General features: G+C 49.5%; 40 protein-coding genes and 1 CRISPR repeat array (1 of these 41 cut by a window edge). Of the genes, 14 read left to right on the forward strand and 26 right to left on the reverse strand.

Going from position 1 to position 49179, the window contains the following annotated elements:
- Both Q4A84_RS04500 and rph read right to left on the reverse strand, forming a co-directional pair.
- Nucleotides 1-555, reverse strand: partial view of an aspartate kinase gene (locus tag Q4A84_RS04500; RefSeq protein WP_303087731.1) — the 5' end (the start) only. 669 nt of this gene lie to the left of the window's left edge; 555 of the gene's 1224 nt are visible here — the first part of the coding sequence; its start codon is at nt 553-555; its stop codon lies off the left edge, out of view.
- Nucleotides 556-741: 186 nt separating this feature from the next.
- Entirely contained in the window at nt 742-1479 is a 738-nt protein-coding gene (gene rph / locus Q4A84_RS04505) for a ribonuclease PH (protein ID WP_303087732.1), read from the reverse strand.
- A gap of 151 nt (nt 1480-1630) precedes the next feature.
- Here rph and Q4A84_RS04510 point away from each other — a divergent pair, with 151 nt between their 5' ends.
- Together Q4A84_RS04510 and Q4A84_RS04515 are read left to right on the forward strand one after the other, a co-directional pair.
- Nucleotides 1631-2503: a YicC/YloC family endoribonuclease gene (locus Q4A84_RS04510; protein ID WP_303087733.1), complete on the forward strand. Its 873-nt coding sequence runs from the start codon at nt 1631-1633 to the stop codon at nt 2501-2503.
- A gap of 30 nt (nt 2504-2533) precedes the next feature.
- Entirely contained in the window at nt 2534-3133 is a 600-nt protein-coding gene (locus Q4A84_RS04515) for a class I SAM-dependent methyltransferase (protein WP_303087734.1), read from the forward strand.
- Nucleotides 3134-3236: 103 nt separating this feature from the next.
- On the opposite strand, the gene Q4A84_RS04520 is transcribed toward Q4A84_RS04515, so the two are convergent.
- The 6 genes from Q4A84_RS04520 to Q4A84_RS04545 all read right to left on the reverse strand — a co-directional run bounded on the left by Q4A84_RS04520 (nt 3237) and on the right by Q4A84_RS04545 (nt 8630).
- Nucleotides 3237-3608, reverse strand: a complete 372-nt coding sequence (locus Q4A84_RS04520) for a hypothetical protein (protein WP_303087735.1) — start codon at nt 3606-3608, stop codon at nt 3237-3239.
- 173 nt (nt 3609-3781) lie between these two features.
- Entirely contained in the window at nt 3782-4543 is a 762-nt protein-coding gene (locus tag Q4A84_RS04525; protein ID WP_303087736.1) for a sugar transferase, read from the reverse strand.
- Between the two features lies 1 nt (nt 4544).
- Nucleotides 4545-5660, reverse strand: a complete 1116-nt coding sequence (locus tag Q4A84_RS04530) for a DegT/DnrJ/EryC1/StrS aminotransferase family protein (protein ID WP_303087737.1) — start codon at nt 5658-5660, stop codon at nt 4545-4547.
- Between the two features lie 328 nt (nt 5661-5988).
- Entirely contained in the window at nt 5989-7080 is a 1092-nt protein-coding gene (hflX, locus tag Q4A84_RS04535) for a GTPase HflX (RefSeq protein WP_303087774.1), read from the reverse strand.
- A 147-nt stretch (nt 7081-7227) separates the two neighbouring features.
- Entirely contained in the window at nt 7228-7719 is a 492-nt protein-coding gene (locus Q4A84_RS04540) for a DUF2867 domain-containing protein (RefSeq protein ID WP_303087738.1), read from the reverse strand.
- Nucleotides 7720-7841: 122 nt separating this feature from the next.
- Nucleotides 7842-8630 carry a phosphatidylserine decarboxylase gene (locus Q4A84_RS04545; protein WP_303087739.1) on the reverse strand — a complete coding sequence of 263 codons (789 nt, stop codon included), beginning with the start codon at nt 8628-8630 and terminating at the stop codon, nt 7842-7844.
- Nucleotides 8631-8839: 209 nt separating this feature from the next.
- Between Q4A84_RS04545 and cytX the strand changes: the two genes are divergently transcribed.
- Nucleotides 8840-10036, forward strand: a complete 1197-nt coding sequence (gene cytX, locus Q4A84_RS04550; RefSeq protein WP_303087740.1) for a putative hydroxymethylpyrimidine transporter CytX — start codon at nt 8840-8842, stop codon at nt 10034-10036.
- A gap of 83 nt (nt 10037-10119) precedes the next feature.
- Nucleotides 10120-10349: direct repeats of the CRISPR family, unit length 32 nt; unit sequence GTTTCAACACACAGCCGCTTGTGAGGCGGCTG.
- 402 nt (nt 10350-10751) lie between these two features.
- Here the strand turns inward: cytX and Q4A84_RS04555 are convergent.
- Complete coding sequence (locus Q4A84_RS04555; RefSeq protein ID WP_303087741.1) at nt 10752-12986, reverse strand: TonB-dependent siderophore receptor; 2235 nt, start codon at nt 12984-12986, stop codon at nt 10752-10754.
- Nucleotides 12987-13297: 311 nt separating this feature from the next.
- Here Q4A84_RS04555 and Q4A84_RS04560 point away from each other — a divergent pair, with 311 nt between their 5' ends.
- Nucleotides 13298-15067 (forward strand): ABC transporter ATP-binding protein/permease, encoded by a 1770-nt coding sequence (locus tag Q4A84_RS04560; protein WP_303087742.1) that lies wholly within the window; start codon nt 13298-13300, stop codon nt 15065-15067.
- A 207-nt stretch (nt 15068-15274) separates the two neighbouring features.
- Here Q4A84_RS04560 and Q4A84_RS04565 read toward each other — a convergent pair whose 3' ends face one another.
- From Q4A84_RS04565 to Q4A84_RS04590, 6 genes are all read right to left on the reverse strand, one after another.
- The gene (locus Q4A84_RS04565) at nt 15275-16990 is read right to left on the reverse strand and encodes a flotillin family protein (protein WP_303087743.1); all 1716 of its coding nucleotides are present in this window, start codon (nt 16988-16990) and stop codon (nt 15275-15277) included.
- A gap of 79 nt (nt 16991-17069) precedes the next feature.
- Complete coding sequence (locus Q4A84_RS04570) at nt 17070-17288, reverse strand: hypothetical protein (protein ID WP_303087744.1); 219 nt, start codon at nt 17286-17288, stop codon at nt 17070-17072.
- Between the two features lie 81 nt (nt 17289-17369).
- Nucleotides 17370-18035, reverse strand: coding sequence for a YqiJ family protein (locus tag Q4A84_RS04575; RefSeq protein ID WP_303087745.1), 666 nt, complete (start codon nt 18033-18035; stop codon nt 17370-17372).
- Between the two features lie 53 nt (nt 18036-18088).
- Complete coding sequence (locus Q4A84_RS04580) at nt 18089-19024, reverse strand: tetratricopeptide repeat protein (RefSeq protein WP_303087746.1); 936 nt, start codon at nt 19022-19024, stop codon at nt 18089-18091.
- Between the two features lie 36 nt (nt 19025-19060).
- Nucleotides 19061-19726 (reverse strand): PspA/IM30 family protein, encoded by a 666-nt coding sequence (locus Q4A84_RS04585; RefSeq protein ID WP_303087747.1) that lies wholly within the window; start codon nt 19724-19726, stop codon nt 19061-19063.
- Nucleotides 19727-19754: 28 nt separating this feature from the next.
- Complete coding sequence (locus Q4A84_RS04590; protein WP_303087748.1) at nt 19755-20252, reverse strand: hypothetical protein; 498 nt, start codon at nt 20250-20252, stop codon at nt 19755-19757.
- Nucleotides 20253-20621: 369 nt separating this feature from the next.
- Between Q4A84_RS04590 and Q4A84_RS04595 the strand changes: the two genes are divergently transcribed.
- Nucleotides 20622-22148, forward strand: coding sequence for a sodium-dependent transporter (locus Q4A84_RS04595; protein WP_303087749.1), 1527 nt, complete (start codon nt 20622-20624; stop codon nt 22146-22148).
- Nucleotides 22145-22237, forward strand: a complete 93-nt coding sequence (locus tag Q4A84_RS04600; protein WP_303087750.1) for a methionine/alanine import family NSS transporter small subunit — start codon at nt 22145-22147, stop codon at nt 22235-22237. Before Q4A84_RS04595 ends, Q4A84_RS04600 begins: the two co-directional genes overlap by 4 nt.
- Nucleotides 22238-22326: 89 nt before the next feature.
- Here the strand turns inward: Q4A84_RS04600 and tssH are convergent, their stop codons facing one another.
- The 7 genes from tssH to Q4A84_RS04635 form a co-directional block, all read right to left on the reverse strand.
- Nucleotides 22327-25008: a type VI secretion system ATPase TssH gene (gene tssH, locus Q4A84_RS04605; RefSeq protein WP_303087751.1), complete on the reverse strand. Its 2682-nt coding sequence runs from the start codon at nt 25006-25008 to the stop codon at nt 22327-22329.
- A 111-nt stretch (nt 25009-25119) separates the two neighbouring features.
- Entirely contained in the window at nt 25120-26163 is a 1044-nt protein-coding gene (gene tssG / locus Q4A84_RS04610) for a type VI secretion system baseplate subunit TssG (protein WP_303087752.1), read from the reverse strand.
- Nucleotides 26160-28130 carry a type VI secretion system baseplate subunit TssF gene (locus tag Q4A84_RS04615; RefSeq protein ID WP_303087753.1) on the reverse strand — a complete coding sequence of 657 codons (1971 nt, stop codon included), beginning with the start codon at nt 28128-28130 and terminating at the stop codon, nt 26160-26162. Before Q4A84_RS04615 ends, tssG begins: the two co-directional genes overlap by 4 nt.
- On the reverse strand, nt 28123-28635 hold the full coding sequence (gene tssE / locus Q4A84_RS04620) for a type VI secretion system baseplate subunit TssE (protein WP_303087754.1): 513 nt from the start codon (nt 28633-28635) through the stop codon (nt 28123-28125). Before tssE ends, Q4A84_RS04615 begins: the two co-directional genes overlap by 8 nt.
- A 9-nt stretch (nt 28636-28644) precedes the next feature.
- Nucleotides 28645-29463 carry a type VI secretion system accessory protein TagJ gene (locus tag Q4A84_RS04625; RefSeq protein ID WP_303087755.1) on the reverse strand — a complete coding sequence of 273 codons (819 nt, stop codon included), beginning with the start codon at nt 29461-29463 and terminating at the stop codon, nt 28645-28647.
- Nucleotides 29464-29752: 289 nt separating this feature from the next.
- Nucleotides 29753-30091, reverse strand: a complete 339-nt coding sequence (locus Q4A84_RS04630) for a P-II family nitrogen regulator (protein ID WP_303087756.1) — start codon at nt 30089-30091, stop codon at nt 29753-29755.
- 96 nt (nt 30092-30187) lie between these two features.
- Nucleotides 30188-30781 carry a hypothetical protein gene (locus tag Q4A84_RS04635; RefSeq protein ID WP_303087757.1) on the reverse strand — a complete coding sequence of 198 codons (594 nt, stop codon included), beginning with the start codon at nt 30779-30781 and terminating at the stop codon, nt 30188-30190.
- Nucleotides 30782-30965: 184 nt separating this feature from the next.
- Here Q4A84_RS04635 and purL point away from each other — a divergent pair, with 184 nt between their 5' ends.
- The 3 genes from purL to Q4A84_RS04650 all read left to right on the forward strand — a co-directional run bounded on the left by purL (nt 30966) and on the right by Q4A84_RS04650 (nt 40630).
- Nucleotides 30966-34937: a phosphoribosylformylglycinamidine synthase gene (purL, locus tag Q4A84_RS04640; protein ID WP_303087758.1), complete on the forward strand. Its 3972-nt coding sequence runs from the start codon at nt 30966-30968 to the stop codon at nt 34935-34937.
- A gap of 125 nt (nt 34938-35062) precedes the next feature.
- On the forward strand, nt 35063-37309 hold the full coding sequence (locus Q4A84_RS04645) for a DNA internalization-related competence protein ComEC/Rec2 (RefSeq protein WP_303087759.1): 2247 nt from the start codon (nt 35063-35065) through the stop codon (nt 37307-37309).
- 186 nt (nt 37310-37495) lie between these two features.
- Nucleotides 37496-40630 (forward strand): Ig-like domain-containing protein, encoded by a 3135-nt coding sequence (locus Q4A84_RS04650; RefSeq protein WP_303087760.1) that lies wholly within the window; start codon nt 37496-37498, stop codon nt 40628-40630.
- A gap of 80 nt (nt 40631-40710) precedes the next feature.
- Here the strand turns inward: Q4A84_RS04650 and Q4A84_RS04655 are convergent, their stop codons facing one another.
- From Q4A84_RS04655 to Q4A84_RS04670, 4 genes are all read right to left on the reverse strand, one after another.
- Nucleotides 40711-41466, reverse strand: coding sequence for a TatD family hydrolase (locus Q4A84_RS04655; RefSeq protein ID WP_303087761.1), 756 nt, complete (start codon nt 41464-41466; stop codon nt 40711-40713).
- Nucleotides 41467-41524: 58 nt separating this feature from the next.
- Entirely contained in the window at nt 41525-42823 is a 1299-nt protein-coding gene (locus tag Q4A84_RS04660) for an adenylosuccinate synthase (protein WP_303087762.1), read from the reverse strand.
- Nucleotides 42824-42846: 23 nt separating this feature from the next.
- Complete coding sequence (locus Q4A84_RS04665) at nt 42847-43989, reverse strand: ATP phosphoribosyltransferase regulatory subunit (RefSeq protein WP_303087763.1); 1143 nt, start codon at nt 43987-43989, stop codon at nt 42847-42849.
- 284 nt (nt 43990-44273) lie between these two features.
- Nucleotides 44274-45446: an alpha-hydroxy acid oxidase gene (locus tag Q4A84_RS04670; protein WP_303087764.1), complete on the reverse strand. Its 1173-nt coding sequence runs from the start codon at nt 45444-45446 to the stop codon at nt 44274-44276.
- A 310-nt stretch (nt 45447-45756) separates the two neighbouring features.
- Here Q4A84_RS04670 and iscR point away from each other — a divergent pair, with 310 nt between their 5' ends.
- From iscR to iscA, 5 genes are all read left to right on the forward strand, one after another.
- Entirely contained in the window at nt 45757-46218 is a 462-nt protein-coding gene (iscR, locus tag Q4A84_RS04675; RefSeq protein WP_303087765.1) for a Fe-S cluster assembly transcriptional regulator IscR, read from the forward strand.
- Between the two features lie 70 nt (nt 46219-46288).
- On the forward strand, nt 46289-47503 hold the full coding sequence (locus Q4A84_RS04680) for an IscS subfamily cysteine desulfurase (RefSeq protein ID WP_303087766.1): 1215 nt from the start codon (nt 46289-46291) through the stop codon (nt 47501-47503).
- Nucleotides 47504-47560: 57 nt separating this feature from the next.
- Complete coding sequence (locus tag Q4A84_RS04685) at nt 47561-48319, forward strand: DUF695 domain-containing protein (RefSeq protein ID WP_303087767.1); 759 nt, start codon at nt 47561-47563, stop codon at nt 48317-48319.
- A 45-nt stretch (nt 48320-48364) separates the two neighbouring features.
- Nucleotides 48365-48751, forward strand: coding sequence for a Fe-S cluster assembly scaffold IscU (gene iscU, locus Q4A84_RS04690; RefSeq protein ID WP_303087768.1), 387 nt, complete (start codon nt 48365-48367; stop codon nt 48749-48751).
- Nucleotides 48752-48795: 44 nt separating this feature from the next.
- Nucleotides 48796-49119 (forward strand): iron-sulfur cluster assembly protein IscA, encoded by a 324-nt coding sequence (iscA, locus tag Q4A84_RS04695; protein WP_303087775.1) that lies wholly within the window; start codon nt 48796-48798, stop codon nt 49117-49119.
- The last annotated feature ends 60 nt before the right edge of the window (nt 49120-49179 follow it).

Consider the following 49179-nt stretch of genomic DNA (forward strand, 5'->3'; position numbering starts at 1 on the left):
AACGCGCGGGTCGGTCGTATAAACGCCGTCAACATCAGTATAAATCTGACATTCGTCGGCTTTCAGGGCTGCGGCCAAGGCAACGGCCGAAGTATCGGAACCGCCGCGACCTAAAGTGGCAATATCGCCTTCGCCGGTTACGCCTTGGAAACCGGCCACAATCACGACCTTGCCCTCTTTCAAATCGGCGCGCATACGCCCGTCGTCGATATGATCGATGCGTGCTTTAGTATGCGCGGCGTCTGTTTGCACGGCAACCTGCCAGCCGGTATAGCTCTTCGCCTCCACGCCGATGTTTTTCAGCGCCATGGCCAGCAGGCCGATGGTAACCTGTTCGCCGGTCGCCAGCACCACATCCAATTCGCGCGGATCGGGAAATTCTTGCATTTCATGCGCCAGAGCGACCAAACGGTTGGTTTCGCCGCTCATGGCGGAAACCACCACCACCACGTCATGCCCTTCGGCACGGGCTTTGGCAACACGGTTTGCTACGTTTTTGATACGTTCGGCCGAACCTACCGAGGTGCCGCCGTATTTTTGTACGATTAACGCCATTTTGCTGCTTTCTGTTAATGATAAGGAATGAAAAGAAAATAAGCGGTTATTATTACCAAATCTTTGCAGGAATACAAGGTTTGCAAGGCGTTTTAAACCATATGATATTGCGCCGCACAAAAAATGCCTGTCTGAAAACATATTCAGACAGGCATTCTTCTTACGCTGCTGCCGCTTAGCCGCGGTTTAAGCGAATGCCTGTCTGAAAGCCTGCTCTTGCAATTGGGCCAATTGCTGCGTGCCTTTGGCTGCCAATGCGATAAGCTGATCAAGCTCTTCGCGTGAAAAAGGTTCGCCCTCGGCAGTGCCTTGGATTTCCACAATTTTGCCGCTGCCGGTCATGACGATATTGATGTCACTCTCACATCCGGAATCTTCAGGGTAATCCAAATCCAACAGCGGCACGCCTCCTACGATACCGACGGAAATAGCCGCAACGCTGCCCGTCAGCGGGTTTTGCGCCACCAATCCGCCTTGCACGAGCTTATGCAAAGCAATGCGCAATGCCACAAACGCGCCGGTAATCGATGCGGTTCGGGTGCCGCCGTCGGCCTGAATCACATCGCAATCAATCAGAATCTGGCGCTCGCCCAGTTTTTCCATATCCACCACCGCGCGCAGCGAACGGCCGATTAAGCGCTGAATTTCCTGCGTGCGCCCGCTTTGCTTGCCGGCCGCCGCTTCGCGACGCATGCGGGAAGCGGTAGACGCCGGCAGCATACCGTATTCGGCAGTTACCCAACCTTGATTTTTTCCCCGCAGAAACGGCGGTACGTTTTCATCTACCGACGCGGTGCAAATCACTTTGGTATTGCCGCATTCAATCAAACAGGAGCCGTCGGCATGCGGCAAAAAGTGGGGGGTTATGACGATTTTGCGCATCGCATCGGCCGGGCGTGAAGTACGGATATAAGCGGCAGTCATTAATTTTTCCTTCTAAATGGCGGTTGGCAGATTATATCACGCGCGCTTGTGATATATTGGCACAGGTTTCATTCTATATGGATAGCAAGCCGTTTCGGTTTGCCGCTTTATTCATAACTTTAATTGATATTTATCGGAGAAAAACAACATCATGACCATCCACAGTATGACCGGCTTTGCCAATGCGACGGGTGAATGCAGCGGCAAACGCATCAATCTGGAAATCCGCGCGGTCAACCACCGCTATTTAGACGTACAGTTTAAAATGCCCGACGATTTGCGTTATCTGGAGAGCACGTTGCGCGAGCAGGTGGCAAAACAGGCAATACGGGGCAAGGTGGAATGCCGCATTCAAGTGCAACCGTTGGAAAACGGCGAGGTTTCATTGAATGTTAATGAAACTTTAGTTGACGAACTGGCGGCGCTCAATGCCAAATGGCGCAAAAAATACAGCGGTTTGGGCAAACTGACGGCTGCCGACATTCTGAAATTCCAAGGCGTGCTGGTCAGCCCTGCCGCGGATGAAGAGGCTTTCGCCCAGACTGTGCAGGATTTGCTGAAACGCGCTTTGGCCGACTTTGCAGAAAGCCGCCGCCGCGAAGGCTTGAAACTTCAAGAACATATCCTGACGCGGCTGACGGCAATGGATGAAATTGTGGATGCACTGGCCGAATTGTTTCCCCATCTGCTGCAGGCTTATCAGGAAAAAATCCGCGCCCGTTTGGTTGAAGCGGTAGAAAACATCGACGAAGACCGGCTGAAACAGGAATTTGCACTGTATATCCAGAAAGCCGATGTTGATGAAGAATTCAGCCGGCTGCGCACGCACATCGCCGAAGTACGACGGATTGTATCCGAGCAAAAGGGCAGCGTAGGCAAACGCTTGGATTTCCTGATGCAGGAATTGAATCGGGAAGCCAATACCTTGGGCAGCAAAGCCATCTCGGCGGAATGCACGCAGGCTTCGGTTGAATTGAAAGTGTTAATCGAACAAATGCGCGAGCAGGTGCAAAACATCGAATAAAGGCCGATTGCCTGTCTGAAAGGGAAAATCATGTATAAATGGGACGAGCGCTATGCTACGGAAGAGTTTATTTTCGGCACCGAACCGAACGTTTTGCTGCGCGAAGTGCTGCATCATTTACCCAAACACGGGCGGGCATTGGATGTAGCGACCGGCGAAGGTCGTAACGGTGTTTTTCTGGCAGAACAAGGCTTGGAAACCACCGGTATCGACTTATCGGAAATCGGCTTGCAAAAAGCCCGCCGGCTGGCTCAAATCAAAGGCGTGCCGTTCAAAGCGGAGCAGCACGACATTGCAGAATATCCATTCATTCCCGCGCATTATGCTGTTATCTGCAGCATATTCTGCCATTTTATCGAACCTTTGCGCACCCAAATTTGCCAACGCATCGTAACGGCGCTGGAACCGGGTGGCATGTTTGTCGGCGTGTTTTACCATCCGGAGCAAATCGCCCTTGGCACGGGCGGCCCCAGCAATCCAGCCATGCTCGGCACGCTTGAAGAAATGAAAAGCGCCTTTAACGGGCTGGAATGGCTGATTGCTGAATATATCCGCCTCGATCAAACTGAAGGCTCACGCCATAGAGGGGAAAGCGCCCTAATCCGCCTGCTGGGCCGCAAACCGTTGTAAGAGAAATCACACGAATCGGCTCAACGCTGAAAAAGACGTTTGATTGATTAAATGCCTGTCTGAAAAACTTCAGACAGGCATTTGAATTAAGAATACAAACGCTCTACCACCACCAATACGGATAAGGACCCCAATACCAATCATCGTAATACCGCAAGCGCTCGGCGCGCTCCAAACGGCGCTGGTTGATGTAATTTTCCCATGCCAAGCGATAACAAGACTGGAACAACTTATCGTTGGTTTTATCAATATAATTCAAACGAAACGCCTGCCGCGCTTTTTCATTAGTGCCGGTTTCGCCGGCAAACTGGCGACGCATCATTTCCGCCGTGTCTTTATCGCATTGCGATGCCAACGCAACCTGCAATTCCTGCTCTTGGCGCTTCTGCTCAGCTGCCCGGCGTGCCCTTTGCTCAGGCGTTGTTGCGCAAGCGGCCAACAAGCATACCGCAACCAGAGGTAACAGATATTTCATGGTTTTCTCCCAATCATTTAGCAAACCACCTAGAAATCGAAGCGCCCGTGTATTTTCAGACAGGCATATCGAATTATAAGTGATAGCATCCTACATTTAAACAAAATACCAAAGATTTATTTGCCTAACCCGATACCGTTTTCATTCGGAAACCACTGCCGCCAAACCTGATTTCAACGGCGATCCATCTCAAACTCGCCGATTGCTTCGCCCGTTGCCGAATAGCCCATAAACGCGCCTCTCGCCACATCCGAGCGCATCTGCGCATGTTTGCCGTCAACGGCAAACCGCACAAGGCATAGCAACATTTTGCAATCGAGCAGAAAACTGACGTTCTGCACATACCAAACATCATTATCCAGCTGCTCCTGCCAAGTCCAAGCATGAGCCAACGGCTTGCACGGCGGACATTCCAAGCCGGGGCGCAGCATCAAGCGCATTTTATGGCGCCGATGGTAACGCTCGGTATATTCCGGCAACAGCGGGCGCGGGCCGATAAGCGACATATCGCCTTTCAAGATACTGATAAAATTCAACAATTCGTCAAGCGACGTTTTCCGCACAAAGCTGCCCCAGCGGGTAATCCGCTGCGCCGCCGGCAACAGGCGACCGTGTTCGTCTGTATCGTTCGTCATATTACGGAATTTGACGATGGTAAAAAACCGGCCGTTGCGGCCCACCCGCTGCTGGCGGAATAAAATCGGCCCGCCGACATCCAAATAAGTAGCCGCGGCCAACAGCAGATTAAGCGGCAAGGTCAGCACCAATGCGATTAATGCCACCACGATATCCAGCATCCGTTTGCCGTAGCGGGTGTAAAACGTATCGGGTACCCGGATATCCGTTGGTGTAACATCGGCCGCAACCGGTTGCGCAGCCAAAGTGCCAATCATGCGATGCTGTTCTGCCGGAGAGAAAAATTTGTTCGCCGCCATATCATGCCTCCGCGCAATCAAGAATAATCCGGCATATACGGTCTACTTCAACCAACGGCAAATCGGCATACATCGGCAAGGTCAGGATATTGTTCGACACCTGATCCGACACCGGCGTGCAACCGGGATGGAAACGGTTTCGATAGCAAACGAAACGGTTGGTAGCCGGATAAAAATATTTTCGGCTTAAAATATGGTGTTTTTTCAACGCGCGGAAAACATCATCGCGATGCCTGCCAAACGCCTCCGGCTCGATATAAAGCGGGAAATACGCATAATTAGGCTGAATGCCTTGCCGAAAACGGTTGGGGCGCAAACCGGGCACACCGTCGAGATGCTGCAAATAACGCTCGTAAACCGCACGGCGCTTATCAATTTCTCCCTCCACATGGCGCAGATTGCAGATACCCATCGCCGCTCTGAATTCGTCTAATTTGCCGTTGGCGCCGATGCTTTCGACCTTCCCTTCTCCGGCAATGCCGAAATTCTTCATATCATGCAAGGGTTTGCTGAGAGCTTCTTCAGAAAAAGCAATCGCGCCGCCTTCTATGGTGTGAAATACTTTCGTGGCATGAAAGCTGAACATAACCGCATCGCCGAAATTGCCGACGCCTTCGCCTTTATAACGCATGCCGAACGCCTGAGCTGCGTCGTAAAGCACTTTCAAGCCATGCTTTTCGGCAATGGCGTCAATCGCTTCAACATCGCATAAATTGCCGTAAACATGCACAGGGATGATGGCCGACGTTTTTTCCGTAATCAGCGCTTCGATTTTGGTTGCGTCGATTGTGTAATCATCAGGGCGAATATCACAAAACACGGGCGTAAGGCCGCTGCGCGCGATGGCATGGGTAGTGGAAGCGAAAGTGTACGGCGTCGTAATCACTTCTCCGGTCAGCCCCAAGGCTTCGATGGCCAATTCCAACGCCATATGGCCGTTGACAAACAAAGAAAGCCGCGGCACATCGAGGTATTCCATCAGCTGATAAAGCAGCTTTTCATACATCGACCCCATATTGGTCAGCATGCAGCTCTCCCAAATCGGCCTGATTTCCTCCACAAACTCTTCAAACCTCGGCATCGACGGCTGCGCAACTAAAATATTGATATTCTCCATAAGTACGCCCTGTATATAGTATTTATTATGCTTTCAGCATTATTACATAAATCCTTGAACAGCGCTCATAAAAATTAATTTAAATTTCAACAAATTAAACCGTTTGTTTTTCATAAAGTCATTTTATCCGACAATTTTGCAAGATAAAATGCCTGTCTGAAAGCCAAACGGCTATCAAACAGGCCATATTAAAAAAACATCAAATAAACAATAATTTCCGTTAGTTCTATTTCAATCCTAACAATAACATATCATATAAATACTGCACACTTTGTGAAATAAGCATCCGCTGCCATTTCGTCTCGCTTTGCCGCAAAACATCTATTATTTACATCGCCAATTCCACCATCGCCTGCCGCAAATCCGCCAAGCCCCATCCTTCCTTAACAGAGAGATACACCGCCACCGGAACACCTGCCGCATTGCGCCGAATACCTTGCGGGCGGTTTTCCGGCGGCAGTAAATCGGTTTTGTTGTAAACCAGAAGCTGCGGCAGCTCGCCTGCGCCGATTTCCTGTAATACCTGATTCACATCATCTTCCTGCCGCGACACATAAACATTCGACGCATCGGCCATATGCAGCAGCACGTCGGCCAGCGCGGTTTCTTCCAGCGTTGCAGAAAAAGCCGCCACCAAACCGTGCGGCAAATCACGTACAAAACCCACCGTATCGGTTAGAATCACGCTGCATTCCGGCGTGAGATAAAGGCGGCGCGCCGTTGTATCCAACGTGGCAAAAAGCTGGTCTTTCGCCAGTACGTCGGCTTTGGTCAAGCGGTTGAACAAACTGGATTTTCCGCTGTTGGTATAGCCGACGATGGCAAATGTTTTCAAGCTGCCCGCCATACGCGCCTTGCGACGGGTAGCGCGCTGCTGAGCCACATTTTTCAACTGCCGTTTCAGCGCCGTGATTTTCTGGCCGATTAGCCGGCGGTCGGTTTCCAGCTGCGTTTCGCCCGGGCCTTTCAGGCCGATGCCGCCTTTCTGGCTCTGCAAATGGCTGTAACCGCGTACCAAACGGCCGGAAAGATGAGTAAGCTGCGCCAATTCCACTTGCAGCCGACCTTCCTGACTTTGTGCACGCTGCGCGAAAATGGCCAGAATCAGCCCGACCCGGTCGAGAACGCGGCATTGCAGCGCCTTTTCCAGATTTCGCTCCTGCGTCGGCGTCAGCTCGTGGTTAAACACCACCAGCTCGATGGTTTCCTGTCGCACGATTTCGGCCAGCTCCTCCGCCTTACCCGTGCCGACAAACAAAGCGCTGTGCACCCGCTCGCGTTTGGTACTCTCCGTCCGCACCAATTCGCCGCCAGTCGCCGCAACCAATTCTGCTGCTTCGGCTAAGGCCGCTTGGAAATCCCGCTCGCGGATTTCGTTGGCACCGCTGAAATCAGCCGCCAACATCACGCCCACCAGCATCACACGCTCGGGTTTGTTTAAAAATTTGTCGGGTTGACGTTTAGTCAAAATACTATCCTCTTTAAATACGCGTCTCTGAAACCATTGAACTACGCAAAACACTTTTCATTCAATAACACCGGCCAATTTACCTGTATTGAATACCCTTTATTCAAGATTCTTAAAAAGGCTTTTCATAACCACGCCGTGCATGGGCGCCACAGGCAACATATAAAATTTGCCATAGCAGTTAAACGTTTTGACCGTCGTAACAGCTTGTGCCAAATAATTTTCGCCGTCGCTTCCCGCCGCTTTCACCTGTAAATCGACCATCACGCCGAGGTGTTTGTCGATTGCGGTCAGCACAATATGGTCGTCAGACAGCTCTTCCAGCGTAAAGAAATGCAGCTTGTCGCCTACTTTAAGGTTCGCACCCGGCTGCGAATCGAAACCGGCAATATTTTCCACGCCGAACGGCCGGGAAACAGCATCTCTGATTTTGAAAGAAAGGCTTAGCCAGCCGGGCGTGCGAGATGTCATCTGCTTATAAACATCAATGGCGGTGCATTTTTGTTTTAAAGGGTGGGCAATAAAATGGTAAAAATCCAAGGACGAAGGCTCTGCAATCACTCTGGCACCCTTAACAGTAAAAGAATCCATTGCCCGCTCCTTAATTTAAACCTTTATTTCAAACAATCTTAAATCCATCGCCAAGACATTGCCAAACACACGCCACAATGCAAAAACGGTTTTCAGATGCCTGTCTGAAAACCGTTTTATGTTTACGACGCTGAAGTTTCGCGTTCGGCAACCGCCCTGACCTTATCGGCGGCTTCTTCAATCATCTGCTGCTCATCGTTCACTTCATGAGCAGGCGAAACCGCTTCGGCTTGCGGCACCTCAACCGTTGGCACTTGCGGCGCCTCCGGCGACAAACGCGCCAGAATGGTAACGCTGGCTTTTACTTTATCGCCAATCGACACTTGCGCCACCGCATCCGGCGGCAAATAAACATCCACTCGCGAACCAAAGCGGATAAAACCGTAGCGCTCGCCGCGCACCACATTGTCGCCCGCTTTGGCATAACACAAAATACGGCGCGCCACCAAACCCGCCACCTGCACAAAAGTTAGCTCGCGCCCGCTGCGGGTAACGGCCAACACCGCATTGCGTTCGTTTTCCAAACTCGCCTTATCCAAAGCGGCATTCAGAAATTTGCCTTTATTGTATTCCACGCTGGTAATCGTACCGTCAATCGGCGAGCGCTGCGAATGCACGTTGAACACATTCATAAACACGCTGATTTTCAGCGCCTCGGTATTTCGATAAGGGTCTGTCGCCCGTTCCACCACCACGATGCGGCCGTCGGCCGGACATAAAACCGCATCGGCCTCTTGCGGAATCGGCCGCGACGGATCGCGGAAAAACTGCAAGGCAAACAAAGTAAACAGCCAAAACGGCAGCGACCACCATTCCAGCCAAAAAGTAAACAACACGCTCAGCAACAAACCGGCCAAAATAAACGGCCAGCCTTCGCGGGCAATAATCGGGTGCGGATAAAAACGCGGCATGACGCAAGCTCCTCTAAGCTAAAGTATCAAACCAATTATAACCGATTTGACCGCCCCCCATAACCATGCCTGTCTGAAAAACGTTTTTCAGACAGGCATATCGCACACCCAAAGCCAGCAAAGCCATTAGCCCGGCATAGAGACTACCCAGCCCCGTATCCTAAGACTATAATCTTGCCTTCCGCCATCCGAGCAAGGTCTTTTCTGCCATGCAAACCCAAAAACTTTCCGCCAAAGCCTCCGGCCTGATTTGGTTCGGCGCGGCAGTATCCGTAACAGAAATCATGACCGGCACCCTTTTCGCTCCGCTCGGCTGGTCGCAAGGGCTGGCCGCCATCTTCATCGGCCACCTCATCGGCTGCCTGCTTTTCTATTGCGCCGGCCTTATCGGCGCCCAAACCGGCCGCAGCGCCATGCAAACCGTTCAGCTCTCTTTCGGCAAAAACGGCTCGCTGCTGTTTTCCGCCGCCAACATCCTACAACTGGTCGGCTGGACCGCCATCATGATTTTCACCGGCGCGCAAATCGCCTCCGCACTTACCCAACACCTGTGGGGCAACGGCTCGGAGCCCGTCTGGAATATCATCATCGGCGGCCTGATTATCCTCTGGCTCATTACCGGCGTGCGCCATTTCAGCCGCATGCAAACCCTCATGTTGGGTGCACTATTCATCACCACCCTATGGCTGAGCGGCCAAGTATTCAGCGGCAGCCAGACCATAACCGCGCCGGCCAACCATGAAAACATGGCTTTCGGCTTGGCAGTAGAGCTTTCCGCCATCATGCCGCTTTCTTGGCTGCCTCTGGTTTCCGATTACACCCGCCACGCCGAATCGCCCCGAAAAACAACCCTCGCCGCCACACTGGCCTATTTCCTAACCAGCTCATGGATGTATGCCTTAGGCTTGGCCGCCGCCTTGTTTACCAGCCAAACCGACATAGCCCAAATCCTGCTCCATTCCGGCTTGGGCATCGCCGGCATCCTGATTGTCGTGCTATCCACCGTAACCACCACCTTCCTAGACGCCTACTCCGCCGGCGTAAGCGCCAACACCTTACACCCGCGTTTCAAAGAAAACACCGTTGCCATCATCATTACCATCATCGGCACGATACTGGCCGCCACCCTGCCCGTCGACCGCTTCGAAAATTTTCTACTCTTTATCGGCTCCGTTTTCTCCCCCATGATCGCCATACAAATTGCCGACTATTTCGTGCTCAAACGCCGCGCCCAAAGCCATACCGACTGGCTCAACCTCAGCCTGTGGCTAGCCGGCTTCCTGCTTTACCGAGCACTGCTTAACTGGCCAACCCCGCTCGGCAGCACACTGCCGGTCATGGTCGCCACATTCTTGCTTACCATAGCCATCCGCAAAGCCTTGGCCATTCAAACAGCCAATGCCTGACAAACATGGTTCAACTGAAAACTTAATCCCTATCCCAATACACAATAAAAAATGCCTGTCTGAACGTTTTCAGACAGGCATTGTGTTAAATACACAGCCGCTTGTGAGGCGGCTGCCGCAAAAATCTGGCATCACACCCTTAATCTCATGTTTCAACACACAGCCGCTTGTGAGGCGGCTGGTCAATCGTTCGGGCGATCAGGCAACAGAGTTGGTTTCAACACACAGCCGCTTGTGAGGCGGCTGACCGTTATTCTCCTACATATAAAGATGTGTATGAGTTTCAACACACAGCCGCTTGTGAGGCGGCTGAGCCTTCTCGGAAACCTTTGCCAATCGTAGGTTTGATAACCTGAATTCGCTAAAGCTTTTCCTCGAAAGCGGTTTATGAATATGGCACAGCCTAATTTACCACACTCACAAATATAATTTCCTGATTGTTAAAGAACAATTATATTTCGCCAACCTCCTTATATTTTTATGATAACCCTAGGTTAGCGACATTAAGAAAATGACAGGCATTTTCTCAAATCTAAGCAAATCGTTGGCAAACGTATAAGAATTAATTCGCCTACATAAACCACTTTCCCGAAACAGTTTATTAAAACAGCCGGAAATTTTCGTTATTATAATCCCATAAAAAAATTCAGACAGGCATTTAATATTATGCCTGTCTGAATTTTTTACGCTTATGATCAAAGCGGTTTTAAAACGCTTAAAACGATAATTCTGCTTTCAACCAATAGGTGCGCGGCATACCCAATACGGCAAAGCTGCGGTCGTATTGGCCGCGCTGCACTTGCCAATAGGCCTTATTAAACAGGTTTTCAACCGTGCTGGTTAGGGTCAGCGTGTTGCCTTTGCCGATTTTCGTGCGGTATTTCGCGCCGACATCAACTAAAGTATATGAAGGGAGCGAATATGCTTTATCCGTACGTTGATAAGATTTGCCGAAATGCTGGATGTTTCCGTTAACCGTCAAACCGTTAACATAAGGCATATCCCATTCGATACCGGCTTTGGCAACGATGCGCGGGTTGGCCACTTGCACGCCGCTAACCAGATTATCTTTGAAATTCGGATAATCTTTTACGGTTGACTGCAAATACATCAGGCCGAAGCTCGGGCGCAGGGTTTTGCCGAGCAGATTGGCATAGGTATTGAATTCGATACCGCGGTTGCGCTCCCTACCTTGCGCTGCACCGGCAACGGCATTCATGGCCGTAAAATCTTTTTTGGGGTCTTTGTTGGTTACAACATCCTTTCCTTCTGTTACATTTCCCCCGTACCAATAACCCGGCCGGGTAATCTGGAAGGCGTTCAGTGTAGTTACAAAATCGCCCCAATTTTTACGCACGCCCACTTCAAACTGCCGGCTGACACGCGGGTGAGCCATGGTTGCTCTTCCTTTATCGTCAACGCTGATGCTGGTCGGCTCCAAGTCTTCCATGTAATTGCCGTAAACCACCAAATCGGGCGAGGGAACCCATGCGGTCATCAACATCGGGCTGAAGCGGCTGGCATCTGCCTTTTGGTTTGCAGCACGGTCGTTCTGCTCGACTTGTTGGAAGCGCCCGCCTACCGTCAAGCGGTATTTATTATCGGCAAAACCCAATGTATCGGATAAAGCCAAGCTGTTGACTTTAATCGTGTGGTTTGTGCTCGGTGTTGCATTCCAGGCGGTTCCCAAATTGGCATTTAATGCGGCCAATTGCGCCGGAATATCGCCGCTGGGATTAATCTCTCGACTGGTTGTTCGATTTTCACCTATATAGGTCAAACGTTTACGAATGATGCGGTCAAACGCCGTGCTCCAATTATGGCTGACCGGACCTGTTTCAAATTCTCCGCGGGCAGCCAAGTTCATACTCAAAGTCTTAAAGCGCTGATCGGTCAGCCGAGCGCGGCCCGAGTTGTATGTCAAGCCACTCTCTGTTACCGTGGGAGAAGAAAAATTGCCGTAGTAACGCGCTTCGTTATAGCCGATACCGCCTGTTATCTGGGCATTCTCAAACGCATCATACTCAAATGTGAGCATATTGGTCTGGCTGCGGGTATCTTGCTTCTGCCAGCTGGGCAGCAGATTGGTTTTGCCATTCAGCGCATCAAATAAGCGGCCGTTGGCGTTTTGGATATCCTGCATACGGGCGCGGCCGCCGGTTGTTTTGCGTTTGGAATAGAAAGAATCGAAGGCCACACGCAGTTTCTCGCCGCGATAGTCGGTATTCAAAGCAAATTCTTTGTTGTCTTCGCTGTAACCGTGGCGCGGCGTATCGCCGTGGCGCAGCTTGCCGTTAACGCGTACGCCGAATTGTTTGTCTGCGCCGAAACGCTGGCCCAAATCAAGCGTGCCTTGCGCACGGTTGTTGCTAAACCAGCCCAAGCCGACTTTACGGTTGCCCTCGTCGGATGCTTTTTTGGTTTCGATATTGACTGCACCGGATACCGCACCTTCGGGATCCATGCCGTTCACGGCGGTGCTGGCGCCTTTAATCAGTTGGGCTGAAGCAACCTGCACGCTGGATGTGCCCTGCGTGCCATACATGCCGGCCAAGCCATTAACGCTAAACTGACGCGAATCGAGCTGATAACCCCGGAAATACAGGCCGGTCAACGTATTGCTTTCGCCGCCGAACTGCCAAGTGGAAGCGTCTTTTTTGGCCACAACGTCAACCAACGTGCGCGCTTCTGTGTCGTTGATGACTTTTTCATCATAGTTAACCACCGTAATCGGCGCGGTAAAGGCATTGGCTTTGCCCAACAAGCCCAAATTGACGCGGTCGCGTAAATCACCGTCGCTGGCAATGGAAAAGGATTTAAACCCTTTGGCCTTTACTTCCACATTTTTCACTTCCACCGAAGCGTCGGAAGCCGCGGTTGAGGTTTCATCGGCGGAATAGGCAAATGCGCTGGCAATCATCAGAGGTAATAATGCTATTTTTTTATTCATTGCTTTCTTTCTTCGGCTCTACAAACTTCAGCCTTGCTAAATTTAAATGGCCGTAATATTGATTTATCGTTTTTTATTTATAATTTTCAGAATCATACCTTTTTATCTTATCTAAGAAAATTATTTTTTAACAAAAAAATTCAAAAATCGAAAAATAATGTCTCATATTTATTGTAAAATTAATTTATTTAAAAAATAATTGCAGTATCATTCCGCCCGCTCAGACACGGCCATTGCAAGATGCCTTGGCCTTCTAGTAGATTCTGATAAATTCATCCACCTGATTTCTCTACGAAACCCAATCCCTGAATATGGAAAAATGGCAAATTGAGCTTTATGCAACACCTTTGTGGTTGTTGCAGACTTTCGGCGGCGTAATGCTTGCGCTGGCCGTTTGCATTCTTTTAATCGGAAAAACCCTTTTCGGCCGTCAATTCTGGCAAATTTTACGCCCCTGCCTGACCCGAAAAAGCGCCGCTAAAGCCGGCCTGATGACCACTTTAATGATTGTATTGCTGCTTACCGAAATACGCCTGTATGTATTGAATACTTTTCTCTACAACAGCGCATACAGCGCGCTGCAAGACCGGCTGGCCGCCGTTTTCTGGACGGCGGTGCTTATCAATGCCGCGGTCATGCTTATTCGCGCGGTAAACGGCATCATCAATGATTTTCTCGATCAGGCACTGGCCATCAAATGGGCGGAGCAGCTCAATAATGTGCTGACCGAGCGTTGGTTGTCGGATAAAAATTATTACCGCCTGCAAATGCGGAAAGACACGCCGGACAATATCGACCAGCGTATCCAGCAAGACGCGCAGGATTTTATCGTTTCCACCATCGAATTCGTGCGCGGAATGCTGAATTCCATTTTGTCGACCATTGAATTTACCGTGGTTTTGTGGGGGCTGGCCGGCACTTTAAGCCTATTCGGCTTTGAAATAGAACGCGGCATCGTGTTTTTCGTTTACATTGCGATTTTGCTGGCTACCGCAATAGCCATGTGGATTGGCCGCCCGCTGATTAAATCGAATTTTGAAAACGAAAAACTCAACGGCGATTACCGTTATTCTTTAATCCGCATCCGCGACCATGCCGAAAGCGTGGCGTTTTATAACGGCGAACATCAGGAAAAACAAAAACTGAATGAACGCTTCAAAGCGATTATCCGCAACCGATGGCGCATCGCGCGCCAAAGCGTAACATTGAGCGGGTTCAACGATTTATTTTCCCAAGTGATGCAATTATTGCCACTGATGCTGCAAGCGCCGCGTTTCTTTGCCGGCCAAATCAAAATCGGCGATATGCAGCAAACGGTACAATCCTTCGCCCGATTGCAAAAAGCCATGTCGTTTTTCCGCAATTTCTATAAACAATTCACGGCCTACCGCGCCCGCTTGGAGCGCTTGAGCGGTTTTCTTTCCAGCATGGAAGAGCGAAAACCTTTTGAGCGGCCGCAAACAGATGAAGTGGCGGAAGGCATCGAATTAAGCAACGTTACACTCTATCGCAACAACGGCGATGTTTTGTTAGGCGATATTAGGCTGAAAGCCGAAAAAGGCGATGCGATGTTGATTCAGGGCCCCAGCGGCTGCGGCAAAACCTCTTTGCTGCGCACGCTGGCCGGCCTCTGGCCGTTCGGCAGCAGCGGCCATATCAAGCTGCCGGCGCACAACCATATTTTGTTTATCCCTCAATGCCCTTACATGGCACAAGGTACCCTGTTTGAAGCGATTTGCTATCCCGATATTCGGCCTTCGCGCGAAGCCTTAACCGAAATACTGGCCGCCTGCCGCCTATCCTATTTGGTTGATTTGCTGGAACAAACCGACGATTGGCAAAACCGCCTCTCGCCCGGCGAATTACAACGTATCGCCTTTGTACGCGTTTTGCTGGCCGCGCCAAAAGTCGTCTTGCTGGACGAAGCCACTTCCGCGCTAGACGAGCCGACCGAAGCGATGCTCTACACCCTTGTCCGAACCCGATTGCCGGATACCATCGTTATCAGCATCGGCCACCGCAATACGCTGCAAGCGCTCCACAATCAGAATATCCGCGTAGGCCAAGCCGCTTGCGATTGAATGCAAAGCAACTGAAATGCCTGTCTGAATATTTTCAGACAGGCATTATTTGTCTTATCCAGCCAAATAGACACCGCGCGGTTTCAAATGAGATTGGATGTCCACACCTCACGATAAGATTTCAGCATAAATAAATCTCGCACCGATTTCAGAAAACAAAAATGCCTGTCTGAAAACTTTTTCAGACAGGCATTGATTCAGGTTTTATCAAGATTCGGTTTTAGAACTCACCGCTTTATCCAAGCCTTGTGTCAAACCGTTGATATCGCCGCCGTTCAACCCCAACTCTTTCAACAGACCGTCAACCAGCGGGGCTTGGCTGCGGTAGCGCAAAGCGCTGTTAACCATCTGGTCGGCCAAGCTACCTTGTGGTGCAGCTTCTGCAGTTTCCGCATTGGCTGTCGAGCCGCCAAAACCGCCCAAGCCGTTGACTTGCAGGATTTTGATGTCGTCGATGTTTTCCATCGGGCGAACCGATTCGCGGATGATATCAGGCAGGTGTTTGAGCAAAGCCATGCGGATTTGCATTTCGATTTGCGCCACCGACAACACGTTGGCCGCTTCATTGACCGCACGTTTACCTTCAGCGTCTACTTTATATTGCTGCTCTTGCGCCTGCACCAACAGGATTTTAGCGTCGGCTTCACCCTGCGCTTGCAAACGCGCCTGCTCGGCTTCCGCCTGCGCCGCGATGCGCACGGCTTCCGCACGGTCTTGTGCCGCTTGCTTCTCGGCCTCCGCCGATACGGTAACCGCAATCGCTTCTTTTTGCGCTGCTTCTTCGGCGGCAATCAGCTCTACCGCTTTGGCACGTTCGGCACGCTCGGTTTCGCGTACGGTTACAACACTTTCCTCTTCGCGCACGGCGGCTGCACGCGCTTTATCGGCTTGCGCTTTGGCTTCTGATTCGGCACGCGATTTTTCGGCAACCGCGATGGCACGGTCTTGCTCGGCCAGCTCAATCGCTTTGCGGCGCTCCACCTCAGCCTGCTCTACCGCCTGCGCTTTGCGGATGTCTTCGTTTTTGATGTCGCGCTCGGCCATAATGCGTTTTAAATCCACTTCACGCTCGGCGGCAATTTTGGCTTCTTCGGCTTCGCGTTTTTTAGCCGCTTCCTGCTCGGCGATGCTGGCTTCCTGCTCGGCACGGCGCACAGAAATCTCGCGCTCTTGCTCCAGCTTGGCGTATTCTTCTTCTCGGGCAATTTGCAAACGTTGCTGCTCGGCTTCCAGATTTTTAGCTTTAATCGCCAAATCGGTGTCTTGTTCAATTTCGTTGCGTTTTTTGCGACGCACTTCGATGGTTTCGGTTAATTTGGTCAAACCTTCCGCATCAAACGCGTTTTGCGGATTGAAAAACTCAAACGCCGTTTGATCAAGGCCGGTCAGCGATACGGTTTCCAGCTCCAAACCGTTTTTAAACAAATCTTCTGATACCACCTGCTGCACTTTCTGCACGAAATCACCCCGTTTTTCATGCAATTCTTCCATTGCCATTTGAGAGGCCACCGCGCGCAGCGCGTCAACAAATTTACCTTCCACCAAATCTTTAAGCTGCTCGGGCGACATGGTTTTCATACCCAAAGTTTGCGCTGCGGTCGCCACGCTGTCGGAAGTGGGTTTCACCCGCACATAAAACTCGGCTGCCACGTCTACCCGCATGCGATCGCGCGTAATCAGCGCTTGCTGCGCCGCCCGCCGCACTTCCAGCCGCAGTGTATTCATATTGACCGGAATCACCTCATGCAACACCGGCAACACCAGCGCCCCGCCGTTCATAATCACTTTCTCGCCGCCAAAGCCCGTGCGCACAAACGACACTTCCTTGCTTGCCCTGCGATACAGCCGCGCCAGAATCAGGCCGAGCACAAACAAAGCAACCAGAATAATGCCCGCAATGCTGACAATCGTAATCAAATTCATGATGTTTTCCTTCTTGTTTTAATCTCAATATACATTAGCGCAAAATCATATTTCAGACAGGCCAATACCCAACCAACCCTCAATCCACAAAAAACATGAGGCCGCAAAAAATCGTCCAGCAAATCCAGGCAAGCAAAGCATAAAACCGGATTTGTTCTTCGTCCCAATCTCCTGCCCGCCAATCAATTAAGAAAAAAGCCGGCCAGCCCTTTATTCTTTCCGCACCGCCCCATGACAACAGCCATTTAAAAAAGATACTGCCCAACACATAACAGGCGATTAACTGCAAGTGAGCCATACCGTTTATCCCCCTATTTTTCTAAAAACAGCTTTTCAGACAGGCATTCGGCCGTTTTCCGATTGAAACGTATATCGTCTTTCAATCAATCAAACTGTTGCTCGGATTGGCAATTGCTTTGAATGTATTACCCGACAAAGCAACCAGCAAAACCGCTTCGCCCTGCTTCAATATCAAATCTCCGTCGGGCTCTGCCATCACATAATGCTGCTGGCCAAAACCGTCTTTAACCCGAACTTCCGCCGGGCTGCCCGGCCTTGCCTCGCCCAGCACCACCACCCCGACACGACCCACCAAGCTTTTTTGCTCCACCGCCGTCGTTTCATCTTTCGGCATAATCCGATACAAGCCGCCCGCCGTTACGCGCACCACCGGCAAGCTAACCAACCACACGGCAATCGCAGCAAGCCAACCGTTCAGATAAAAACCGAACACATTTTTCAGACAGCCTTGAAGCAGATAGCCCAGCAACCCGAACACCGCCAGAAACACCACCATCAGCATCAATACAGGCAGTTTTCCCACATAAAGCCAACTTAAAAAACGGATGAACGCACCGGCATCCGCCGCATCCAAGCCCACTTCGGCATGCCCCGCATCAGACAAACTATCGGGCAGCATGTTATCCAGCCAATCGCTAACGCCGCCCAACAGCAAAGAGCATACCTCCAAAACGCCCAACATCAACATCAGCATCACGGCGATACCGAAAATTTCGGTTTGCGGCGCATTGATTAAATCCCACATGAAAGATGTCCTTTTTCTATTTTCGGCCTGGCCGAATGCCTGTCTGAAAACATTTACTGCGGTTTGACCGCCCCGCTTTCCAGCAAGGCCCGTTCGGCCAGAGAGGCATTATCCAGACCCGACCATTCTTCCCAATATTCCCCTGCATTTCTACGGTCTTCCTCGCTCATCGAATTCAACGCATAGGAGCGCAGATACCACTTATAAATACCGGCCGACCAACCATCGTTTTTCGGATTACGCTCATAAGCCGCCCGTTTCAAAACATAGCCGATGGCAGGATCATGATACTGCTTGCTGCATTCTCTGTCGGAAAAACATTCCCCAAGCATCTTCAGCGCTGGAGAATAACCGCTCTTCACCGCAACACCCATCCAATAAAGCCCGACCGAAGATTCCTGCGGCACCCCCAGCCCCAGTGCATACAACCGACCCAACGATGCCTGAGCCATCCCGAATCCGGCGGATGCCGCCTTCTGGTAAGCCGCGGCCGCTTTAGCATAATCAGGTTTGGGCAATTCTTCCGAACACATACCAAGATTCATCCACGTTGACACCGCATCCGTTTTCTCCGCCGCCTTTTCCATCAACAGACAGCCGCGGACAAAATCTTTCTCCACGCCCCTGCCCTCCAGATAAGCCACGCCCAGATTGTTCAACGCATCGGGATGGCCTTTGGCCGCCGCTTTTTCCCAAAGCACCACCGCCTCGCGCCACTTCCCCGCATTCCGGTATTCTCGGGCCTCGGCATACCAAGCGGCCGCCTCGGCATCAGGCGTTGCTTCCCGCGGCAAGGCCGAAGATACGGCTTGCGACGATTGCACCGCCTGAGCCGGCGGCGCAATCCGTTTGCTTTCGGCTCTCAGCTGCGGCGCAACAGGCGCTTCCTGATTGCCATACACCAAGCCGAGAATGCTTAAAACCAACACGACCGCGGCGGCGACCATCCATTTACGACTTATCTTAACCGGTTGCGGTTGGTACGGCATGATTCTATTTCCCCGTTTTCAGACAGGCATCAAAGCTTATGATTTCGTTTTCAATGCAGCCAGACGCTCCTGTATCCGATTGTTTCGGCTCAAATCTTCCAACTCCTTCAGCTTGGCCAGTTGTGCCGCATCGGTGCTGCTGTGTACCGCATTCTGCCGTCCCATCAAACGGTCAAACGCATTGCCGCTTTTTTCAGCGTTGCGTGCAATCCGGTTCAAATCGCCGCCGCCCGCCGCGCCGCTTGCGCCGCCCGCATTCTGCTGGGCAGCACGCCATTGCTGAAGCTGCTGCTGCATTTCGCGCTTTTTGGCTTGCAATGCAGCAATAAAACCTTCCAATTCTTTTTCCTGCGCCGCGCAGTCGGCAATGGTGTTTTCCAATACCGGCAGGCGTGCTTCGATATCCATTTGCTCCGCAATACCGGCTTCGGCCAAGTCATCTCGCCCCGCATCAACTGCTGTTTGCAGATTCGCACTCAAAGCTTCGTGGCGGTTGCTTTCATCGGCCATTTTTTTGGTTGCCAGATGTTTCTGCGCCAACACCCTGCCCAATTCCAGCCGCACTTCGTCTACCGCCCGCTCGATTTCACGTATGCTCTCGTTCATCACCGCCTCGGGCGCCAAATTTTCCGCCGCATCCATCAACGCATGAAAACCGCCGCTAACCAAACGCCCTACTCTGCGTGCCAATGTTTCGCTCATTTCCGTTTCCTTTCTTTCGGTTGATTGCTTATTCTTTCGCCTGCTGCACGATATGCGCCAGCTTCAAAGTATTTTCCAATTCATCTAAAACACCATCGTCATACGCCGCCCCTTTTCCGGTAACCGCCAGCTGCAAAATACTATCCGCCAGCCGCACGATGCGCCACATAACCTCGCGCTCGTATTTCTTCAGCATATCCAAATCCGCGTTTTCCGGTAAATCGGCAGCCAGCGTCGCACTCAAATCCGGCAGCAATTCAAAAAGCCGAGCCAGAATATGCGAATGCACGCCGAACTCTTTTTCCGCATGCAGCACATCATGCTTGGCCGACTGGAAAAACTGCTCCACCGCGCCCAGCGCCGTACCATAATCATGCATCTGAGTGTGAGCCAACCGCGCCTGCTTCAATAATTCGCGAATTTTCTCTGACGGCGTATTCGCACCTTCCACATCAAGATTCGCTATAAAATCAGCATCTTCTTGAGATATTCTTACGCTAATCGGGATTCTGTTATTTGTACTCATTTCAAATGATTTCTTATGTATTCATTTGAATACAAATATAATCAAAAAGTTTTCACAATGCAAGTACAAGAAGAAAATTTTTTGAAAAACAAATATGCCTGTCTGAAAAATGTTTCAGACAGGCATATTCTGCTGCTCTAGAGACTTTCAACCGGGAAAACATCAGATGATTCGATACTCATATAAAATAAATATCAACCTCATCTATTGCCATTTCTCTGATTTTTTTTTACGATGGGATAAATTTTTTATAGCATAACTTTACAAATCAGCTCGCACCTATGGCGGATGCGTGTCGATTTTAAAAATCATTGATGTAAAAAATATGATAAACCATATAGTTAACACATATTAAACGAGGTATTTATTGTGTCCGATTCCAACCCTCAAAAGCACCAAAGGGAAACCTTCTCTTCCCGCCGGTCGTTTATGTTTGCCGCCATCGGCTCCGCCGTTGGCTTAGGCAATATCTGGCGCTTCCCCTACGTTACCTACGACAACGGCGGCGGCGCATTTATGATTCCTTATCTGGTGGCGCTGCTTACCGCCGGCATTCCCTTGCTTTTCCTAGACTATGCCATCGGGCACAAATACCGCGGCTCTCCTCCGCTGGCTTTTCGTCGATTAAACAAACATTTTGAAACTTTCGGCTGGTGGCAGGTGCTGATTAATGTCATCATCGCCATCTATTATGCAGTTATCATCGGCTGGGCAGCCAGCTATACTTATTATTCGTTTTTCAGCGGCTGGGGCGCCGACCCTTCCAGTTTCTTCTTTAAAGACTATCTGAAAATGGCGGAAGGCGCATCGCTGGGCTTCGATTTCGTCGACAATATCGTCGGGCCCTTAATCGGCGTGTGGATTGTCACCCTGCTGATTATGGCATTGGGCGTACAGAAAGGCGTGGGTAAATCTTCCGAATTCTTTATGCCTTTATTAACCGTCATGTTCCTGATTTTGGTTGTCAGCTCGCTATTTTTACCCGGGGCAACTAAAGGTTTGAATGCCTTATTCACGCCCGACTGGTCGAAATTAAGCGAACCGAGCGTATGGATTGCCGCCTACGGTCAGATTTTCTTCTCGCTCTCCATCTGCTTCGGCATCATGATTACTTACGCCTCTTACCTGCAAAAAAAATCCGACCTTACCGGCACGGGCTTGGTTGTCGGCTTTGCCAACAGCAGCTTTGAATTACTGGCCGGCATCGGAGTCTTTGCCGCATTAGGCTTTATGGCCACCACCGCAGGTAAAGAAGTCAGCGAAGTAGCCACTTCAGGCATCGGTTTGGCCTTTATCGCATTCCCAGCCATTATCGATAAAGCGCCGTTCGGCTCGGTTATCGGCGTTTTGTTTTTCGGTTCGTTGGTATTTGCCGGGCTCACTTCCCTGATTTCGATTTTGGAAGTGGTTATTGCTGCCATTCAAGACAAGCTGCACATGGGTCGCGTTGCTTCGACTTCGCTTGTTTGCCTTCCTTTGATGGTTGTCTCCACTTTACTGTTTGGCACAACAACCGGCTTGCCCGTGCTTGATGTATTGGATAAATTCGTCAACAGTTTCGGTATCGTAGCCGTCGGTTTCATTTCCATCATCTGCATTACGCTAACCAAAAACCTCGGCCAGTTAACCAATCACATCAACGCCACCTCATCCATCAAACTGGGCTTCTTCTGGCGCTTGTTTGCCGGCATCATCACACCGGTTATCTTGGGCTGCATGTTGTTCACCGAAGCAAAAAAAATCCGTGCGGAAGGCTATGGCGACTATCCGAGCTGGTTTGTCGACACATTCGGCTGGGGCATGGCGATTGGGCTGATTGTGTTGGCCTTTTTCCTGTCGAAATTAAGCTGGCCGCATGAAGATAAAACCAACAATCATGAAAGAGACCAATCATGAATACTATAGCAATCATTATGATGGTGATTTCCATCATCGTTATCTGGGGCGGTTTATTACTCTCCATATTGCGCCTACCTAAAGAATAAACTTTTTCATTGTTAAAAAGCCAATGCCTGTCTGAAAATAAGTTTTCAGACAGGCATTGGCTTTGATTCAAACCTAGCTCAGAAGAAATCTATTTCTGTCCTGCTGCTGCCGGTTTCTTCCGCTTGGCAGGCCGTTTTGCTTTAACTTCTTTTTTCATCTGGTATTCATATGAAAAATCATTGTCGGCCACGCTAATATGAACCGTTGCAATCTGTTTGCCCTGCGTCGCGCCGGTCAACAACGCGCGGCTAATCTGCGGCAACACGGTATTGGTTAAAATCGCATCTATCATACGGCCGCCCGATTCCACTTCGGTGCAACGCGAAGTAATCAGTTTCAAAACATCTGGCGTGTAGGTCAAATCAATATTATGGTTCGACTTAATACGGCTTACGATACGACCAAGCTGCAATTCAACAATTTTCGCCAGCATATCGTCTAAAAGCGGGTAATACGGAATCACCTGCATCCTGCCCAGAAGCGCGGCCGGGAACACTTTCAGCATTGGTGCGCGCAAAGCTTTGGCCAAGCCTTCCGGTGTAGGCAGCATTTCCGGATCGTCGCACATATCCATAATCAGGTCGGTGCCGACATTGGTGGTAAGAATGATGATGGTGTTTTTAAAATCGATATAGCGCCCTTCGCCGTCTTCCATCCAGCCTTTGTCAAACACTTGGAAGAAGATTTCATGCACGTCGGGATGCGCTTTTTCCACTTCGTCCAGCAAAATCACGCTATACGGCTTGCGGCGCACGGCCTCGGTCAATACGCCGCCTTCGCCGTAACCGACATAACCCGGAGGCGCACCTTTTAAAGTGGAAACCGTATGCGATTCCTGATATTCGCTCATATTGATGGTAATCACGTTGTGCTCGCCGCCATACAAAGTATCGGCCAGCGCCAGAGCGGTTTCCGTTTTACCAACACCGGAAGGCCCCGCCAGCATAAAGACACCGATGGGCTTATTGGGGTTGTCCAGATTGGCCCGCGAAGTCTGTACGCGCCGCGCGATGGCCTCAAGGCCGTGCCGCTGGCCGATAATGCGTTTATTCAAAGTATCGGCAAGATGCAATACCGCTTCCACTTCGTCTTTCATCATCTTGCCAACCGGAATGCCCGTCCAATCGGCCACCACGTCGGCAATCGTGCGCGCATCCACCAAAGGCATAACCAACGGCTGTATGCCTTGCAATGCTTTCAATTCATCCACCAGAGCTTTTTGGCGCGCTTCTACTTTTTTCTGCTCGGCCGCACTCAACTCCTCTTCAGGCTGCATAATCTGAGCGCGTACGGTCAGCAATTCTTCAACCAAAGCCGTTTCTTTTTCCCACCGTTTTTCCAAATCTTCGAGCTGATGCGCCACTTCGTCCAACTCTTTGGTAATCGCAGCCTGCCGCTCTTCGCAATCAAAGCTGAGTTTCTGCTCTCTGGCCAAATTGCTTTGTTCCAGCAATAAAGCCTCTTGCTTTTTATGTAGATATTCGATGCTGCCGGGCACCGCATGCTGGCTAACCGCAACGCGGGCGCAAGCCGTATCAATCAAGCCCACTGCCTTATCAGGCAATTGGCGCGCAGGAATATAGCGATGCGAGAGCTTAACCGCCGCTTGTATCGCTTCATCCAAAATAATCACTTTATGATGTTTTTCTAAAGAGCTGTTCAACGCGCGAAGCATATTAACCGCTTTTTCTTCGCTCGGTTCTTCAATCTGAACCACTTGGAAGCGGCGGGTCAAAGCCGGGTCTTTCTCAAAATATTTTTTGTATTCGGCCCAAGTTGTCGCGCCGATGGTGCGCAGCTTGCCGCGCGCCAGCGCCGGTTTCAGCAGGTTAGCCGCATCACCCGTGCCGGCCGCCCCTCCCGCTCCGATTAAAGTATGGATTTCGTCAATAAACAAAACGATGGGAATCGGGCTGGATTCCACTTCGTCCATCACCGCCCGCAAACGCGATTCAAATTCGCCGCTCACACTGGCTCCGGCTTTCAGCAGGCCGATGTCCAGAAGAATCAGCTGCACGTCTTTCAAAGCAGGCGGCACTTCGCCCGCGGCCAAGCGCAACGCCAGTGCTTCAACCACAGCCGTTTTGCCGACGCCGGCTTCCCCGGTCAGAATCGGATTGTTCTGACGGCGGCGCATCAAAATATCGATAATCTGGCGGATTTCGGCATCACGCCCGGTTAGCGGGTCAATTTCGCCGTTTTTGGCTTTTTCAGTCAGATTGCTGCCGTATTTGGCCAACGCACTATCGGTTGACGAACCGGCTTGCCCTTCTGCCGCAGCAGTACCCACGGCTTCTCGGTTTTCTTCCGAACCGGCGGTAACGGAAGCCATTTCTTCAGACAGCACTTCGGGTTTGATTTTTAAAAACTCGGCAGAAATATTGGCCAGAATGCTTTGCAGCGGTTTGTTTTGCAGCAAGGTGTAAATCAGATGGGCGCTGCGGATTTTATCGGCGCCGAACTCCAGCGAGCTGATTGCCCACGCTTTTTCAACCGCCGTTTCGATATGCTCGGAAAAATCAATCACCGCAGTGGCGCCCACCGGCAACTTTTCCACCGCCGCCAACAGGTCGCGGCGCAATTTTCCCTCGTCCAAACCGAAGCGGTTGATCAGGCAGAAAATATCGGTTTTCTCCGTTTGCAACAGTGTATGCAGCCAATGCACCAGCTCAACATAGCTGTTTTCCCGCAGTTTGCAAAAAACAAAAGCATTTTCCAACGCCTTGTATAGGGTTGTATTTAATTTTCCGAACAATACGCTGCGTGACATAAAGGTTTCCTTTATCTGTAAAATAAGCCTGTCTGAAAACAATCAAACCAAGCATCTTCCTGCCCTCAAACCGATGCCTGTCTGAAAATCCGAAAACAACACTTTCCGCCCTCAATGGCTGCCGACAACCAAATCCTCCGCATCCCGATTAACATGCCCAAGCCATGTAGACAAACCCAGCTGGGTATCGTTGCCTAGTTCCAAAGGCGGCACTTCCTGCCGCATCAATACCGGCTTCACATCCCATTCGTATTCATCCGCCAAAAACAGGCGCACCCATTCGCGCAAACGGGCGGTATTGAATCCTTTTTTATAAAACGAACGATATGCCTCCAGCGTAAGCGGGCCGACAATAATTCGGAATTTGCTTTGCGCATCATAAAGTTTGTCGCCCAACAAAAGCCCTTCGCCCAAGGTAAAACCCTGCTCGGAACCGACCTGCGTTTTCTCCTCGTCGCTCACGCTAACCCAATAGCCGACGTTGGTTTGAATCACAACCTGCACTTTGAAATAACGGGTCAAGAGCTGTTGCAGATTCGCAGCCGAACGGCTTTGCTTCATCAAAAGTCCGGCAAAGTAACGGCGGGAAAATTCATGCACCAGATTGTGGTTGCTGACCGGCGGCGAATCCAAACCGTTCAGACAGGCAATATATTTACCGAAGCGGTCTTCCGCATTTTTATCCAATGAAACGATGCTTTGCGCATTAGCCCACGCACGGTAAAACAACACGGCCAAACGGTGTTGAAAAATATTGGCAAATCCCGTCCACGTTGCATCGCCATGCTGATGCTGGCGCTCGTAAGCATATTCAGTGATGTGCAAAGGCAACGGGCCCGACGGGCCAAACAAACCGAAACCGTTGATGGAAATCTCAACATAACCCGGCGTTAAGTTAACCGACTGAATGTTGCGCGGCGAGAAAATCAATGAAGGCTCTTGGCGCACCCTGATTTTCTCCTGCTTGGGGTTAACCGCCTTACCGAGCAAGCGCCCGCCGGTCATAAACCGAACCGATTCGAGCTGCCGCAATAAAGAAAAATAGTCGTATCTGTACGGCCGGGAAGCAACCTTGTTTAAAAACCCGGTCAGTCTCTCATCCCAACAGCCTTCAGGCAAATCATCGCCAACATTGCCAACGCCAGCCGGTTTCATAGCAACACTCTTTCTCCGACCACCGTCGGCCAAGTTGCAATCCGCCCTTGCTGCAAAGTATCAATCTGAAGCTGTATAAACGAATTCATCGATACCAAACGCCGGAAATAATGGTTGAGAACCGAACCGAATAAAAACGGATGAATGCCGCCCAATAATGCATCATCAAGCGTCAGCACCAATCGGATTCCACGAACCGGCGCTGCCGTACCGTGATAACGAACCACCTTATTCATCACGGCGGTTTCCACCCGTATGATGGAATCGATTTGCTTTTTCATCAGATCGTTTTCAGAAGAAACGAATGCCGACAACAATGCTTTCAGAGTAGTCGGCGCATCGTCTTCATCAATATTCAGCAACGAGCAATAATTCAAACTTAACTGGTTGAGAAACGGCCAGAGAGACTGGTCTTCGCTGGGCGCCGTTTTCGGGCGCGTCAGTTTGGAAATCAGTTTGATGGATTTAACCGGCAATGCACCTTCAATTAAGAAATCGGAAGCGCCGTCACGCGGCATCAGCAGCGGCAAATCACGGCTTGTACACCAAGCGTCTACCGATAAATGCTCGATACCGGAATTAAAGGTACAGTCGGTATTGTCTGCCAAAGAAAGAAAAATCTCACTGCCCAGATAAGAAGTGCGATAACCGTTTTTCAAAACGCTATCGGAAGGAAGCCTGTCGGTTCTGCGCGCCGAAAAATAAGCGTGGTGCGTTTGCCCTTCGGGAAACAGACCCATATCGGGCGCCTGATACATCGGCGCAAACACAACGGTCTGCCGGTTGTTGGCATCAAACCCCTTAACTTGCTCAATGGAATGCACTTCATAATTCAAAGGCTGCGTGCGGTCGATAACGACATGATGCTCCCTGTCCTGCATATTCACGGGGAAGCGTGCACTCTTTTTTCTGAACAGATTGACTACCGGCACCGCATTTAAAGCAAAATCTTCCTCGCCTACCAGCTCCATCAACTCCGTCATTTTATTCGTGAACAAAAAAGAAAGGCTGAAATAGCGTTTGCTATAGGTAATCAGCTTTTTATTCACTCCTTTGTCATTCACAACCTCTTCCAATTGCTCCGGCACTTTAGCCACATGCCCTTCTTTTTCCGCTCTGGCAATTGCTTCCTTCATGCCTTTTTGAGCGATAAAAAGAAATTTTTCCGGCAAATCCGCATATTCCTGCAATATCCTGAACGCGCTGACCGATTTATCAAGGTTAAAAGTAAGGGCTTCGTCTTCATTAAAGCCGACATGTTCAGGCAGGCTTTTCAGCGGATAACACCATTGCTTAGGGCTCTCGTAGCTATGGCAAACCACCCCGGCACACTCCGAAGCCAGCAAAAACAATAGCGACGAAGCTTTGGATAAATCAGAGCCCAGATACAGAGGCAAAACATTCGGCAGCATTTCCGAACACAAGCCCGAAACGCTCAAAGAAAAATCCAGTCTTAACGCCGATTGTATTTTTCCCGAAGCCTGTCTGAGAAGATTGAGCCTGCCCGGCAAATAGCCGAGGGAATCGGTATATTTGGCCTTTTCGATTTTTAAGGGAAGAATATCGATGGTTTTGGTGACGGAAAACGGGCAGTTGACTTTGTATTCGTCGATAAACAGCGAACGCAATACCCGCCCGCGCTCCAGCCGGTTAATCACGTCGCCCTGCTGACCGTTAGGTTGCAGGTTCACAATGGCCGAAGCAGGTTTCTGGCTGGTGAAATCGGGATAAACGATTTCCAGAATCCTTTGCACGAATCGCGGATATTCTGCATCCAGTTTGAGCTGCGTTCTGGCAGTCAGAAAGCCTACGCCTTCCAACAAACGTTCTACATAAGGATCGGGAATATCGGTGGTATCGAGCGCCAAACGGGAAGCGACTTTAGGATAGCTCTTCGCAAATTCTTTTCCCATTTCTTTGAGAAAAGCCAGCTCCCGATTGTAATAAGACAATAATTTGCTATTCACGGCCTGCCCCTCCTTCCCATAAATTAAACAGACCCGTTTCAATATCCATGCTGGTGCGGAGCAAGAATTCTTTAGGATATGGATTTAATTTCAGATTACCTTTGATTTCGATAATCAGCTGGTTATGCAGCGCGGCCTCGCTATCCGACACATCCGCCACCACTTGCAGAGAATGGCTTTCCAGCCTCGGTTCAAAGCGGATAATCGCCTGTCTGATATATTGCGCCACTTCCTCCCACTCGATATCGGAATAATTCAAACCGGAAAGCGGGGGAATGCCGTAATTCAGCGTTGAGGCCTGCACGTATTCGGGCAAACGCTCGTCCGCCATACCCGTTTGCAAATTACAGGTATTGAGCAAATAGAGAATGTCGCGCAAAACAGCCTTACGGTATTGCTCCAGATTGACCGCTTTGCTTGGCAGCGCTTCCTTCTTTTTACGCGGCTCTTCGTCTGTGAGCCGGTCAAACAAAGAAGGCAGCAATTGGTTTTTAAATTGAGACATAATCGGCCACTAATGGTTGTGCTCAAAATGAATCGATCGTATATCCAACAGCCCTAAATCCGCTTGGTCGGTGTAAAGCATCTTCTGACCAAAGCCCACATACAAATCGTCGGCAACCGCTTGCCAGCGCGTTTGCGAACAAGCCAACAAGCTGTCCGACCATTCTGTTTCCGCTTCTGCCGGCAAAACCGCATAACGCGCCGGGCTGACGCATTGCATAGTTTCGCCTCCGACCAACGTGATTTCGCACGGGCGCCAAATCACATCCAACAACGAGTCGGGCGCTTTAAACGAAATGCTTTCGATGGCATCCCATGTTTGCCAATAATACTGCCCGCGGTAAAAAAATTCATAAACAAAAGACGTACGGGCATCACCATCGATAATCCAGCCGCCCGATACTTCCGACACTTCTTTATCCGCCCCAAAATAAGCGATTTTTACCGGCACGCCGTCTACCGATTCGGATAAAGCGGCATAATCAGCGGCCAAAACGTCTGTTTCCCGCTCGAAAACATGCGCTGCCAATGACAGCTGCCGCTGCAATACTGCCAATTTGCTCGAATGCTGCTCCAGCGTTTGCGGTTTCTGCTTGGCGGTTAAAACCGATTCACGCCGCATTTCGGCTTCAATATTCTCGATTAGATAAAGCATCAGCGGTTTTTGCATGTCGGGAAACAGTTTACGGTATTGCCCGATTTGCTTCAAAGCCTGCTCCCATTTGGCACTCATGCACAAATACTGAATCAGCGCCAAACGACGCTCATGGCTGTCGGGGTAGGAACGCACCGCGTCAACCGCTTGAGCTAATCTCGTTTTCAAATCCATACCGCTACTCCTTTGTTTTCATTATCCAACCATGCCTGTCTGAACAATAAAGCAACAGGCCGTTGCACACACAAGCTCATTCAGTCGCTCCGCAACGAAGAAATGGCGCATGCAATTAAGAATCTACACCAGCCTCAAGATTAATGCTAATGAATTAAAATGAAAATGCAGATGGCGCCGTCGGTATTTTACCGCGAAGGCGTCGGGAACACTTTGTTTCCCCAAAACAAATGCCTGTCTGAAAAATCTTTCAGACAGGCATTCTCATTCATTTTCCACCCGATGCGTATCAAACCGCAGCATCGGAAGTTTCGCCCGTACGGATACGGATGGCTTGCTCAACCGGCAACACAAAAATCTTACCGTCGCCGATTTTGCCCGAACGCGCCGCTTCGACAATCACTTCAACCGCACGGTCAACCATATCATCGCTCAACACCAATTCCAGCTTCACTTTCGGCAAAAAATCTACCGCATATTCCGCCCCGCGATAGATTTCTGTGTGCCCTTTCTGACGACCAAACCCTTTTACTTCGCTAACCGTCATGCCCGAAATGCCGGCTTCCGTCAGCGCCTCTCGCACATCGTCTAATTTAAACGGCTTGATAATGGCTTCGATTTTTTTCATCTTTTCCTCCGGTTGGAATTAAGGTTATCAATATATAAAGCATGCACAAGCCAAAAGCTATCACAAAGAAACCACTTATTCAACAGTTACAAACGCCTACATTTCATTACTTCTCTTCATTCTGCGAAGATTCAGTTTTTCAACGATAAAAACATAAAGTCGAACCAGCAATAACAGGAAAAACGCAGTAAAAAATACTTGGCGCAAATAAACCGGCAGCAAATGCCAGCCGCCGGCATGCCGCTCTACCATCGCGGCCTGTTCATCAACCATATTCTGCGACAAACGCTGCGCCACCCGCTCACCGGTCTGCTTATCCTCAAACGCCGCAAAAAGCAGCACATTACCCTCGTCGACAGTCAAATATTCCAAATCCGCCTTCAACGCCTTCGAATTCCCTGCCCCGTCATGCCGGTTTTCATAACCGGACAACACACGGCAAAACGGATGGTTATCGGTACAGAAAAACACCTTATCCGCGCCGTCAATCCGCGCCACGAATCCGGCACCCGTTTCATTCAACGCCACCAACGCACCGTATGCCTTTTTTACCTTCGCACCGTGCCAGTCGACTTGTCGTTCGGCATACATACCAACCACCGCCGTCAGAATACCACCCAACAGCAGCCACAAAAGTAATCGGGAAATCCGATGCTTCTGCGCGCCCAACCACCGATTCACACCATCCATATTGATGCCCCGCCCCGTCTCTCGTTTTTCAGACAAGCATTATGACACAGCCGCCGCAACACCAAAACAAGCACCAACCCGGCTGCAATTTTCCAAGCGGGAAACACGTTTTCAACGTATAATTCCGAGCGCTGTTATCCACATAACATTCCCTCCCGTTTTCCAAAATAGCGAAGAGAAACCCATGTCTGCCGTCCTCTCCCTGCGCGGTACACGCGCCCTATCCGATTTCCGTATTGAAAAACTCCTGCAACGTGCCGCCGCCTGCGGTTTACCGGAAGCGCGGCTTACAAGCGAATTCTGGTATTTCGCCAGCAGCCCTAACCGATTAAACGCCGAAACCGTGCAAAAGCTGCAAGCCCTACTGGAAGCAGAAAGCATTGATAACATGCCCGAACCCAATGACGGACGGCACTTATTTCTCATCACGCCCCGCCTCGGCACCATCTCGCCGTGGGCCTCCAAAGCCACCGACATCGCCCACAATTGCGGCTTACAAGAAATAGAACGCATCGAACGCGGCACGGCCGTATGGCTTGAAGGCTCGCTAAACGAAAACCAAAAGCAGCAATGGGCAGCCCTGTTGCACGACCGCATGACCGAATCGGTTCTGCCCGATTTTCAAGCGGCGGAAAAACTATTCATCCACCCCGAAGCACAAACCTTTGCCAGCGTTGACATTCTAAACGGCGGCAAAGCAGCCTTGGAAACAGCAAACAAATCCATGGGCTTGGCGCTCTCTCCCGACGAAATCGACTACCTCGTCGAAAACTACCAAATCTTAAAACGCAACCCCACCGACGTAGAACTGATGATGTTCGCCCAAGCCAACAGCGAGCATTGCCGCCACAAAATTTTCAATGCCGACTTCATATTAAACGGCGAAGCACAAGCGAAGTCCCTGTTCGGCATGATTCGCGACACCCACCAAGCCAGCCCGGAAGGTACGGTCGTCGCTTACAAAGACAACTCTTCGGTTATCGAAGGCGCAGAAATCGAACGCTTCTACCCCGAGGCAGACGACCATGCTTACCGTTTCCACTCTGAAAACACCCATATCATAATGAAAGTGGAAACCCACAACCACCCTACGGCCATCGCCCCGTTTGCCGGCGCGGCCACCGGTGCGGGCGGCGAAATTCGCGACGAAGGCGCGACCGGACGTGGTTCACGGCCCAAAGCAGGCCTAACCGGGTTTACCGTTTCCAATCTTAATTTGCCCGATGCTCCTCAGCCTTGGGAAAAACCTTACGGCAAGCCGAGCCACATCGCTTCCGCACTCGACATCATGATTGAAGGCCCCATCGGCGGCGCTTCATTCAACAACGAATTCGGCCGCCCCAACCTGCTCGGTTATTTCCGAACTTTTGAAGCCGAATTCGACGGGCAAATGCGCGGTTATCACAAACCGATTATGATTGCCGGCGGCTTGGGCAACATCCAAGCGCAGCAAACCCATAAAAACCGAATCCCCGAAGGCGCCCTGTTAATCCAATTGGGCGGCCCCGGCATGCTCATCGGCCTAGGCGGCGGCGCGGCCTCTTCCATGGATACCGGCAGCAATGCCGCCGATCTGGATTTCAACTCCGTGCAACGCGGCAACCCTGAAATCGAACGGCGTGCTCAGGAAGTCATCGACCGCTGCTGGCAGCTGGGCAGCGGCAATCCGATTATTGCCATTCACGACGTCGGCGCAGGCGGCCTCTCCAATGCCTTTCCGGAATTAGTTAACGACGCCGAGCGCGGCGCCGTATTTAAGCTGCGCGAAGTGCCGCTGGAAGAACACGGCCTCAGCCCGATGCAAATTTGGTGTAACGAAGCACAAGAGCGTTATGTTTTATCCATTTTGCCCGAGCATCTGGAGATTTTCCGCAATATCTGCGAGCGCGAGCGCTGCCCGTTTGCCGTTGTCGGCACCGCTACCGACGACGGCCATCTGCAAGTACGCGATGATTTGTTTGACAACCATCCGGTCGACTTGCCGCTGAACGTACTTTTGGGGAAACCGCCCAAAACCACGCGCAGCGACAGCACAATCAGCCAATCTGAAAAACCGTTTGATGCAGGGCGTTACAATTTGCGCGAATCCGCTTACTGCGTGCTCAGCTTGCCCGCAGTGGCCGCCAAAAACTTTCTGATTACCATCGGCGACCGCAGCGTCGGTGGCTTAACTCATCGCGACCAAATGGTCGGCCGCTGGCAAACACCCGTTGCCGATTGCGCCGTAACCCTGATGGGGTTTAACACGCATAAGGGCGAAGCCATGAGTATGGGCGAAAAACCCGCGCTGGCTCTGTTCGACGCACCGGCTTCCGGCCGAATGTGTATCGGCGAAGCCATTACCAATATTGCCGCCGCCAATATCGGCAAAATCGGCAATATCAAATTGTCGGCCAACTGGATGGCGGCTTGCGGCACCGCGGGCGAAGATGAAAAACTGTATCGCACGGTTGAAGCCGTATCCGAAACCTGCCAGCAGCTCGGCATAAGTATTCCTGTCGGCAAAGACAGCTTATCCATGAAAACCGTGTGGCAGGAAAATAATCAGCAAAAATCGGTAACGTCGCCTTTATCGCTGATTATTTCTGCCTTCGCGCCCGTGCAAGACACACGCAAAACCGTTACGCCCGAGCTGAAAAATATCCCTAACACCACCATCGCCATGATTGACTTTGGATTTGGCAAGGCACGAATGGGCGGTTCAGCGCTAAGCCAGGTATATAACGACTTAGGGGGTGAAGCACCTGATTTGGATAATATCGATTTGCTTTGTAACTTCTACACCGTTATCCAAAATTTAGTAGATCAAGGGAAATTACTGGCCTACCACGACCGTAGCGACGGCGGCCTGTTTGTTACACTGGCCGAAATGGCATTTGCCGGCCGCGTCGGTTTGCGGGTTAATATCTCGCCGTTGGCGCAGAACTATAAAGGCGCTGATTTGAAGAACAATCTTACTGAAGAGAAATCGGTTGACGCTATCAACCGCATCCTATTCAACGAAGAATTGGGCGCAGTATTTCAAATTCGCAACGAAGATATTCATGATGTTACCGCCTATTTTGAAGAGGCCGGTTTTGGCGGCGCATTGCTGCCGATTGCGAATATTGCTGATGACGGCAACTTTACCATTTGCGATGCAGAATCACTGGACGAAGCACCGAAAAACGCTCAGGAAGCTTTGATTTTCCAAGAAAGCATGTTGGACTTGCAGCAAACTTGGCAACAAACCAGTTACCAAATCCAGCGTCTGCGCGACAATCCTGCTTGCGCAGATAGTGAGTTTTCTTTGCTGGCCGATAATCAGCGCAGCGCCCTGTTCGCCGATCTCAAATTCGATATAAAAGAAGACATCGCCGCGCCGTTTATCAAAAGCGGTGCGAGGCCGAACATGGCGATTTTGCGCGAACAAGGCGTCAACGGCCATGTCGAAATGGCCGCTGCGTTTACCCGTGCCGGTTTCAACGCCATTGATGTTCATATGTCCGACCTGATGGCCGGCCGCGTCAAGCTGGCCGATATGCACATGCTCGCGGCCTGCGGCGGGTTCAGCTACGGCGATGTACTCGGGGCCGGCGAAGGCTGGGCGAAATCCATTTTGTTCCACTCACAATTGCGCGATCAGTTTGCCGCTTTTTTCCAACGCAGCGACACACTCGCCCTCGGCGTGTGCAACGGTTGCCAGATGATGAGCAATCTTGCCGAAATCATTCCCGGCAGCGAAGGCTGGCCGCAATTCAAGCGCAATGAAAGCGAACAGTTTGAAGCTCGTTTAAGCATGGTACATATCCCAAAATCGCCCTCGTTGATTCTGGCTGAAATGCAGGGCAGCAGCCTGCCGGTTGTTATCAGCCATGGCGAGGGTCGCGCCGACTTCACACGCCACAACGGACAACGTTCAGACAGGCTTTCGCCTGCGCTGCATTATGTAGACGGCCTCAACCAGATTACAGAAAGCTACCCGCTCAACCCGAACGGTTCGCCGCAAGGTATCGCCGGCGTTACCAGCGCAGACGGCCGAGTTACCATCATGATGCCGCATCCCGAGCGCGTATACCGTACCGCGCAAATGAGCTGGGCACCTGATGAATGGCAAGACAGCGAACTTTCCGGTTGGTATCGTTTATTTGCCGGAGCGCGTAAAGCATTGGGTTAGGCGCTTAAACAGTTTAGCAACAAATGCCTGTCTGAAAATATTTCAGACAGGCATTTATGTTTAATGATTATTATCTTCGTGATATTATTCATCGCCGCATTCAAGCAAATCAAAAAAGGGAAAATGTGCGCTTCATCGAACGTTGCCTGCCCGCATGGGTCATCGGGATTGCCACTTCTTTTTCGCTGCCTATGCTTCCCCCTTGGCCGGCAACGGCACTTATCGGCACGTTTTTATTGGCCTTTGCTGCTGTCAAACGAAATCATACAGCAACATTATTACTGGTAACGCTAGTCGGCATGGTTTACGGCATATGGCGAACCGAAGCCGTTTTGGCGAATCAATGGCCGACAGACAAAGCGGAAGCCGTTTTCCTAACGATAAAGGTTGCCGATTTGCCTCAACGCGATGACAAACGTACCCGCTTTGAAGCAGAAGCCACGGATGAAACAGGCAAAACCAGGCATATACAATTTTCGGATTACGGGTTGAACGACTGGCCGGTAGGCAGCGTTTGGCGGGTTAAAGCCCGGCTGAAAGCCCCGATAGGAGAAGTCAACCTGCGCGGCTTCGACCGTGAAGCATGGGCCTTATCCCATGGCTTAAACGGCACGGGCACAATAGGTAAAGGGCGCGAATTTATCCGACAAGATCAAGCCGTGTGGTTGTTGAAGCTGCGTTCAAAAATCAGCACCAATTGGCAAAACGTTACGGGATTTGAAAATGGAACGGCACTGATGCGTGCCTTGAGCATCGGCGAGCAAAACGCCCTGCCGGATGAAGCTTGGTCAACCTTCAGGCCGTTGGGAATTACCCATCTGGTCAGCATTTCCGGCCTGCATGTGAGCATGGTGGGTTTGATGGCGGCGCTTCTAATGCGGCAAGTGTTGCGTCGGCTGCCCTATTCATTTCGTCGGCCTCGTTCCGTTATGCTGCTGACCGGCGTGTCGGCAGCATTTTTGTATTCGCTATTGGCCGGCTTCAATGTACCGACACAGCGCACAGTGCTGATGCTGGCTGCATTTGCATGGTGTTGGCATGCGAAATGGGGGCGGTCTGCTTGGTTTGCTTGGTGGACGGCCTTAGCCAGCGTTTTGTTTTTTGACCCGACGGCTGTGTTGGGAGTAGGCACCTGGTTGTCGTTCGGATTGGTGGCGGCTTTATTATGGGTAGGCTCTTGGCGTTTGGAAGAAAAAGGGCGCGAACTATTCTGGCGCTCCGAATATGCCATGCTGCTGGTCTCTATAGTCGCACTGGGCTGGCTATTTTCCGCTTTACCCGTTGTCAGCCCATTGGTCAATCTATTGGCGGTGCCTTGGTTTTCATGGGTTTTGGTTCCGCTGGCACTAATGGCTTCTGCATTCCCTTTTCTTCCCGTCCAAACACTGGCGGCTGCGGCGGGAGAATATACGATGCAGGCCTTATTTTGGATGGGTAAATATGCCCCGGAATGTGGCATTGCCGCGCCACCTATTTCATTATTGATAGTAGCAATCGCCGCGGCGATGCTGGCTTTATTACCACGCGGTTTGGGTTTGCGCCCGTTGGCCTTTCTGATTTTAATAGGGTTTATGGCATACCGCCCCAAGGTTATTCCGCCCGAGCAGCTCAAAATAATGGTATGGGATGTCGGCCAAGGCTTGGCAGTCAGCTTCCATACTTATTCCAAGTCTTTGTTATTTGACACCGGCACAGCTGCAGCAGCGCAAACCCAGCTGGTTCCGAATTTACGGGCGATCGGCGTAAACAAACTCGATGCCTTAGTGCTTTCCCATCATGATAACGATCATGACGGCGGTGCCTCTGTTATCCGGGAAACCTTCTCTCCGCAAACCGTATGGGCAGGGCAACCGCAGTTTTACCAGAATGTGCACTCTTGTCGTGCAGAAAAAACATGGGAATGGGACGGCGTGCGATTTGAATTACTAGGCCTGTCTGAAAACCCGACGGTCAATGACAATGGCCAAAGCTGCGTTTTACGGGTAGTTGCCGCACAAAAAGCCGTATTGATAACAGGCGATTTAGACAAACGGGGCGAACAGGGCTTGCTTGGCCGTTACGGAGAAGATTTATACAGCCATGTGCTGGTGCTCGGCCATCACGGGAGCAACAGCGCCTCATCCGGTGCATTTCTCAACACCGTTTCACCACAATATGGAATAGCATCCAGCGGTTTTGCCAATGCCTATAAACACCCGTCTGCCGAAGTGCGTTCCCGCCTGCATGCACACGGTATCCGATTGCTGCGTACAGACAGGCAAGGCGCGCTACTCATTAAATTTGCGCAAGATGAGGAAATGTTGCAAGACGATTCGACAACATGGCGGCCTTATTGGCATAGAAAGCCTTTTAGCGAGAATAAGGAAAACTAGATATTTTTATTATTTAATAAATATATATATTTGAAATTTTTTACTTGTATAAGTAAATATTTTTTACAAACAAATGGATTAAACATATAGGGAGTCAGTATGATGATGGCCAGTTGTAATAGCCACACTTTCGATATGAAATATCTTTTTTGCATCAATTACTTTAAATAAAACGGAAAATTACAAATGAATAAATACCAATTAAAAGTTAATCGTGCGGATAACAGTTCGGAAGAAGTTTATACCGATACCAAATCACCCACACAAATAGAAGCACAAAACGGCGAAACCTTTACTCTATACGACGAACAAGGCAATCTTGTTGAAACACTTTCCCATAAGGAAGGCAATGATTTAATACTCTCTACACCCAAAGACAATTTGCCGGTAGCAAAAATCAAAGATTATTACCAATACCATACGGATTTCGTGAATGGAGAAACTGCCGTCATGCCGCTGGATCGCCAACCAATATTGGCCAGTGAAGTAGGAATCGGCACGAAAACCGCCATAGGCGCCGGCGTATTGCTTGGCATTGGCGCGATAGCTGCTGCTGCAAGTGGAAGCGGTAGCAATGGTAATGGAAAAGCTAACAAAGTCACATTGAAGCTGGATAACATCACAACAGATAATGCTTTAAACGTAACTGAAGCAAAATCAGCCGTAACGGTTAGCGGCACTGCACAAGGTGCAGCTCAAGGCGATATGGTACAAATTAGCGTTAACGGTAACCACTACCAAGCTAAAGTAGCCGCCGATAAAACCTTCAGCGTGCACGTTGCCGCTTCCGATTTAATTAATGATTCCAAACAAACAATTAGTGCAGGCATTGAAGGGAAAGCAGACACGATCAATCATAGCTACGGGGTGCAGAATGAGCTGGTTGCTAAAATTGATTTAAACGATATCACAGGGCGACACGATGTTATCAGCCTGATTGGCGAAGACAATACGGTTACAATTAGCGGGAAAGTCTCTGCGACCAATCAAACTTTGCAACAATATCTCCATAACGGCCTCATTAGTGGCTTCGAGATGAACACCGGCGATCAAGTCTATCATGTAACAGTCAACCAATCAGACGGCTCTTTCAGCTTCAAAGCCAATATCGACGACTTAGCCAAAGCAGCCGATAATCCGCTTTCTTTCGTTTACAACACAAACTCAATCGAATTTGTACAACAAGACGGTACACAATACAATTTGCATTACGGCATACCGCTAGATGCCAACCTCTCCGAAGTACAAATCATTTTTGATGATAATTCCGTATTGAATACGCTGTCTGATAATACAAGCGATCTGTTAGAAACTGAAATCACTGGCAATGTTAGCGGCAATGCTAAAGTAGGCGACTCCGTCGTAGTTACGGTTAACGGCACGCCTTATCAAACAACTGTGAAAAGCGGAAATACATTTGAAGTTAAAGTAAAAAACAGCGATTTGTATTCAGATGCCGATCATACGATTGAAGCCGTACTGACGACTAAAAATCATGCAGGCCAAACCATCAGCGTGTCCGACACCGACAATTACGCCGTAAAACAGACACCTGACGGTCAGAATCAAGGAGAAGCCGGCAATCGGGAATTACCGTATTTCATTAAGTCGCTGGCTGACGGCAGTTTTATCGAAAAAGGTTTGCCTTTCGGCTATTTGAACAATTCTTTCAACTGGCAAGGCCCCGGTCATTCTTTGATTGCCACATATGCCTTTGCTCCTGCCAGCAACACTGATCGTTACGGTAGCAAGCTCAATGGCGGCATGGCGTTCAGTGAGCAGCAGAAAACTGATATCCGCGCCTTGCTGAACGTCTATTCCAAATATGCCGATATTTCATTAATTGAAACTGCCAACTCCAAATCGGCCAACCTGGTGTTGTATCGCGATGATCTGACTTCCACGGAACAAATACCGGGCGATTCATCCGATACATTAGGTTACGCTTATCCTGGCAGCGATGTACATTTGTCAACAAAATGGTTTACTACCGATGACGCCTTCAGCTTTTACAGCGCTTCCATTACCGTATTGCACGAAGTCTTACACAGCTTCGGCTTCGCCCATCCTTTTAACGAAGACAGCAGCCAAAACCCAAATAGCAAGGCCAGCTTGAATAAAAGCGCGGATCTAAGTTCGTATGAAGATGAAACCAGCTATACCGTTATGTCTTACACATCCAAAGATGTCGTAGCTACCAAAGATTTGCGCATCTTCGATTTAGCAGCGCTACATTATAATTTCGGTGTCAATCCGAACCAGCGCAGCGGTAACGACATCTATACCTTCTCGAAGTTCAGCCCCAGCAGCAGCGACGGCAGCGTATATATCTGGGATGGCGGCGGTACGGATACATTCGATGCTTCCGGCGCAGCCAAAGGCGTAACGGTTAGCTTGGTACCCGGTTCATGGAACTACATAGGCGAAAAAAGCCAATATTTCTTACATCAAGGTTACGAGCAGGTTAACTACAGCACTTTATTCGGCACCGGAAACAGCCCGATCTGGTCAGTGGCTGACCAAGAATATGTGGAAACGACATCAAAACATATCTATACCGAAGGCCAATCGTTTATCGGCTATGGCACTCAAATTGAGAACCTTATCGGCTCCGACCATAACGATATGTTAACCGGCAACAGTGCCGATAATCTGATTGAAGGCGGTGCCGGCAACGACACCATTAGTGGGGGTGCCGGTAACGACACGCTTGATGGCGGAACAGGTAACGATACGCTGGCCGGCGGAACGGGTAACGATGTATATTATGTCGATAGTGGGCAAGATCGTATCATCGAGTCGTCGGGCGGAGGTAATGATAGCGTGTACAGCACCGTTGACTACGCACTGGCCGCACATATCGAAAACCTGACATTATTGGGTCAAACTGCCATCCGAGGCACAGGCAACGATTTGAACAACCGGATTTCCGGCAATAGCGCCGACAATATTTTAAATGGTGGCGCAGGTGATGACATTATTATCGGCGGTAAAGGCAGCGATACATTAACCGGCGGCGCAGGTTCGGATACGTTTATATTCAACCATGTATTAGACGGTTCGGTCGATACCATCACGGATTTTCAGACAGGCATCGACAAAATCGGCCTGAGCAGCGTCGTCTTCGGCATTCAGCACATTACTGACAATATGCTTGCCTTCGGCATGAGCAACGAGACTTCCGCCACCCGCTTTGTATACGACAAAGGCACACTGTATTACGATGCCGACGGCTCCGGCCATCAATCGGATGCCATCGCATTTGCCAAACTCAGCTTGGAAAATGAAAAATCGGCTCAAAATGTATTTACCTTAGCGTAATAACATAAGCTTGATTAAAAATGCCTGTCTGAAAACCGATTATAAGGTTTTCAGACAGGCATTTTATTCATGAAGCCGTTTCAAAAAGCCAATATTTCATCTACATTTTTTTCGGTTTGCGCTGACAAAACACCCAGCGAAATACCTCGCAATGCCGCCACCTCTTCCGCAATACGACGCGTATTGGCCGGCGTGTTGATTTGATTGTGCAACATAAAAGGGCTATCGGTTTCCAACACGATAGCATCCAAAGGCAATTCCATAGCCGCGCGGCGAGCTTTCTTGGCCGCCGGATTCAACATCAGCGAACCGATACCGATTTTAAAGCCGAGCTTAATCAGCTCATATGCTTCCTCAAGGCTACCTGAAAACGCATGCGCAAAGCCGCCGCAGGAAAAACGGCTGCACTTAATAATGTGGATTAAATCATTTCCGGCACGAACATTATGCAAAATAACAGGACGCCGAAAAGCCTGTGCCAAATCAAGTTGCCGGGTAAATAAGCGTTTTTGCTGATCGATGACAGCCGAATCACCCTTTTTACCATAATAATCCAAACCGATCTCACCCACTAAAGCACGAGGATTTTGATCCAACAAAGTCTCAAGAGTAACCAAACCATCGGCATCGGCACCATCAACAAACCACGGATGAAAACCAAATGCGCAATAAACCGCAGAAGATTGCAACTCAATCAAAATCGGCCAATCCTTATCAGATGCCGAAGGCGCAATAAAACGGCTTATTCCTTCATCATTAGCCTGCCGTAAAACAACCGGTAATTGATGATATAAAGAAGAATCGGCCAGATGGGCGTGGGTATCAGTTAATATCATAAATGTAAAAAGGCGCCTAGAAGCGCCTTATTTTAAAAGCAGATGGAAATCAATCGGCCTAAGCAAACGGATGTTGAAGCAAAATCGTTTCTTCGCGGTCAGGGCCCGTAGAAATAATGGCAATCGGCGCGCCGCATACCTCTTCGATACGCTTCAGATAAGCCTTCGCATTTTCAGGCAATTTATCGTATTCTTTGACCCCGAAAGTAGAATCCTGCCAGCCCGGCATGGTTTCGTAAATCGGCTCGCAAGCAGCCACCGCTTCGGCGCCAAAAGGCAGAATATCAGTATCCTTGCCATCAGGCAAACGGTAACCGACACAAAGCTTGATTTCTTCTATTCCGTCCATCACATCCAGTTTGGTAATACACATACCGGTAATACCATTGATTTGAATAGAGCGTTTCAAAGCAGCCGCGTCAAACCAACCGCAACGACGGGCGCGCCCTGTAACAGAGCCAAACTCATGTCCCCGCTCAGCCAGACCTTTACCCACTTCATCAAATAATTCGGTTGGAAAAGGACCCGATCCTACGCGCGTGGTATAAGCCTTTACAATGCCCAATACATAATTAAGCATTTGAGGAGGCACACCTGCTCCAGGGGCGGCCGCTCCGGCCGAGCAGTTGGAAGAAGTAACAAAAGGATAAGTGCCGTAATCGATATCCAGCAACGTGCCTTGAGCACCTTCAAATAACAGATTTTCCCCTTTTTGATTTTTTTCATACAAAGTTCGGGACACATCCGTAATCATCGGAAGAATACGGTCTTTAAAACCGTGTATCGTTTGCATAATCGCTTCAAAACTAACCGGCTCTACACGATGCAAATGTTGCAATTGCACGTTATACAATTCGACATTGGCTTTGATTTTTTCAGCAACTTGGTCAATATTGAATAAATCAACCGCACGGATGGCGCGACGCGCTACTTTGTCTTCATAAGCCGGCCCGATACCCCGGCCGGTCGTACCGATTTTTCCAGAACCGCGCGATGCCTCGCGAGCTTGATCCAACGCAATATGGTAAGGCAGAATCAACGGACAAGTCGGCGCTATTTTCAAACGCCCTTCAATGTTTTTCACACCGGCGGCCTGCAATTCATCAATTTCCGCCAATAACGCTTCCGGGCTGACTACCACGCCGGAGCCGATAAAACAATCTAGATTTTCATGCAGAATGCCACTCGGAATCAGGCGCAAGATGGTTTTTTTACCGCCCACCACCAAGGTGTGGCCGGCATTGTGTCCTCCTTGAAAACGAACAACACCACTAGCTTGCTCTGCCAGCCAGTCTACGATTTTACCTTTTCCTTCATCTCCCCACTGGGAACCGATGACTACTACGTTTTTAGCCATTTTCAGATAACCTATAAATTAAATTATTGAATTTCCCACACGCCGTTACGTTCGACCAAACGGCGACTTAAGGAAGATGTGTTGTTGGATTCAATGCCGTAATCAATAATCACGCTTTCGCCCTGTTCCCGTAATTGCTCAACGGTTTCACGGGCAGCCTCGAGGTCTTGATAAGATACGGCAATCGTGGATCTACGCGGCTCCGTTGCATTGACTGCAAACTGGCGCAAATCAAAACTGAATCCGGTGGCCGGCCTGTTACGGCCAAAATATTTCCCTAATCCATCATAGCGGCCACCACGGGCAAGGGCGTCATGGTTTCCGTTGCCGTATGCGGCATACAGCAAACCGGTATGGTAATTATCGACTCTCAGCTCGGATAAATCGATATGCACCAACTGTTCGGGGAAGGCCTGACAAACTGCTTCCAGCTGGTTCAAAGCCTCACTGATAGCAGACAAATCGGGGAGGCGGTTTCTGGCTTCTTGGATGATTTCCCTACCACCGTAAAGAGACGGCAGCAAAGCAAAAGCTTTTGCCCACATACCATCCAGTTTCCATTCTTGCGCCAGCTGTTTTACCGCATCGGCATCTTTGTTTTGCATCAAAGCAAGCAGTTGCTCAGATTGAGCCGCGTTTAATTCTACTGCATGCGCCAAGGTTCGGAAAACACCGATATGACCTAAAGATAGCAGAATGTCTCCTGCATAGCCAACAGCCAAGCTTTTTAGCATAAGCTCAATGATTTCAATGTCGGCTTCCACGCCTTCATAACCATATAGCTCGGCACCGGTTTGAAAAGGCTCTCGCGTATTCAAGAAACCTTCCGGCTTCGCGTGAAGCACGGAGCCGGAATAGCATAAACGGTTAATACCCTGATTTGCCGATAGCAAATGTGCATCAATACGTGCAACTTGAGGGGTAATATCCGCCCGAATGCCTAATTGTCGACCACTGATTTGATCGACGACCTGTATGGTTTTCAAAGACAAGCCACTATCAATATGAGTAAGCAAAGAATCGCTGTATTCCATCAGCGGAGGGTGAACCAATTCATATCCGTAAGAACGGAAAAGCGCCAACAACCTTTCTTTCTTACTTTCAAGATGACGCGCCCGCTCGGGCAGAATGTCGGCGATGTGTTCGGGAAGCTGCCAAGACTGCATATTTGAGAAATCTCTATCTTGGATGGCAGAGAAACGGCAAACAACCGCCCTCTTCCAGTGAATGTTTAAAATCAGACTTTAACACAAAAGCGCTCTTTTTTGCAGCTTATGTTTTTACAGCGCAACAGTTATGCCAAACAATGACTATTAAGCAAAAACATACTGCCTTCAATTTCAAACCCACACCATAATCTCATGCATTATCACTCCGACCATATCAAAACAAAGTAGCATAAAAATGCCTGTCTGAACATTTTCAGACAGGCATTTTAAATATAACCAATTTATTTAGTCGGCAGAGGATAGGTTCCCGGAATCAAAATATCTTTATTGACATCATGAATATCACGGTGGCCGGTAAACGCCATGGAAATATCCATTTCTTTATACAGAATTTCCAACACGCGGGTCACGCCTTCTTCACCATAGGCACCCAGCCCGTAAAGGAACGCCCTGCCAATCATAGTGCCGCGCGCGCCCAACGCCCAAGCTTTGAGAACATCCTGTCCGCTACGGATACCGCTATCCAGCCACACTTCAATATCGCTGCCCACTGCACTTACCACATCCGGCAACGCTTTGATAGTAGAAACAGTATCATCAAGCTGACGACCGCCATGATTGGATACCACAAGAGAATCAGCCCCGCTTTTCACTGCCATTTCGGCATCTTCCGCAGTCATAATACCTTTAATGATCAGCTTGCCGCCCCATAAATCTTTGATACGGGCCACGTCGTCCCAACTTAATCGAGGGTCGAATTGCTCGGAAGTCCAAGAAGAAAGTGATGATAAATCGCCCACATTTTTTGCGTGCCCAACAATATTTCTGAACGTGCGACGTTCCGTATTGAGCATTTTCATGCACCATTCAGGCTTGGTTGCCAGATTAATCATATTAGTAATGGTCGGTTTCGGAGGAGCCGACAAGCCATTTTTAATATCTTTATGACGTTGACCCAAAACCTGCAAGTCAGCCGTTAAAATCAATGCGGAACATTTAGCCGCTTGCGCACGCTTGATCAGGTTTTCCATAAATTCACGATCGCGCATCACATAAAGCTGAAACCAAAAAGGGGCGCTGGTATTTTCGGCAACATCCTCAATCGAGCAAATCGACATGGTGGATAAAGAAAACGGAATACCAAATTTTTCAGCCGCACGAGCCGCCAAAATTTCACCGTCGGCATGTTGCATACCTGTAAAACCGGTTGGCGCAATGGCAACCGGCATTTTAACGTCTTGGCCAATCATTTTCGTTGCCAAGCTGCGGCCTTCCATATCCACCAATACACGTTGACTGAATTTAATATCTTGAAAATCGCTGGTATTTTCCCGATAAGTTCTCTCCGACCAAGAACCTGAATCGGCATAGTCATAAAACATTTTCGGCACCTTGCGCTTGGCTACGCGGCGCAGGTCTTCGATGCAGGTCATTTTGCTCAAATCACGTTTCATCTTTAAATTACCTTAGATGTGTTAATGTCATAATAAAATTGTTTTTCGGCTTTATATTCATCCGTTCAAAATATATTGCGCGAGAATAGGCCGTAGTAAAAATAAAATTCTTTTTATTCTATACTAAGAAAAAGAATATTCCAATTGCTTTTTGCAAACCTTCTTTTTAAGATAATGATTTGCAGATTTAAAAAATCAATTCAAAAATACCGAAATGGCAATGACCAACTCCTCAATACTTGACTGATTCACTCAGATATTAGAGAATCCGACAAAATAAGACAAAACGATATATCAAGAGTAATACTAAATGCGACTCACTACAAAAGGCCGTTTCGCCGTAACCGCCATGCTGGATCTGGCCATGCATGCCGACGAAGGCGCGGTAAAGCTTAATGCCATCAGCGAGCGACAAAATATATCTTTGTCCTATCTTGAACAATTATTCAGCAAATTAAGACGGGCTCAGTTAGTTGAAAGCATCCGCGGCCCGGGCGGAGGTTACATACTCTCAGCCGATGCCGACAAAATCAACATCGCCCAGATTATCTCCGCCGCGGAAGACAGCTTAGATGCCACCCAATGCAGTGGAAAAGCGAATTGCCACAATGGTACGCCCTGCATTACCCACCATTTGTGGGAAGCGCTCAACGAAACCATCGACCAGTACTTATGCAGCGTTACCTTACAAAGCATTTTGGATCATCATCTGGCCATAGCAGAAAATCAGCACCAAAAAATTATTAAATTCCCGCATCTTCGCTTCAAATAACATCATGAGCGTGATATTTGACTAAATAAAGCACATACCATCTGAAATTTAAAAAGAAAGAACGACTACCATGACCATCAAAACCCCGATCTACCTTGATTATGCTGCCACCACACCCGTGGATCCCCGCGTAGTTGAGAAAATGATTCCTTACCTTACCGAGCAATTCGGCAACCCTGCTTCCAACAGCCACAGCTTCGGCTGGGTGGCGGAAGAAGCCGTAGAAAACGCCCGCACCGAAATCGCCAAACTGATTAATGCCGACGCAAAAGAAATTGTATTTACCAGCGGCGCTACAGAATCCGACAACTTGGCAATCAAAGGGGCTGCCCAATTCTATAAAAGCAGAGGTAAGCATCTGATTACTGTAAAAACCGAGCACAAGGCAGTACTTGATACCATGCGTGAATTGGAGCGCCAAGGTTTTGAAGTAACGTATCTCGGGGTGCAGGAAAACGGACTAATTGATTTGGAAGAGCTCAAAGCGGCCATTCGCCCGGATACCATTCTGATTTCCGTTATGTGGGTCAACAATGAAATCGGCGTGATTCAAGATATTCCTGCCATTGGTGAGATTTGCCGTGAAAAGAAAATTGTTTTCCATGTCGATGCCGCTCAGGCCGCAGGCAAAACACCTATTGACGTAGAAGCGGCCAAAGTCGATTTGATGAGTCTTTCCGCCCACAAAATATACGGCCCCAAAGGCATCGGTGCTTTATACGTTCGCCGCAAACCCCGCGTACGTCTTGAAGCTCAGATGCACGGCGGCGGACACGAGCGTGGATTCCGAAGCGGCACCTTACCTACCCATCAAATCGTAGGCATGGGAGAAGCTTTCCGTTTGGCACGCGAGGAACTGGAAAAAGATGCGGCTCATGCCTTAAAGCTACGCAAAATCTTTTTAGACGGCATCGAAGGCATCGAGGAAGTCTATATCAACGGCGATCTGACTCACCGCGTTCCAACCAACCTTAACGTCAGTTTCAACTTCGTCGAAGGGGAAAGCCTGATTATGGCTGTAAAAGAATTGGCCGTTTCCAGCGGTTCTGCTTGTACTTCAGCCAGTTTGGAACCCTCTTATGTTTTACGGGCACTCGGACGCAACGATGAATTGGCGCACAGTTCTTTGCGCATTACTTTCGGCCGAATGACAACCGAAGAAGAAGTGGCATTTACAGCCGAACTGATTAAATCAAAAATTGGCAAATTGCGCGAACTCTCTCCCTTGTGGGAAATGTTTAAAGACGGTATCGACTTAGGCACGGTGGAGTGGGCAGAACATTAATATGTCATTATAGTTTATAATAAAAACAATATATGGATATTTCGGAAAAGGCGCATTATGGGTAATCAAAAATTATGTTATTGTTACACGGCCATGTTCCCCGACGGAAATCCATGTATTATTCGGGCTCGAACGGATTTAGCAGATTCGGCTCCTTTGGCAGACAAACCGATTTTATGCAGTGTTGTTCTCGGCTATTACGGCGAAAAAAACGGTTTGCCTACTATCGAAGAAGCCCACGCCTTGGAAATTTTCGTAGAAAAAATCATTGAGCATGCCGAGTCTCGCCAAAGCGGCGAATGGGTGGGCTCAATTACTTCAAACAATCGGAGAATTGTTTTTTTCTACACGGATAATGCCGATTTTTTCCATAAAACCAACGCCGCTTATTTAAACAGCCTGTCTGAAAAACCGTTTTCAATAGGCGGGGATGCAGAAAGCGATCCTCAATGGCTGCTCTACCGCAACACATTGTTGCCCAACAGAGAAATACAGGCTTACGAACGCAATGCCCCTATGATTGAAGCGCTGCGCAATTACGGTGACAATCTGATTGAGTTAAGGCCCATTCATCATTATGCGTATTTCGACACCTTAGCCGATGCCCAAGCATTTGCCGGAGCTGCGAAAGAGATGGGCAAATACCTGAACGACATTAACCAGTCGCAAGACGAAACTGAAGTATATAAAGTAACGTTAACCCATGTGGATTCGATAGATCCGGAACGCATGGCAAAACTCTCGGCAAAATTTGAAACTCTGGCCGAGCAGTATCACGGAGAATATGACGATTGGGAAGCTTTGCTTGTCAACTAAACCCAATGCTTTAAAACATACCACATCAAGAAAAGGAACAATACTATGGCATACAGCGATAAAGTGATTGATCACTACGAAAACCCCAGAAACGTGGGCTCTTTCGACAAAAACGACGAATCCGTGGGCACAGGAATGGTAGGTGCACCCGCCTGCGGCGACGTGATGAAACTACAAATCAAGGTTAATGAAAATGGCATTATCGAAGACGCCAAATTCAAAACTTACGGCTGCGGTTCTGCCATCGCCTCTTCCAGCCTGATTACCGAGTGGGTCAAAGGCAAAAGTTTGGATGATGCTCTGGCAATCAAAAACAGCGAAATTGCCGAAGAATTGGAGCTGCCTCCGGTGAAAGTACACTGCTCAATCCTTGCCGAAGATGCCATCAAAGCCGCTATTGCCGATTACAAAAAGAAACGCGACACCCAGTAAAAGCATAAAAAGACTTAATTTAATTTGTAAAGATAAGGATTTATATAATGATTACAGTAACTCAAAATGCTGCCAATCATATCCAAAACTTTCTAACCAAACGCGGGAAAGGCGAAGGTATCCGTTTAGGCGTTAAAACCAGTGGCTGTTCGGGTATGGCTTACACCTTGGAATTTGTAGACGAAATTCTACCCGAAGATTTGGTTTTTGAAGGACACGGAGTCAAAGTGTTTGTCGACCCGAAAAGCCATGTTTACCTTGACGGTACTGAATTGGATTACACCAAAGAAGGTTTGCAGGAAGGTTTCAAATTTGCCAATCCAAATGTGAAAGACGAATGCGGATGCGGCGAAAGCTTCCATGTTTAAAAAATAAAGGGGCTGTCCTAGATAACTAGGGAAATTCAAATTTAAGTTAGAATTATCCCT

The sequence above is a fragment of the Neisseria sp. genome (assembly GCF_030527965.1).
Taxonomy (GTDB): Bacteria; Pseudomonadota; Gammaproteobacteria; order Burkholderiales; family Neisseriaceae; genus Neisseria.

Bases quoted from the DNA above. Each gene is read 5' to 3' on its own strand.
- rph (WP_303087732.1), bottom strand. From the start codon at position 1,479: ATGACTGCCGCTTATATCCGTACTTCACGCCCGGCCGATGCGATGCGC.
- Q4A84_RS04510 (WP_303087733.1), top strand. From the start codon at position 1,631: ATGACCATCCACAGTATGACCGGCTTTGCCAATGCGACGGGTGAATGC.
- Q4A84_RS04515 (WP_303087734.1), top strand. From the start codon at position 2,534: ATGTATAAATGGGACGAGCGCTATGCTACGGAAGAGTTTATTTTCGGC.
- Q4A84_RS04520 (WP_303087735.1), bottom strand. From the start codon at position 3,608: ATGAAATATCTGTTACCTCTGGTTGCGGTATGCTTGTTGGCCGCTTGC.
- Q4A84_RS04525 (WP_303087736.1), bottom strand. From the start codon at position 4,543: ATGGCGGCGAACAAATTTTTCTCTCCGGCAGAACAGCATCGCATGATT.
- Q4A84_RS04530 (WP_303087737.1), bottom strand. From the start codon at position 5,660: ATGGAGAATATCAATATTTTAGTTGCGCAGCCGTCGATGCCGAGGTTT.
- hflX (WP_303087774.1), bottom strand. From the start codon at position 7,080: ATGCTGGTGGGCGTGATGTTGGCGGCTGATTTCAGCGGTGCCAACGAA.
- Q4A84_RS04540 (WP_303087738.1), bottom strand. From the start codon at position 7,719: ATGGATTCTTTTACTGTTAAGGGTGCCAGAGTGATTGCAGAGCCTTCG.
- Q4A84_RS04545 (WP_303087739.1), bottom strand. From the start codon at position 8,630: ATGCCGCGTTTTTATCCGCACCCGATTATTGCCCGCGAAGGCTGGCCG.
- cytX (WP_303087740.1), top strand. From the start codon at position 8,840: ATGCAAACCCAAAAACTTTCCGCCAAAGCCTCCGGCCTGATTTGGTTC.
- Q4A84_RS04555 (WP_303087741.1), bottom strand. From the start codon at position 12,986: ATGAATAAAAAAATAGCATTATTACCTCTGATGATTGCCAGCGCATTT.
- Q4A84_RS04560 (WP_303087742.1), top strand. From the start codon at position 13,298: ATGGAAAAATGGCAAATTGAGCTTTATGCAACACCTTTGTGGTTGTTG.
- Q4A84_RS04565 (WP_303087743.1), bottom strand. From the start codon at position 16,990: ATGAATTTGATTACGATTGTCAGCATTGCGGGCATTATTCTGGTTGCT.
- Q4A84_RS04570 (WP_303087744.1), bottom strand. From the start codon at position 17,288: ATGGCTCACTTGCAGTTAATCGCCTGTTATGTGTTGGGCAGTATCTTT.
- Q4A84_RS04575 (WP_303087745.1), bottom strand. From the start codon at position 18,035: ATGTGGGATTTAATCAATGCGCCGCAAACCGAAATTTTCGGTATCGCC.
- Q4A84_RS04580 (WP_303087746.1), bottom strand. From the start codon at position 19,024: ATGCCGTACCAACCGCAACCGGTTAAGATAAGTCGTAAATGGATGGTC.
- Q4A84_RS04585 (WP_303087747.1), bottom strand. From the start codon at position 19,726: ATGAGCGAAACATTGGCACGCAGAGTAGGGCGTTTGGTTAGCGGCGGT.
- Q4A84_RS04590 (WP_303087748.1), bottom strand. From the start codon at position 20,252: ATGAGTACAAATAACAGAATCCCGATTAGCGTAAGAATATCTCAAGAA.
- Q4A84_RS04600 (WP_303087750.1), top strand. From the start codon at position 22,145: ATGAATACTATAGCAATCATTATGATGGTGATTTCCATCATCGTTATC.
- tssH (WP_303087751.1), bottom strand. From the start codon at position 25,008: ATGTCACGCAGCGTATTGTTCGGAAAATTAAATACAACCCTATACAAG.
- tssG (WP_303087752.1), bottom strand. From the start codon at position 26,163: ATGAAACCGGCTGGCGTTGGCAATGTTGGCGATGATTTGCCTGAAGGC.
- tssE (WP_303087754.1), bottom strand. From the start codon at position 28,635: ATGTCTCAATTTAAAAACCAATTGCTGCCTTCTTTGTTTGACCGGCTC.
- Q4A84_RS04625 (WP_303087755.1), bottom strand. From the start codon at position 29,463: ATGGATTTGAAAACGAGATTAGCTCAAGCGGTTGACGCGGTGCGTTCC.
- Q4A84_RS04630 (WP_303087756.1), bottom strand. From the start codon at position 30,091: ATGAAAAAAATCGAAGCCATTATCAAGCCGTTTAAATTAGACGATGTG.
- Q4A84_RS04635 (WP_303087757.1), bottom strand. From the start codon at position 30,781: ATGGATGGTGTGAATCGGTGGTTGGGCGCGCAGAAGCATCGGATTTCC.
- purL (WP_303087758.1), top strand. From the start codon at position 30,966: ATGTCTGCCGTCCTCTCCCTGCGCGGTACACGCGCCCTATCCGATTTC.
- Q4A84_RS04650 (WP_303087760.1), top strand. From the start codon at position 37,496: ATGAATAAATACCAATTAAAAGTTAATCGTGCGGATAACAGTTCGGAA.
- Q4A84_RS04655 (WP_303087761.1), bottom strand. From the start codon at position 41,466: ATGATATTAACTGATACCCACGCCCATCTGGCCGATTCTTCTTTATAT.
- Q4A84_RS04660 (WP_303087762.1), bottom strand. From the start codon at position 42,823: ATGGCTAAAAACGTAGTAGTCATCGGTTCCCAGTGGGGAGATGAAGGA.
- Q4A84_RS04665 (WP_303087763.1), bottom strand. From the start codon at position 43,989: ATGCAGTCTTGGCAGCTTCCCGAACACATCGCCGACATTCTGCCCGAG.
- Q4A84_RS04670 (WP_303087764.1), bottom strand. From the start codon at position 45,446: ATGAAACGTGATTTGAGCAAAATGACCTGCATCGAAGACCTGCGCCGC.
- iscR (WP_303087765.1), top strand. From the start codon at position 45,757: ATGCGACTCACTACAAAAGGCCGTTTCGCCGTAACCGCCATGCTGGAT.
- Q4A84_RS04680 (WP_303087766.1), top strand. From the start codon at position 46,289: ATGACCATCAAAACCCCGATCTACCTTGATTATGCTGCCACCACACCC.
- Q4A84_RS04685 (WP_303087767.1), top strand. From the start codon at position 47,561: ATGGGTAATCAAAAATTATGTTATTGTTACACGGCCATGTTCCCCGAC.
- iscU (WP_303087768.1), top strand. From the start codon at position 48,365: ATGGCATACAGCGATAAAGTGATTGATCACTACGAAAACCCCAGAAAC.